The sequence below is a fragment of the Geodermatophilus sp. SYSU D00696 genome (assembly GCF_054050235.1).
The window spans coordinates 57,672-115,342 of sequence record NZ_JBJGYY010000010.1; the positions used below are offsets into that span (position 1 = coordinate 57,672).

Consider the following 57,671-nt stretch of genomic DNA (forward strand, 5'->3'; position numbering starts at 1 on the left):
CCGATTGTGGTCGGGCGCGGTGACCAAACTGAGCAGGATGATGTCGCGCTCATCCCCCTGGAAGTCCGGTGGGGTGCCGATCCGGATGGCCCGCCGCTCCCACTCCTCAGGATCGACGCGGCTGAGCAGCGCGTCGCGGATGACGTCGACCTGCGCCTGCCCCTGCAGGACCACGACGCCGAAGGTCTTGCGGTCGTAGGCCGGATCCTGCAGACAATCGACGAGGACTTGGACCACCGCCTCGGCCTCGACGACGTTGCGCAGCTGCGCGTTGGCGCCCTGGATGTAGGCGCCGGGGACGAAGGTCGACCGCAGCGGCGGCAGCCGGTCCGCCCCGTGCTGCCGGACCGGCACCAGCGGCGCATCGCGATAGAACATCTGCGACGACCACGTGATGATCTCCGGCATGCAGCGGAAGTGCTCGCGCAGCCGGATGACCTGACCGAACCGGGTCCGCAGGAGCGAGAAGACGCTCGACCGCGGCGTGAAACCCGACCGCAGGTAGTTCGGGACGTCAGGCAGCAGGGTGTCGAGGCGGTCGAAGACCTTGTCGAGCGCCCCGTGCTTGACCTCGGACGGCGTGCACTGCTTGTCGTCGCCGACCACGATCACCCGCGGGGCGAGCCACAGCAGGAACAGGTTCTCGATGCCGACCTGGCTGGCCTCGTCGACGATGACGACGTCGAAGGCGCCCTGCTGCGGCGGGATGGAGGCGAGCACCTCCTGCAGCGGCATGACCCAGGCCGGCACAGCGCCCTGGGCCCCCGTCATGGCCTCACGGGCGGCGAGCCGGTAGCGCTGGGCGTACTTCCCACTGCCCTTGCCGACGTTGGCCATGCTGTCCCGGTAGGCCTGCAGCGCGGTCACCTGGCGAGCGGTCATCCGCTCCATGCAGGCCTGCCACGCCCGCTGGGCCGCCAGCTCGGCGGTCAGCTTGGCGATGTCGCGGTCGACGCCGGCGAGCTGCCGGTCGAGTTCCTCCTCCCGCCCAGGCGCGGTGCGCTCCCGGACGAAGGTCGCCGCCCGCGCCCGGTCCCAGGCCGCCTCGAGCTGCGGCAGCCGCTCGGCCCAGACGGAGTCCGTGGCCGTGTCCCGGAGGAGGGCGAGCAGCGCCGGCGCAGTTACCCCCAGCCGTCCGGCGAGCTCGTCGCAACGCGCCTGAGCGCGCTGCTCGCGGCCGGCGAGGTCCAGGTTGTGCACCGCTGCCTCGTAGGTCAAGGCGTCGGCCGCCCGCAGCGCGTCGACCGCGGCGTCGAGCTCGGGTGCACGTTGCCCACGCTCGACCGTGCCGACCAGCGCCGCGGCCAGCCGCTCCAGTTCGTCGGTCGCGCGCCGGGCGATCTCGACGTCGGCGAAGACGGTGGTGACGTCGACAAAGCCGCGCACGCCCACGGTCGTGACCAGGTCGACCCGTGGCATGGCGGGGATGCCCGCCAGTTGCTGCGTGAGCTGGTCCCGAGCGACACGCAGAGCCTCGATCGCCGCGATCGTCCCGACCACGCGGTGAGCGTGGGAGATCTGCAGCGGACGCGGCCCACCGACGCCACCGGGGATGCCGAGCATGCCGGTTGCCGAGGCGAACGCCTGGAGCCGCGCCAGCGACAGCAGGTGCAGCGAGACCAGGTGTGCCTGCTCGGCCGTCGTCACCGGCTGACCGTCGACGGTGGCCAGTGGCAGGTGCGGCTCCGCGGCCTTCTGCTGGTCGCTCTTGAACAGCTTCTTCAGGGCGCCGCCGCCGTGCAGGTACGCGGCGAGGTGGGCGAAGACCTGGCCGGTCGGCGCAAGAGGGGCCTCACCGGCGTACTGGACGTCGCGGAAGCCGATCTGCTCGTGCATCCCGCGGGCGTCGTCGACGAGCTGTCGCGCCTGCCCGATCTGCTGCCAGAGCAGTTCGTTGTCGCGGCGCAGGACGGTGTCGAGGACGGGCATCGCCCAGCTCGCGTCCGTGCCGCTGGCCAGTCCGGCCAGTCCGTCCCGGATGTCCCCGCAGACCCGCACGAGCGCGGCGAGGGTGGGTGCGTCCAGCTGACCGAGCACGTCCGCCAGCGGCCCTGACTGGGTGGCGCGCGCCTCGGCGCCTCGGGCGACCTCCTTCGCCAGCCGGCGCGCCACAGCGAGTTCGGGCAGCGCCGACGCTGGGGGCATGACCTGGTCGCGACGGCGACGCCGGAGCTCCGTGTCGGCGGGCAGCTCGCGGCGGAGCTCGTCGACCTCGGCCACCGTCAACGGCAGCACTCCGGTGGCGGGGACGGGCATCCAGTTGCTGGTGTCCCCCGCCGCAGCGACGCGTTCGGCGATGCGGGCGAGGGTGCCGGCGTAACCGGGCGCGACCTCCGGGTGCTGGTACGTCTCGGACTCACGCAGTGAGCGGATGTCCTCGAGGACCCGAGCACGGCGACCACGGGCCTGGTCCAGCTTGCCGGCGAGGTCGTGGATGACGCGCTGGGATCGATCGCGGTTGTAGGACGAGTGCTCGGAGGCCAGCCGGGCGACGCTGTGGCTGAGCTCGGTGGAGCCACCGCGGCCGGCGTCGGTAATCGCGACGCAGAGCTCCTGCATCTCGGCGGGCAGCTTGTCGCGCAGCACCTGGAGGGCCTGCGCCTTCTCGCTGGTGACCAGGACCCGCTGGCCGCGCGCGAGCAGGGCCGACATCAAGTTCGCGATGGTGTGCGTCTTGCCGGTACCGGGCGGCCCCTCGACGACGACGCCGGTGTCCCCACGCAGCCGCCGGATGATCTGCGCCTGCTCCTCGTTGGCGGGCAGGGGGAACAGCGGGTCGTCGGCCACGTCCGCCCCAGCGGTGGCACCCGTGGACTCGAGCCAGGCCACCCGCTCGTCCGCCTCGATTGACTCGACCAGCTGCGCCAGTCCCAGCGGGACCGGCTCACCGTCACCAGCGAGGGTGCGCTCGATGTCGTTGTAGTACTCCTGCAGGGCATAGGCCCCTCGCCGGCGCAGGACGACCGCCGGAGTCACCGTGAGCGACAGCCTGCCCGGTGCCGGCACCGTCCAGTCAGGCTCGACGTCGACCTGCCGGAGCAGCGCACGGCCCGCCCACTCCTTGAGGAACGTCAGGGCGTTGTCACTGGCCGGACGGACGTCGAGGTCGGCGATCCGGCTGCGGAGCACGGAGGTGCCACCGTCGTCGAACACACCGTCGAGGCCGGCGAGGACGCGGCCGTCCTCGAGCGCCGTGCCGGACGAGGACGGGTCCAGCCGGACGACGGCGTCTCCGGTCTCGACCTCGATGTCGATGACGACGCGGTGCGTGAGGACGTGCGTCCGGACACCGGCGTCCGGGAGTTGCAGCAGACCTCCCGCCAGGACCGCCTCGATGCTCTCGGGGTTCTCGAGCGTCTGCTGACGCATGGTGCGCAGCTGGTCGTAGGTGCGGTGCAGGACCCGCTGGGGACGGTCGTGCTCGGCCCACGCCTGCCAGACCGGCAGCCAGCGCTCGTAGGCCGCGGTGACCTCGGGGTGGTCGTCGGGCGACCCCCGGGCGCCGTCCCGAGCGGGACCCTGAGCACGCAGCCGGGGAGCCTCGAGGGAGCTGTCGTCGCGCTCGGGCAGCGGGATCCAGCCGTGGAGGACCTCCGGCACCGCCGGGGACGGCTCGAGAACGACGCGCGGTAGGCGGAGCAGGACGGCACCCGCGCCGACCTCGCCGTCGACGGCGGCGAGGTCACGCACACCGTCGAGCCACAGGTGGTCGAGGTGGCCGCTGATCTGCCGGACCGGCACGGCCCGAGCGGTCACCAGGTCCTTGAGGAACTGGATGAGCCGGTTGACCTTGTCCTTGAGAGCCGGGTCCTTTGCGCGCATGGCAGCCGGCAGCGTCGACAAGCTGTTCCCCCGTAGTGGTGAAGCGCAGTTCCGAGCCGAAACGGTTCGCGAGGACACGCTAGAGCGCCCCACTGACAGGGGCCAGACCCGCGCACCAGAGTCCATCGCTGGCGCCACGGGAGGCCCATGGGTCAACGATCGGGTGGCTGACTGGGCGCCTGCGTCGAGTCGCAACACCTCATGTCGTTCCGGTGCCATACGGTTCCGCACCAGCGAAGGACAGCAGTGGCTCGCGGAAGGACCGTTCTACCTATGGACTCCCCCGATGCCGTTGTCGACCCCTGGGTGGTCCTCCGTCGACTCATGTCTCGGAACTACGCACTCCAGGATGAGCGCGATGCGCTGCGGGCCCGCATCGATGACATGGAGGAGCGGCTGCAACAGCTTGAAGCCGAGCTGCGCTCAGTAGGGGTGGTCCGCCAAGCCGTCTCCGCTGGGGCGCTGATGAGCCCGTTCGCGGACGGCACTCCAGTGACCGCTGAGGACGCTGCTCAGAGTGCGGATGAGCTACGGGACCGAGATAACACGGTTCCTGACGGTGGGCAAGAGGCGGACTTGCCCTTGCCGGATCTACGAACGAGGCTCGATGTCGAGCACCGCGCTGCTCTGGACCGGTGGTTGTCAGCAGGGCGACGCGGACGGATCCACGTGTCCGACGATGCCCATCGGTGGCTAGTCGGAGCGGCGGCAGTGCGCGAGGCTCTGCTCGAAGGCGCGCAGGTCCTCGTCATCACGGCGCTGCAAGGTTCCCAGTCGTCGTGGATCGAGGCTGTGCAGCGGTTCCTGCCTGACATCGAGGTCGGTCAGCTGGGCGCGGGTAAAGACGACAGCCTCGAGGACTGTCACGTACTCGTCGCCACTTCAGACGCTCTTGGCGCACATGAGACGGTGACGCCCCACCCAGGGGACCTCGTTCTCATCGACACGTGCGACGGCCCTCTGGTCGGGCACCCCGAGTCCCTGACGGACGTGTTCACGGACTTCCTCATCCTGACGTCACGAGAGGAAGAGCCCAACCAGCGAAAGGGGGCAGAGGAGCTCCGTCCGGCAAGGCAGTCAGCTCGCCCGCCAGTGCAGCCCGCCACCTCAGCTCAACAAGCCGTTCGCCGACCAGACGGGCCGGCTGCGGCTGACAAGGCCGGATTCGCTCAGCAGGGCGGTGTACTCCGGCAGCCAGCGGGTGTCCTGGGTCCGATGCCGTCCTCGCACGCCAACGGCCGTCAATCGATCGACGAGACCGTGGTCGCCGGTCCGGACGGCGCCGAGCCCGCCGAGGTCCCGGCCGCCGAGGAGGCCGCCGCCGAGGGCGGCGACTTCGAGTGGGACGACGAGGAGGAGTCCGAGGCGCTCCGGCAGGCCCGCAAGGACGCCGAGCTCACCGCCTCGGCCGACTCGGTCCGCGCCTACCTCAAGCAGATCGGCAAGGTCGCCCTGCTCAACGCCGAGGAGGAGGTCGACCTCGCCAAGCGCATCGAGGCCGGCCTCTACGCCGCGGAGCGGATGCGCCAGGTCGAGGAGGAGGGCCAGAAGCTCTCCCCGCAGATGCGCCGCGACCTCAACTGGATCATCCGTGACGGCGAGCGCGCCAAGAACCACCTGCTGGAGGCCAACCTCCGCCTGGTGGTCTCCCTCGCCAAGCGCTACACCGGCCGCGGCATGGCGTTCCTGGACCTCATCCAGGAGGGCAACCTCGGCCTGATCCGCGCCGTCGAGAAGTTCGACTACACCAAGGGCTACAAGTTCTCGACGTACGCCACCTGGTGGATCCGGCAGGCCATCACCCGCGCCATGGCCGACCAGGCCCGCACCATCCGCATCCCGGTGCACATGGTCGAGGTCATCAACAAGCTCGGCCGCATCCAGCGCGAGCTGCTCCAGGACCTGGGCCGCGAGCCCACCCCGGAGGAGCTGGCCAAGGAGATGGACATCACCCCGGACAAGGTGCTGGAGATCCAGCAGTACGCCCGGGAGCCGATCAGCCTCGACTTCCTACTGGAGGACGAAGAGACGGCCGAGAGCATCCGTGCCCTCGTGAGCGATGACAGCGAACGTCTCGCGCGCAGGGCGCTGGAGAACTCAGCCAGGCTGGCATTGGACGTGCTGCCAGTCAGAGAGGGCACCATCCTCCGGATGCGATTCGGCTTCCCCCCTCATGAAGCGATGACCTTGGAGGACATTGGTGGCGAGTTCGGGGTCACGCGGGAGCGCATCCGTCAGCTCGAAGCAAAAGCGCTGAAGTTCTTGGCGGCCAAGGTGGATCGCGACCTTTCGTGGCGCGCCGAGCCGTTTGCCGTACGGATGCCTGTGACAAACTCCCGATCGATCACAGCGTCGAACAACCGGCGTCCGGTAACCCACCGGACTAGAACAGCATCGAGGCTCTCCGTTCGTCGGCTCGGGAGCTGACGCACACCTGCTGCAACGGGCACAGGTCACAGAGCGGCTCCGTCGGCCGGCAGATGCTCGCGGCTACTTCGATGAGCGCTAGGTGTGCGGCACGCGCGTTCGACCCACTACCGATCATCCGGGCCACTGCCATGCGGCCGTCGGTCAGACGGTTCTTGCGGTCCACGTTGTCACCGCTGACCCGCGCAGCGACACGGAGAACACCCTTGGTGGAGAGCACCGGTTCTTCCGACGCCTCGTCACCGCCCACCGGGACGACGAGTGAGGCCAGCTCGAGTGCCGCCGAGGGTGCGATCGGTATACGAGTCGCGGACGCCTCGGCCTCCTCCAAGGCGCCTGGGTGCTCCGACAGCCAGTCCGCGAGCTCTAGGACCTGGAGGGCACGTGGCCCTCGCCCGATGTGGGTCCCGATCTCTCGCAGCGCCTCGTCGCTGTCCTGCGTCGACTCAGGCGTCTCCCACCCGCGGAGGATGGGCCACAGGAGCTTCGTGACGTCGGCTGTGGCTCGGTCGAGCAGGAGTTCGGCCGAGACGACCTGCCATCTGGTGGTCGCACGCAGCCAGGGAACTCCTCTCGGCTCGATCTCCGAGAACCAATCCGAGAGCACGGCTGCGACCACTCTGGTGGAGGAGTTGGCCTTGTCCCTTGTATCGAGCGCGCGGTTGATCGCATGACCGAGGTGCTCGGCCAACAGCGGCGGTACCGCATTGCCTATCTGCTTGAAGGCCGCTGACGGAGGCCCTGCAAACCGGTACCAGTCGGGGAAGGTCTGCAGCCGCGCCGCCTCGCGGACGGTGATCGTGCGCCCCTGCCGGGGGTGGATGTACCAGTAACCGTCCTTGGCGATATGCGCGGTGATCGTCCGCGACAGGTCGTTCTCGTCCAGACGCTTGTACTTGTCATCGAAGATGTCGTCGCGATAGCGCTTCATCTCCGCAGGGAGGTCCGAGTAACGCGTCGACGAGTCCATCAGTTCGAAGGCCCGGGCGTCGTCTTCACGCACCGGCCGGGTGATGTGGTCGTACAGCCGCGAGGCCTCCGACACCGGAATCCCTTCACGCATCCGGTGCTGGAAGGACGTCAGCGGACCGTCGTACTCCGCCCATCCATCGGCACCACCTTCGGGCCGCCAGCCTCCGTCGACCTCAGGCATGTCACCGATGGCATTCCACACGGAAACGCGTTCTGCGGATTCCGTCGGCCACTGGAAGGCGAGCCCGTCCTGTAGGGCGACGAGGATGAGACGCTGCCGGAACTGCGGAACGCCGTACCGCCAAGTGTCCACGATCCGTTCCTCGACGCCGTAGCCGAAGTCCTCCAGCTCTTCCACCATCGAGCGGAGGATGAACATCTCCCGATCGAGCGCCATGTCGGGGACATTTTCCATGAGAACGGCAGGGGGTCGCACTAACTGGACGACCTCGAGGAAGGACCGCCACAGGTCCCTTCGCTGGTCATGCGGGTCCCGGAGCCCGTGCCGCACCCGGTGTCGAATGCCTGAGCGGCCAGCCTTGGAGAAGGGTTGGCACGGCGGCCCACCCGCAATCAGGTCGACTCGAACTTCTGTCAGGAGCTCGGCCAGCTCCTCGATGCGCTCGACATCCGCGAGATCCCAGTCGAGGCTCATACCCCGAAAGTGGTGCCCGTGGGTCTCGACGGCCTCGGGATAGTGGTCAACGGCCACCACACTGCGGAAACCGGATCGCTCCAGTCCCAGGCTGATTCCCCCAGCGCCACTGAACAGGTCCGCCGCCAAGCGAGCCTCCGGCTCCTGCTCTCGGAGACGGTCGACCACCGCAATCAGCTCTTCGCGGGTGGTTGCACGCTCAGGATGTGGTGGCAGCTTGACGAACGGACCGCGGACGAGTTTGACGCCATAAGGGGCCCGCGCGGGTTCCGCACCCAACGCCTGGCCTACCTCTTCCTGGTGCTCCTGAACGGAAATCTCACTACCCCCGTCGGTCATGAAGACGCGAAGCCGAGCGCTCGCCATACATCCGGCGCCACGGCCTCCAGCCGCTGCGCAATGCGCTTGAACGCTTCGTACTCCCCCGCCTGCAATGCTGCGGATCTCAACGCAAGCCCTGTCATCGCCGGCAGCTCACCGGCCACAGCATTGGAGCGGTCTGCCCGGTCGGCCCCTTGGACCCTGCCCGCGTGGTCGCGGTACCTCTGGTTCGCCGTCATGCACAGCTCGTTGATGGGGCGCTCGAGTAGCTGCTTGAGCTGAGCAGGTACGGAAACGCGCATCTTGGCGACGTTGATCTGGAAGAGGTCGTCGAGCTCGGTGTCGAAGTCCAACGAGGCTCTCGCCAGCTTCAGGTGCTCGTCGATACCTCTCAGGCCGGCCCACCCTCCCCACTGCACCAACCGGTCACCCCGGTAGATGTAGAGACCCTGCTGGCGATTCCACTTGAGCGGTCCCGAGAGTTCGTCAAAGCGGGTAACGGTGCTGAAGTCGTCCTTCGCGGGGAGGACGAACCGGTCGAGGCGCACGCGCCCTAGAGATTCCCCTGCCGTCAACTCGAAGGTCTGCGTGTGCAGTCGCAGCGTATGTTGCTCATCGACCGCAAACGGGTTCCACGGATCGAGTTTCTCTCCGTTCACAGTGATGACAAGGTGTCGCTCGGCGACACCTTCCAGGAATCGGTGAAAGACCATCCTCAGATGGTCCGCCGTCTTCTTGGCAAACGACTCGATGCGCCGCCTGGCCCATCCGCCATCCGGATTCTTCTCGGGAAGCACCCGGTCAAGATTCCGCCACACGACGACCGTTCCCCGATCTTCCCCGAGGAGCTCCCGCGCAGCCGCCGTCCTGGACTTTTCAGGCGCCGTGATGAGCCAGTCGTCCCATTCGATGATGGTGTCGAGGTTCAGTTCACGCGAGGCAACTGGGCCACTTGGTGCTCGACGACTAACAACGGTGACGCTTCGACACTGGGAGAGCGATGCCGTCTTGAGCCCCAGACCGTACCGGCCGAGGTCGCTCGATCCGTAGGCCCGTCTACTACCGAAACGGAGAGCCTCGACGAGGCCATTCGGACTCATCCCAGCTCCGTCATCACAGATGAAGACAGAGGAGTCCACACCATCGAATCGGATCACCACGTCAACGCGTTCGGCGCCGGCCATCACGCTGTTGTCCACGAGATCGGCTACAGCCGAGGGAAAGTCGTAACCGATGTCCCTGAGCGACTCGGTGAGACGGGCCGCTGAGGGAGCTACTGATCGATGCCGACTCGCGGACACATGTACTCCTCGCACCTATGGATCCCGTCCAGGCTCTCACACGGCGAGCTCAGGACCGCGGCGGCTCGCCACGCAACGTTCGCCACACCGCCTCGATCCGGTCACCGGCGGTGTCGACGGGTTCATGCTCCCAGACCCGTATGACAGTCCAGCCGGCGTCGGTCAGCTGCTGATCCTGTCTGCGGTCCCTTGCCACGTTGGCGTCGAGCTTGGCCTCCCACCATGCGGCATTCGTCTTCGGACGAGTCGAGTGGAGCGGGCACCGGTGCCAGAAGCAGCCGTCGACGAAGACAGCTAGTTGAGCTCGCGTGAAGACGATGTCAGGGCGCCCCGGAAGGCCCCGGAACTCCTTCCGGAACCTGAGTCCCCGCGCATGCAGTTCCCGCCGCAGGGCTACCTCTGGACCCGTGTCCCGTCGGGGCATCCGCTGCATCTGCCGGCTCACCTGCGCGTCGCGGGCGGGCGGTCGTTCTGCCTTCACGCGTCAGCCCCGACCACCTTCGACCACGTCTCGAACATACGGCCGTCGCAGTGATGGTGACGTGGCCCCACTGCAGCCACGTCACCATCACACCTGGACCGTCCGCCCTGGCGTGGCGGTCAGCCTCCCGTAGCGGTGACCGTCAACCCGACCTCCTGCAGGAACCGACGCGAGACTGCGCCCTTGGACCAGCCGAACAGCTCGCACAGGGCCCCGGCCAAGATGTCCAGCCCGGCACCCGGGTGTTCCTCGCGCAGATAGGACATGGCAAGCCGGATCTCCTCCGGAGGGACGCGAGCGGGTGCTCGTACGTCTCCGCTGGAGGGAACCCGGACGTACTCGAGCGTGTGGCCAGGGAGCCGGATGAAGTTGTCCGTGGCCACGTCTACCTGCTGCCCCGCGATGGAGCAGCGACGCAGCGCCCGATCGAGAGCGTCAGGCATGTCGCCTCCGTACGGGTCCACCTCCCAGTCCCGCTGAAAGGCTTCGTAGAGGGTCTCGATGTGGACAGGCGCCTCCTTCCGGATCAGCCTCTCGAAGTATCGGGTGAGGTAGGGCCTTGCCAGAGGGCTGTCGGGGCGGAAGCGGCAGTTCGCAGGCGACGCCTTGCCGTGCGCCTCGCCGTGCTCGTAGGGCCTCGTCCACGATGCAGACGCTGACTCAAGTGGCATCTCGACTTGGACAGGCACCGGATGCACCGCGTCGACGACCACTGGGGTGCGCATCGTCGTGACCTGGCTGACCGGCTTGCCGGTCATGGCCGCGATGGCCTCTTGCAGCTCCCGCTGCACGACCGCGTCGAGGTCATCGTCAGGGAGGACATCGAGACAGAACGCGCCCTGCGCCCGCAGCATGCGTTTCGCGAAGTCCCGCATGAGTTCGCTTCGGCTGACTCCTCCACTGGGAGCGCCCAGGACGGCGGCCGCCATCCTCTTGGCCAGGCGACGGTCCGCGGCGAGGGTCGGTCGTTCCATGATGTTAACGAGTTCGTCCTCGCCGAGACCGTCCATCCGGTCGATGAGGTCGGCACCCACGATCTCAGCGCGCCACCAGAGGCGGCGCAGGACGTTGCGCGGCCGTCCCAGCATGCGCTTCTCTGCCCGATCCGGGAAGCGCCACACGCTCAGATCTGGAAGCACTACGAGCGCGAGGAAGTTCCACACCTCGTCCGCGGCGGCATCTGCCGGAACGATGGCCATGTGCTCATGAAGCAGAGCAGTGGCCGGTCGGTCGAAGTCACCAATCCGGGCCCGGCTCAAGGACTCGGGGAAACCGAGTCCGTCCGCGAGCTCACGTAGCGCGATCGCGACTTCTTCGATCGAGGATTCAGGTACAGCCGAACCACCGACCGCCACGGGCGCAGCGTCCGGATGGTTGGTCTCTGCCCGCTTCCGCAGCTCGGTCGGCTCAAGCTCGGCGTACTCCTCGAGCAGGGTCCGCGCCGCACTGTCCGACAGCCGTGGGTAGACGTACACGCTCAGCTCACCGCCTCGGCGAGCAGACCGGCCCGTGCCTGCATTGCGGCCTCAAACCTCGATCGGTCCGCATCGCGTCTCGCTCGCAGTGACCTTGCGTCCTCGTATGGCCAGAGCCGCCGGCAGATCTGTTCCAAGGTGTGTCCCAACGAGCCGATCCGGAAGGTGCCCCAGCCGCTGATGAAGTCATCGGAGTCGAGAGCCGCGTGCACGAGGAGGCGATGAACGTCCCAGAAGAGAACGCTCCTGATTTCCTCCGAGTCGGTGGTCCCTCGAACGAGTCTGGTCCCGACCGGATGGGCACTGTTGATCCTGATGCGCAGACAGGCGAGGGGGTTCGCATCTAGGTCGGTCAGGTCGTGCTGCAGCCACCAGACGCCTCCGGCATCCCCAAGTCCTGACTGGCCGAAGTCGATGACGTCGGTCGGGAACCGCGAGGCGTCACCCTCGAGGAGGCAGCTGGCTTGCTCATCCCGGGATTCCCTCCACAGGACGGATCCCGGTCGAGTGGCGGAAAGTGCAGCCCCGCCCCTCCCGGGACGGAGCAGGACGATGAGCCGTTCGATCGTCAACCGTCCACCGGCCACACCAGGCGGGACCTCGAATGCGAGGTTGATCGCACGGTCCCCGACGACGGGGACTGTGGCACCCACAGACCTGGCCGTCGTCGACGACGCCGACCAGAGTGCTGTGACGGCAATTTCTGCATCGTCGGACAGTCCACACTCCCGAAGCACCCGGTCGCGGGAAACCCGAACAATGGACTCCAGGGTGATGGTCGACGTGTAGTCCCACCCCTTGAGGAGGAGCGGCAGGGGCTGACGGTCGCCCCGCAGCTCGACGATCCACGGCCCGCACTCGGGTTCGGTCTCCGCCTGGAGGTAGGGCAGAGTCACGACCCTCATGACTCGGCACCCAAGGGTTCGAGCCTGAGGTCGACCACGGTCCCGACATCACGTGGTTGCAGAACCTTGAGGCACCAGACCCCTTGGTCGTCTGCAGCCACCTGGAGCACCTCCCCTGCCTCGGGCACGGGGCGGCCATCCCGCCAGTACCCGAGGATTTCCGGCACGGGGGCCCCGACGGGCGCCTCTTTCTCCCGCGAGACGCCATCCGGACCAGCAGCCGCCACGACGGCCATGACCTCCGTTGCCTGCGTCCCCCGCCTCGGCGTCACCGCGAACTCGATACAGAGATGGGTCCGTCCCTCCGTCTCGGATTCGAGCCATCGCCGACGGATCTCAGCCTTCGCTGTCGGACCACCACCACGCGCACCAGAGTCGGTCTTCTTCGTGCGTGCTGGCCTCGGCCCGTTACCCGCCGAGACGCTCAGAAGCTGGCCGAGCTGATCTGCGACCACAACTCCCGACTCTCGGACCTCCCCACCCCCGAGCCGCACGGCCGGCGCGAATGCGTCCTCCGCTGCAGCCTTGATGTCTCGGAGCGCCACGTTGACGTAGGTTCGCTGGCGCCTCTCGCTCACGAGAGTCGGATTCCAGGTGTCATGCGTCGGTGGCTCCGCTGCGGCGAAGGCGGCATCCACCTCCTCCGATGTGCGGAAGACGCCGGCCCACTCGAGCCCCTTGTTCGTCAGTGCAGGCCCGGATCGGTACTGCACCACGAGCTCCGCCCGGCGCATCACGGCTACGTAGTGGGACGGTCCCGTGAACGGAGCTGCGGTGCGCTGTTGCCCGTGGTCGTCCAGTCCACAGTCCAGGATGGGTCGAGCCGCGAAGGGCACGGCGTGCATCGCAAGCCACCCGAGGTTGGCGATGGGCCGCTGCGACTTGATGTTCCTGATGTGCTGCAGCGGATACAGCTCCGGAGCTGCTCCCTCATCATCGCACGCCCTTAGGGAATCCAGCGCCTGGGCAAAGGCGGAGAGCGGCGGTGTCTGACGTGGATCCGGCACCGGGATGGCTTCGCCATCCAAGGTCGCGGCGAAGGTCATGGCCGGCCGGGACCCGTCTCTGGCCACCATCTTCGGCCAGAAGTTCCACAGCAGCGCTTCGATCATGTAATTGACGACCTGGCGAGGCTCACGTCCTGCCAGGTCAGGCGCGAGGATCGCGATGGTCGTCCCCGTCTCCTCGGCGGAGAAGGCCGGGAGTCCCAGCTGGTCAGCCAGCCGCTTGGCGGCATCGCCGGTGACAGGCTCAACTGCGTTGTCGCTCCCGAAGCGACCCCACCAGTGCCGGCCTGTGTAGTTCTGTCGTCTGTAGTCGTACTGGCGTCCGATGGTCTGGGCGATGAGCCTCTGCTGGATCCGTCCTCGGTAGTTGGCGCTGGTGTGGATGAGGACCGTACGACAGCCGCTGACCAGATAGCTGATGGTCTTGCCGAAGCCGTAGGTACCACCCCCGAGTTCCCGCTCAGAAGGCTGGCCGATGTTGAAGACGAGGTCGATGAAGTTCGTTGCTTCGCCCTCATCTGCTGGACGGTCCGCACGGAGGGGACCACCGAGACCCTTCGTTCCCCGGTCGGTGATGCAAAGCATCCGCAACCCGCGGTCTTTCAGCGCACGCTCGAGCTCGACGTCGCCGCTCTCCAGAACGTTGTTGAAGACTCCCTTCGGCGGAAGGGATGTAAAGACCTCGTCCTTCAAGGCGAGACGCTGTTCAGTTGTGACCTGGCTCAGACCTAGCGATACACGGACGTCACCGTCGTCGGCGCGGGCGTCCCAGCTGTTCTGGACCGCTTCCCGGACGAGCACCACGTACGGATCGAGATCCGGACGCCCGAGGAGGTTGAGTGCCCCCTCCCCCGCCAACCCGCCATGCGGTGCGCGGGGTTCTGCAAAGTGGTTCATCGAGATCACAGCGCTGCGAGCTCCCTCAGGACGGTGACGCGGGCATCCGCGGGCAGGGCCGTCGGATAGGGCCCGGCCAAGTCGAGCTGGTAGTTGAGGTTCAAAACACCCTCAGGCACTCGACCGCCGATGAAGCTGGTCGGCACGACGCGGGGGAACGTCTCGTCGATGTGGTACCACAGCTCCTCCCGCACCTCGAAGGGGCGGGTGTCCGAGGACTCAGAGATGCCCGTACGGGCGAGCATCTGCTCGAAGTCGACTGGGTCGACCCCAAGCCCCCGGATCTCGTCTATCAGCTGCCGGAGGGTCATCCCAGCCCACGCCTCTCGGAGGCGGAGGTAGACGAGGTACAGGCGCCCCGCCGTTGGGGCCGCCAGCTGCTCCGAGCCGTGGATTTCGACGGTTCGGCCATTCTGGGAGCTCGAGGTCTTCACCTCAACGGCGACAGCGCCACGACGGAAGTCGTGCACGGCTCGGTCAGGACCAACCCAGTGCTCGATTCGACGGAGCGGATCCTCGGCGACCATCTGCCGTAGAACCCAGAGTTCGCCGTATATGCCCATCAGGCCGCTCTCGCCCAGCGGCTCCTTCCCCGCCTCGAGGAGCTGTCGCCACCGTGACAGTGTCAGCTGAGGGATGGTCCGGTATTCATCAGGTCGCGCGAGCACGCGCTCGCAGATCTCCCCCGCCAGTCGCTCGAACACGTCCCTGAGCTCCACACGGTGACAGGCCACGTCGATGAACAGCCGTCGGGCGCCATGGACCATGAGCTCGCGCCGCGCCAGCGTGACCGACTTGGACCTCCGGTCCGGCACCACGGGTGTCCCGGGTGGCACCGGCACGAGGACGTGTTGGGTTCCGTCGTGATCGACGGCTGCCATGAGGTCGCCCGCGGGCGTCGTGACAGGAAGCGAGGCCATGAGCACCTCGCTTGCTTCATGGGACCTGGAGAGCGCGTGAAAGGCAGCTGCAACGTCGTCGCGCACTCAGGCCTCGACAGCGTTCAGGCTGGATTCGGTGTCCATGCTCTCGACGTCCACGTCCTCCGTGTCATCAATGTCCTCGAACTCCTCGACGTCGCCCAAGGGAAGGCTGACCGCCTTGTAGCGCACGGCCGAGTCCATGACCGTCGCCTCTGGGAACACCAGACCGACACCCATGACGTCTTCCTCGGCGTCCAAGTCGATGCGGACGGTCTTCTGCTCAGGCCGAGGAGCGCGCAGCGGCTTGGACTCTTTGTCGATGGGATAGAGCACGAGAAGGCCGAGACCCGTGGGGCGCAGATCCTGCAATTCCGCATCAGTCTTTGCCGCCACGGCGGCGGCGTCCATCTGGAGGTCCGCGACGCGGTCCTCCTTTGACATGAGGGACTTGATGTTTGCGTGCGGCTTGGCGACGGTCCTGATCGCGGCTCGGTTGATCAGACCGACCGCAGGCAGTGCACCGCCGAGCTCAATGAGCCGTCCCTCGTGGTCGGCACCGCGGGTGACGACCGCGATGTTCCACGTGTCGAGCTCGCCGTTACCATTCTGCCGCTGGATGTATTCGATGATGCGGTCCGAATTGAGATCCTGCGCATCCGCGTGGAAGCGGTAGGAACTTAGAAAGTCGACCACGGCCTGGGCCGGCACGCCGTCGTAAACGTACCGGTTGCTGCCGGCCTCCCTCGGATCACGGCCGATCGCCCGTTGTGCTGCGGCAAGCAAGCGGCGACTGGCGCGCAGGTTGTCGACCAGCCAGTCACGGTCGCGGTGATTGAAGAGGATGGTCTGGATGCGCCGACCGCTGTAGGAGACGGCGACATCGTCGGCCGCTGTCATCTTGAGCGCGGATGTGATGGCGAGCTGAGGATGCGTCCGGACGCGGACTGCGAACTCCCGAGGTGTGAGGTCCTCCCGCTCATATCGCGAGATGTCGAGTCTGATCTCAGCCTCAACTGTCGCCAAGAACTGGAAGTACTCCGCGAGGTCTTTCGTCATCCAGATTCGGGGGAGGTCTGAGTAGCCCGAGCGATAGCCGAACCAACGCCCCATTTGAAGGAGCGTGTCGTAGGCGCTTGCCGTCCGCAGGAAGTAGCTGACGACCAGACCCTCGAGGGTGAGGCCCCGCGACAGGGTGTTGCCACCCACCACGATGACGACCTGCGCTTCGTCGCCGTAGTCGAGTCGGTCCGCGCTCTGAAAGTTGTCGACTACCACCTTGAGGTCGTCGAGGACGCCGCTCACCTCGGCAGACGCCTGTTCAAAGGTGACAGGTCGCTCGCCCAGTTCCTCAGCGGAGACCCGACCGGCCTGCCGGCTCCATACCTCCGCCAGCGCAGGGCCACCCACCTCCCCGCGGATTGAAGTGAGCACCTGCTCGATAGGCTCCCTGTAACGAAAGTGAATGGAGGAGAGTTGGGTGGTGTGAATCAACATCGATGAATGCCGGTTCCGCTGACCACGGACGCGCCGAGCAGCCGTGGCGAGCACGAACCAGTAGATGGCCTCGCGCAGGGACGGCGTGATCTCCGGCTTCCAAGCGTCTCGATCCGTACGCTTTCGCGGCGGGCGGAGATCGGCCACCTCCGCCATCGGCACCTCGGACACCATGTCGAGACCGTCCGCGCCGAGCTCCGCCTCCTCCTCCGTGAGCGGCTCGCGCCCGAACAGGCGCTCGGCACCGAAGTAGGCGTCTGGGCGCGGCAGATCAACGATGAAGTCGCTCGGATAGAGGTCTTCAGGCACAGATGGGTCGATAAAGATGTTCGCAAAGGGCGTTGCGGTGTAGCCGACGTAAGCGGCCTTGGGCTGATTGAGCAGCCGCAGGATCAGCTTGTTGATCTCAGCCCGATCCGCGCCCTTGGTGTTGACACTGGCCTGGTCGGCCTCGTCATCGATGACCAGAATTGGGCAGTTCTGAAGAGTGGACTGCGAGGCCTTCTCCAGCCATTCACACAGGTTGGTGAGCCGAGTCTTGTTCTTTTTGACGACAGCCAAGACGCGCAGCTGGTCCTGCGCCAGCAGGGCGTCCGTATTACCCGGGTCCCCGAAGTCGGCCCCGCTGTTCGTCAATCCGATCCAGCGTCTCCTGTTGAGGGCGACGAGCTGCTCGTCGAGCCGCACCTGCGTCTGCCGTCGAAGATTGTTGTGGATTCCGGACAAGACGATAAAGAGCCGGTAACCGGCGTCAGCAGCCTTGGAGATGACCGCCGTGAAGTTGGACGTTTTCCCACTCTGCACGTAACCCAGTACGAGTCCACGACCTCGGAAGTCTCGGCGCCACGGAGCTGGCAGGCTGGCGACAACCTTGGTGGATGAATGATCCAGAGACGTAAGGCCATCCGCCCCCAAGGACCCAGCCTCGGCCAACGCGCGCTCCAATGCTGGCCAGAAGTCGTCCGCGGGGCGCGAGCCGGTGTACCAAGGGACGATCCGACGCGGATCAGTCAGGGAATTCGGCTCGCGTGCCGCAATGATGTTGTTTGCAGTCTCGTGGTACCTCTTGACAGCGGCAGACACGATGTCCGCGTTGGGGATCAGCTCCAACATGGCCGCTTCAGCCGCCTCAGGGGAGTTGTCCTGCCGAAGGAGGCCGACGAACATACTGTAGGCATTTTGCACGGCCGCTACGTTTGGTGCCATTTCTCCGTCTAATCGTCGAGGCGACTGCCACTGGACAGCAATCGCCGGATGAAACGCGTGCCGCGGCTTATTGCGGCCAATGTTAGGAGCTGGAAGACGAGCCTCGATGCAACTCCCAATGCTCACGCACCCATACGCGCTGCTTACTGCCAAGCGTCACTTGAATCGATCGGCCATGTAGGTCGGCGTACGCGGCGAATACTCGCAGGTTTGGCCGGACGTCGATACAACCCGTTTGCGGCTCGATCGCAATTTCTCCTTGATCGAATAGGCGATGCAAATCGCGGCGCAGAAGAAGCCCGCCACCGTCCTCATGGACACCCGCCTGGGCGTAACTGTAGAGATGAGCAGCCTCAATGGCGGCAGCCGGGGCAGGTCCGGTGAAGGCGCAGCTTTCTCCATACTGCTCCAACAACCGCGCCCTGAAGCTTCCTTGCCCGAGGCGCACCCGCGCAAGTCGTCGAACGTGTCCGCCGTTGACCGGAGAGGCCAGCATCGGATGCAGCGCCCCAAGCCGCTTGAGTGCCCCGCTAGCCACACTCTCCAGGGCCTCCAAGAACGCGTACTCGCGGAGCCTCCTTATGCTGTGCTGCGATCTAGGAGACCTACAAAGGCTCCGCAGAGCGGGCGCCTGCAATAACCCCTGCGCCTCGACCCAGGAGCGCTCATGGTGGGATTTATAAGTCGTAACTGTCGACCGCAGCCGACTTGGCTGGTCGAACGTCGCGCCGCACATGAAGCACAAGAACCGCGGCTTGTCCCGCTGGCGGGATTTGAAGCTAGCTTTTCCGCACTCGGGACATTGGTATCGGAGCTTCTCGTCTTCGCCAACGATGACCTCGTCGACTATCGATGCGCCCAGTAGGAAGGTCTTGTTCCACACAGCGATGAGATGACCTGACCGCACTGCGGCATGATTCGGGACAGTGCTATCCCAGCTGTACCAAGCTTCGGGCTGGTCGTCGTAGCCGTCGTTGCTCCCGTGCTGGCGGGCCCCTGTGACGGCGAGAACCAACCAGGCCGGCACATCGCTCAATCCGTCAGTCACTGTCATCCCCGTTGCCTCGAGTGACGTTGTAGCAACCATAAGCGACGACTCGGACGTTGTCGTTCAGCTTCGGCGACATGTTGCCCGCACGGGCTAGAGCGCTATCGATCTCCCGTTGATGCAGGGACGGCGGGGAAGTGTGCGTCGTCGGCCTCCACCACATGCAAGACGCCGCGGCCGCGCTCCTTCGCGCCGTACATCGCGCGGTCCGCCAGCGTGGGGACCTCGTCGACCGTCGTCCCGGGTGACGCCATCGCCAGCCCGATGGAGGCCGACACCCGTACCGTCCGCCGTCCCACCTCCACTCGGTCCACGAGCACGGCAGCCAGCCCGTGCCTGCTGGCCTCCGCAGTGGAAGCGTCCACCCCGGGCAGGACCGCCACGAACTCGTCCCCACCGAGCCGCCCGACCACCGCCCCCGGCAGCCCCTCTCCACGTGCCGGCGGAGCCGGTCGGCGAGCCGGACGAGCAGCTGGTCGCCCACCGCGTGCCCGCCGCGGTCGTTGACCTCCTTGAACCGGTCGACGTCCACGAACGGCACCGCTCCCCCGACCGCCAGCGCCGCGCGGCCGGTGTCGAGCAGGTGGCTGCGGTTGGCCAGCCCGGTCAGCGGGTCCTGCCGGGCCCCGGCCGCAGCAGCGCCTGCCGCGAGCCGTCGGCCTTGGTCGCCACCGCGGTCAGCTGGTCCAACGTCTCCTGCAGCCGCACCGCTTGGTCGGCGTCCGCGTCCTCGGCCAGATCCGCCACCGCGGAGGTCAGCTCGTCGAGGACCGACTCCAGCGGCAGGCCGGCCGCCACCGCCTCCAGCGTCCGGCCCTGCGCGGCCAGCAGCTCGCCGTCCCACCGGTGCGCGGCCACCTGGCGCCGCAGCGACAGCACGCGGCGCACCAGCCGCACCTGGTTCTCGAGCAGCTGCTCCTCCGCCCGGGAGAACGCCCGCGGCTCGTCGTCGAAGACGCCGAGCGGGCCGAGGACGAAGCCGTCCTCGTCGATCAGCGGCACCCATAGGTAGGAGCGGTCGCGCCGGCCGGCATGGCCGGGTTGTCGCGGAAGACCGGGTGGTCGAGCGCGTCGGCCACCTGCAGCGGCGCCAGAAGCGCCATCACGTACGCGCAGAACGAGAGCTTGCCGGGCACGTGCGAGTATGGGCGCCCGTCCCTTGTTCGGCCGGGTGGCACCGGGTCGCTCCCATCGCTGGATCGGAGCCGGACGCATTGCTCCAGCGTGGCCAGTGAGGCGCACGGGGCGCCGGTGCCGACGACACGGTGATCACCGCGCCACCGTCCCCGGTTGCGGTTACGTTTCCGCAGGGTGACGCACGTCACTCAGCCGACCCGGGGACAGGCAGGCCGATGCTCTACACCGCCTACGAGCTCAACCGCCGCGCGAGCGCCCCCGCGGCCGCCGCGACGGCGCTCACTGCCCGGGCTCTGCACGCCCTGCCGGGCCCGCTCGCGAGGAACCCCGCCGTCCGGCACGCGCGGGCCGCCTGCGAGATCCTCGCCAAGGCGCGACCCACCCACGACCGTCCCGCCTACGGCATCTCCACCGTGCGGGTCGACGGCCGCGACGCCGAGGTCGTCGAGCGCCCGGCGCTCACCACCCCGTTCGGCACCCTGCTGCACTTCGCCAAGCCGTCGGTCGAGAGCCAGCCGCGCGTGCTCGTCGTCGGCCCGATGTCCGGTCACTTCACCACGCTCATCCGGCCGACCATCCGCACGCTGCTCGCCGACCACGACGTGTTCGTCATGGACTGGCACAACGCCCGCGACATCCCCACCGCACACGGGCGCTTCGGCCTCGACGAGTACATCGGGCACGTCATGGACGCGCTGCGGAGCCTCGGCCCCGGCACCCACGTCGTCGCCGTCTGCCAGCCCGCCGTCCCCGTGCTGGCCGCCGTCGCGCTGCTCGCCGCCGACGACGACCCCGCCCAGCCGGCCAGCCTCACCCTCATGGCCGGTCCGATCGACACCCGCATCAACCCCAACCGGGTCAACACCGCCGCCGCCACGAAGCCCATCGAGTGGTTCGAGCGCCGGCTCATCGACACCGTCCCCCGCCGGTACGCGGGCGCCGGCCGGCGGGTCTACCCCGGCGTCGTCCAGCTGGCGGCCTTCATGTCGATGAACCCCCGCCGCCACCTGGGCGCGCACGCGCGGATGTACCGCGACCTGGTGGCCGGCAACGCGGCGGCCGCCGCGGCCACCCAGGCGTTCTACGACGAGTACGGCGCGGTCATGGACGTCCCCGCCGAGTTCTACCTGGAGACGGTCGACCGGATCTTCATGCGGCACCTGCTCGCCACCGGGCGCCTCACCTGGCGCGGCCGCCCCGTCGACCCCGGCGCCATCCGGCAGACCGCGCTGCTCACCGTCGAGGGCGCCAACGACGACATCTGCTCCCCCGGCCAGACCGAGGCCGCCCACGCGCTGTGCACCGGCATCCCGGCCGACCGGAAGCGCCACCACCTGCAGCACGGCGTCGGCCACTACGGCGTCTTCAGCGGCTCCCGGTGGGAGAGCGAGGTCTACCCCGTCCTCCAGGGCTTCATCGCCTCGGCCGGCGACCGGGAGCGGGCGGTCGCCCTGCGCTGAGAGGGCCGTCCGCCTCTGTCGCCGCGGACGCCGCCGGCACCACCATCCGGTCCCTCACCAGGATCGGGAGGTCGCCGCCGTGTACGTCACCCAGGGTCTGCACCGCCACGTCCAGCAGCGCCCGGAGACGGTCGCCACCGTCTGCGCCGGCCGCACCCGCACCTACGCCGAGACCGTCGACCGGATCGCCCGGCTCGCGGCCGCCCTCCAGGGGCTCGGCATCCGCGACGGCGAGCGCGCGGCGATCCTGTCGCTGAACTCCGACCGCTACCACGAGTTCCTCGGCGCGACGCTGTGGGCCGGCGGCGTGCTGGTGCCGGTCAACATCCGGTGGAGCGTCCCCGAGATCGCCGAGTCCCTCGTCGAGGTCGACGCCCGGGTGCTCGTCGTCGACGACCTCTTCGCCGGGTACGTCGAGGGCATCCGGGCCGCCCACCCGGGGCTGCGCGACGTCGTCCACGCCGGCGACGGGCCCACCCCCGACGGCATGCTCGCCTTCGAGCAGCTCGTCGGCGCCGCCGAGCCGGTCGAGGACGCCCGCCGCGGCGGCGACCAGCTCGCCGGCGTCTTCTACACCGGCGGCACCACCGGCCGGTCCAAGGGCGTCATGCTCAGCCACGACAACCTGCTGACGTCGTCCATGGGGTTCCTCGCGGCCGTGCCCTCACCGACGGACCGGGTCTACCTGCACGCCCCGCCGATGTTCCACCTCGCCGACTTCTCCGCCTGGGTCACCGGCGGGATCCTGGGCGGCACCCAGGTGATGATCCCGGTGTTCGACCCGGTCGCGGTCATGACCGCCGTCCAGGAGCACCAGGTCACCGACGTCCTGCTGGTGCCCACGATGATCCAGCTGACGGTCGACTCCCCGCGGATCGGCGAGTTCGACCTGAGCAGCGTCCGGCGGGTGCTCTACGGCGCCTCCCCCATGTCCGACGCCCTGCTGGGCCGCGCGATGAAGGCCTTCCCCAACGCCTCCTTCATCCAGGCCTACGGCATGACCGAGCTCGCGCCCGTCGCCACCCTGCTGACCGCCGAGGACCACGAGGACCCGGTGCACCGGCGCTCGGTCGGCCGCGCCGCCCCGATCGCCGAGGTGCGCGTCGTCGGCCCGGACGACGTCGAGCTGCCCCGCCGCGAGGTCGGCGAGATCGTCGTCCGCGGCGGCAACGTCATGCTCGGCTACTGGAACCGGCCCGAGGAGACCGCCGACGCGCTGCGCGGCGGCTGGATGCACACCGGCGACGCCGGCTGGATGGACGACGAGGGCTACCTGTACCTCACCGACCGCCTCAAGGACATGATCATCTCCGGCGGGGAGAACGTGTACTCGGTCGAGGTGGAGAACGCCCTCGCCCAGCACCCGGCGGTGGCCACCTGCGCGGTCATCGGCGTCCCCGACGAGACCTGGGGCGAGCGGGTGCACGCCGTCGTCGTCCCGGCGGCCGGCGCGACGGTGACCCTCGAGGAGCTGCACGACTTCACCGCCGAGCGCATCGCCGGCTACAAGGTGCCGCGGTCGCTGGAGCTCGTCGACGCGCTGCCGCTGTCGGCCGCCGGCAAGGTGCTCAAGCGCGAGCTGCGCAAGCCGTACTGGGCCGGGCAGGACCGCGCCGTGCACTGACGGCGGCGGCGCTGGCCTCTTTCCGAGTCGACATCGCGTGATCTCGGCGCTCGAGGGCGCCTGAGCGTGCGAGATCGCGCGATCTCGACAGGCGGGGACGCAGCCCGGCGGCGCTACCGTCCCCCGGTGGACCAGCCCGGCACCGGCCGTCCGACCCGCAGCCGCCTCGCCCGCACCGCTCGGCTCGCCGCCCTGCCCGCGGCGTACGCCGGCCGCACCGCCGTCGGCCTCGGGAAGCGGATCGGCGGTCGCCCCGCCGAGGCGGTCGCGGCCCAGGTACAGCAGCGCACCGCCGAGCAGCTGTTCGCCACTCTCGGCCAGCTCAAGGGCGGCGCGATGAAGGTCGGCCAGGCGATGTCGGCGATGGAGGCCGCCCTGCCCGACCAGCTGGTCGGCCCCTACCGCGAGGCGCTGGTCCGGCTGCAGGAGGCGGCGCCGGCGATGCCGACGGCGATGGTGCACGAGCAGCTCGCCCGGTCCCTCGGCGGAGGCTGGCGCGGGCTGCTCGGGGACTTCGACGACCGCCCGGTCGCGGCGGCCAGCGTGGGGCAGGTGCACCGCGCCACGTGGTCCGACGGCAGCGCGGTGGCGGTCAAGGTCCAGTACCCGGGAGCCGGGGAGGCGCTCGTCGCCGACCTCGGGATGCTGCAGCGGGCGGCCCCGCTCATGCAGACGGCCATGCCCGGCCTCGACGCCCGGCAGCTGCTGCAGGAGCTGCGCGACCGGCTGGTCGAGGAGGTCGACTATGCCCGGGAGGCCGACGCCCAGGCGGCGTTCGCCGAGGCCTACCGCGACGACCCGGACATCTGCGTCCCCGACGTGCTCGCCGCCGAGGACCGCGTGCTGGTCACCCGGTGGATCGACGGGACCCCGCTGTCCCGGGTCATCGCCGCCGGCAGCCAGGACGACCGGGACCGCGCCGGCCTGCTGCTGGTGCGCCTGCTCGCCTCGTCCCCCGTGCGTGCCCGGCGGCTGCACGGCGATCCCCACCCCGGCAACTTCCGGCTGCTGCCCGACGGCCGGCTCGGCGTCCTGGACTTCGGCGCCACCGAGGCACTGCCGTCCGGCTGGCCGGCCCGGCTCGGGCCGCTGCTCGCCGCCGGACGGGACGGCGACGCCGCGGCCCTGCACCGCGTCGCCGCCTCCGCGGGCCTGCTCCGGCCGGACCAGGTTCCCCCGCCGGCACTGCTGGCCCTGCTCGACCCCTACCTGCAGCCGCTGCGCAGCCCCGCCTACCGGTTCACCCGGGCCTGGATGCAGGAGCAGACCAGGCTCGTCTCCGACCCGTTCAGTGCCGCCTCGCGCACCCAGCGCCGGCTGACCATCCCGCCGCGCCACCTGCTGCTGCAGCGCGTGGCCGCCGGGCTGGCCGGCGTCCTGTGCTCGCTGGGCGCCACCGTGGCCGTCGACGCCGAGGTCGCGCGCTGGCTGCCCGGCTACGACCCCGCGTTGTCTGCTTGACGCCGTCATCCCCCCAGCGGGACCGTCCGGACGTGCGGACGCGCTTCACCGAGCTGGTCGGCTGCACCGTCCCGGTCCAGCAGGCCCCGATGGGTGCGGTGTCCTCGCCGGACCTGGCGGTGGCGGTCGCCGACGCGGGCGGCGTCGGCACGATCACCTCGCTGGCGCTGCCGGCTGAGGTGCTGCTCCGGCGCCTGGACGGGATGCGCCGGCGCACCTCGGGCGTGCTGTCCGCGAACGTGCTCAACGGCGACCTCGACGACGGGCTGCTCACCGACGTCGCCGCGCGGGTGCGGCTGGTCGACTTCTTCTGGTTCGACCCCGCGCCGCACCTGGTGGAGGTGGTGCACCGGGCCGGGGCGCTCGCGGGCTGGCAGGTCGGGTCGCTCGCCGAGGCGCGCGCCGCGGTGGACGCCGGGTGCGACGTCGTCACGGTGCAGGGGGTCGAGGCCGGCGGCCACGTCCGCGGATCCACGCCGCTGCGGCCCCTGCTGCGGGAGGTGCTCGACACGGTCGACGTCCCGGTCCTCGCCGCCGGGGGCATCACCAACGGGCGCTCGTTCGCGGAGGTCATGGCGGCGGGCGCGGCCGGTGCCCGGATCGGCACCCTGTTCGTCGCGACCGACGAGTCCGGCGCGCACCCGGCGTACAAGCAGGCGGTCGTCGACGCCGCCGGTGACTGCACCGAGATCACCGACGCGTTCGTCACCGACTGCCCGATGTGCGCCACCGGCGGGCGGCCCCGGGTGCTGCGCGCCTCGGTCGAGCGGCTCGCCGAGGTGGACGACGACGTCGTCGGCACCCTGGGCCGGTCGCGGACCCCGGTGCCGCGCGGGTCGGGTCTGCCGCCCGTGGCCGGCGTCGAGGGCCACGTCGCCGCCATGCCCATGTACGCGGGGGCCGGGGTCGGCGCGGTGACCGGCATCCGGCCGGCGGCCGCGGTCGTCGCCGAGCTGGCGGCCGCGCTGGGGCGGCGTCAGCCCGTGTAGTCGGAGGTCCCCGGCGTCGTCAGGTGCCGGTGCGCGCGGCCGGCACGCCGGGCCAGCCGGGCCCCGGCCGGAAGCTGCCGCGCCGCGACGGCGCCCGGTCGGCTCCCCCACCGGCGACGACCCGCAACGGCGCCGTGTGCGGCCGCTTCGGACGGGGCGGCAGGTTGTCGCGGCACCACCGCTCGCAGTCGGCCAGCAGGTTCCCTGTGGACGGCGCGCGGAGCGGCCTACCGGATGACGTGCCGGACAACGCTGCGGACTCCCTGTAAGAGGACGGCGATCACGGGGGTCCCCGCTCCGGCACGACGCCGCTGCTGGCGAGGACGAAGGGCCCACGCTAGGCCACGGCGGGCGTCCGACCGCGGCACCGGCTCCCTCGGCGCGCCCCGATCCGTTCCTCTGGCCTCCCCCGGGCGGGACGGGCATTGTGGGCCGCGCGGCGATGCCGCAGGGGCGTCCCGTCACATCGCGAGGAGCGGCGGCATGCACGCACGGTCGACCAGCATCAGGGGCAACCCCGCCCACCTCGACGCCGGCATCGGCTACGTGCGCGACGAGGTCATGCCGGCGTCCGAGCGGGCCGAGGGCTGCGTCGGCCTCTCGCTGCTCGCCGACCGCGAGGCCGGCCGCTGCATCGTCGCCACCGCCTGGCAGGACGAGCGGGCCATGCGGGCGACCGCCGCGGAGGACCGCACCGTCCAGCACCGCCTGCTGCACACCCTCGGCGGCGAGCACGCCGACGTCCAGGAGTGGGAGATCGCCGTCCTCCACCGGGACCGCCCGGCCGGGGACGGCGCCGGCGCGCAGGTCACCTGGGCCCGCATCGCGCCGAACCACCTCGACGACCTGCTCGACGCCTACCGGGACAACCTGCTGCCCAAGCTCCGGGACCTCCCCGGTTTCTGCAGCGTCAGCATGCTGGTCGACCGGCGCGCCGGCCGGACGGTCAGCGTCACGAGCTTCGAGAACCGCGACGCCGCCGGGCTGGTCCGCCGGCACGCCCGCTCCCTGCGCGAGCAGTTCGCCCGGGCCATGGGCGCCAAGATCGTCGACGTCGCCGAGATGGACCTCGTCCTCGCCCACCTGCGGGTCCCCGAGACCGTCTGACCGTCCTCGGGTCAGGCCGACCCGCGGCGGACGTCGTCCGGCGTGCACCCGAACGCCGACCGGAAGCCGCGGCCGAACGTCGCCGGGTCGCCGAAGCCCCACCCGTGCGCGACCGCGGCCACGGTCACCGCGGTCCCGCGCCGGGCGAGCTCCCGCCGCGCCCCATCGAGCCGTAGCCGGCGCACGTACCCGGCCGGCGTCGTGCCCCGGGCGGCGCACAGGCCGTAGAGCGCGCGCACCGACACGTAGGCGCCGGCCGCGATCGTCGCCGGGGACAGCGACGGCTCGCGCAGGTGCGCGGCGACGTGGGCGGCGACCCGCGCCCAGGCCGGGTCGTCGTCCACCGGGGTCAGCGCCCCGGCCAGCAGGTCGACCAGCGCCTCGGCCACCGGCTGCCCCAGCCGCCCGTCGAGCCCGCCGGCACTGGTCAGCGTCGCCCCGACCAGGGAGGCGAGCAGCCCGGCGGCCGTCGGGTCGAGCAGGCCGCCGGGTGCGGCGGGCAGCCGGGACGACGGCACCAGCAGCGTCCACTTGTGCAGCCGCCCCGGCAACCGGAAGCGCACCGGCTGGTCGGCCCGCCACAGCAGCGCCGACCCCGGGCGGACGACGACCTGCGCGCCGCCCACCTCGACGAACTCGACCCCCTCGCGGACGAACAGGACGCCCACCAGGTCGGCGTCGCTCGCCGCGAGCTGGGCCCGCCCGCGCGACCCCGCGCAGGGACCGCAGCGGCAGTCGACCAGCGCCAGGTCGCCGACGCGGTACCGGGTGATCTCGACCGGGCCGGGGGCCGCCGGGCCGGACCGCAGCGACCACCGCAGGTGGGTGGCGTCGACCGCCTCCCGGAAGGCGTCGTCCCGATCGCGGCGGGGCAGGTCGGCGGGGGTCCAGCGCTCGGCGGTCAGCGTCATGGGCACCTCCCGCCGCGCAGCCAACTCCCGGTCCGGTTCGACGGCAAGGTCTGCAGGCATCGCCGCGGGAGGTGCAGGGACCGCCGCGACGGCGCGGACGGCGGCGGCCAGGGTCGGCCGCATGCGAGAGGACATCGAGTTCGCGACCGAGGACGGCGTCACCCTGCGCGGCTGGCACTACACGCCCGACGACGGCCCCGCCGACACGCGCCGGCCGCTCGTCGTCATGGCGCACGGCTTCTCCGCCGTCAAGGAGATGCACCTGGACGACTTCGCCGAGCACTTCGCCGCCGGCGGGCTCGGCGTGCTGGCCTACGACAACCGCAACCTCGGCACCTCCGACGGCGAGCCGCGCGGGGAGATCGATCCGTGGCAGCAGGTCCGCGACTACCGGACGGCGATCACCTGGGCGCAGACCCAGCCGTGGTGCGCCCCCGACCGCATCGGCATCTGGGGGTCGAGCTACAGCGGCGGGCACGTGCTCGTCGTCGGTGCCCTCGACCGCCGCGTGAAGTGCGTCGTCTCCCAGGTGCCCCTGGTGAGCGGGCTGGCCAACGCCCGCCGGCTCATCCGCGCCGACCAGTTCGCCGACCTCCGGGCCATGTTCGACGCCGACCGCGCCGCCCGCTACGCCGGGAAGCCGCCCGCGATGATGCAGGTGACCTGGGAGAAGGACCCCGCCGAGGTGTGCGCGCTGCCCACCGCCGACACCTCGGAGTTCTTCTTCGGCCCGATGCAGGACCGGGCGGCCACCTGGCGCAACGAGGTCACGCTGCGCTCGGTGGAGATGTTCGTCGAGTACGAGCCCGGCGCCTACATCGCCGACATCGCCCCGACCCCGCTCATGGTGGTCGTGGCCGCGAAGGACCACCTCACCGTCGCCGACCTCACCCTCGAGTACTTCGAGCGGGCCCGGCACCCCAAGGAGCTGCTCGTCCTGCCGGTCGGCCACTTCGAGGCCTACGTGGACGAGGCGTTCCAGCGCTCCGCCCCGGCACAGCTCGACTGGTTCCGCCGGCACCTGACCTGACCGGCGGCCTGTGGAAAACCCCGGAGGAGGTCCTCCGGCGCTGCCACGGTGTGCGGCATGACCACACCGCTGCTCGCCGACGTCCCCGTCCGCTCCTCGCTCGCCCTGACCCGCCGCTGGGTGTCCCTGCTCCAGCCGCTGACCTTCGGCCGCCGCAGCCTCTGGCTGACCTGGCTGGGCGCCGACTGCCGGCAGTCCCCCGTCCTGCTGCCCGTCGACGACGTCCCGGCGCTGCCCGACCGGCGGCTGCTCACCGGGTTGCTCGAGGTCCACCGCGAGGTGGCGACCCACCTCACCGGCGACGGCGTCCACCTGGCGGCGGCGCTCTGCCGTCCCGGCGAGCCGGAGGCGGTCGAGGACGACCACGAGTGGGCCGACGCCCTGCACGAGGTCCTCGACGACTCACTCGACGGCACCTGGAGCCTGCACCTCGCGGCCGGCGGGCGGGTCGAGCCGCTGGTCGACGTGCCGCGGTCGTTCCTGCGCCGGGTCTCCTCCCGGTGACGACGCCGCAGCACCGCTCGCTCGACGTCCCCCGCTGGACGCCCGGACCGGGCGACTGGCTGGTCGACGTCGAGCCCACCGGGGACGACCGGACCCGCCACGGGGACCCGGCCGTGGAGGACGGGGACCGCGCCTGCGGTGACCCCTGAGCCCGGGTCAGTCCTGGCGGGCCTGGCGGCGCATCGACCACATCTGCGCGGGACGCTCGAACTGGGTGGCGACCTCCCAGCTGACCGCGCCGTTGACCACCTCGTTGCGGAAGTTGCCCACGGCCACCCGGGCGAGCTCGGGGTCGGCGGCGACCCGGCGGGCCAGCTCGATCGCGCGGTCCTCGACGGCGGACTCCTCCACCGACTGCCACGCCAGGCCCAGCTCGGCGGCGCGGCGCCCGTCGATCTCCTCGCCGAACAGCGCGATCGCCGCGGCGGCCTCGCGGCCGACCAGCCGGGACAGGATGACGAAGTGCCCGCCGCCGGGGTGCATGCCGCGCTTGAGGAAGCCGGCGAGCAGCCGGGCGTCGTGGGCGACGATCCGCAGGTCGGCGGCCAGCAGCATGTTCATCCCGGCCCCGACGGCGGAGCCCCGGACGGCGGCGATGGTGGGCACGCGCACCTGCCCGAGCCGGTAGAAGGAGTCGTAGATCCGGCCCATGCCCTCGTAGGCGTCGGGAGCGGCCGGGTCCTTCCCGGCGCTGGTCAGCGTCGCGATGTCGCCGCCCGCGCAGAACGACCTGCCCACCGCGCGGACGACGAGCGCGCCGACCTCCGGCAGGGCGTCCACCTCGTCGAACACGCCGATCAGCTCGGACGCCATCGACGGGGTCAGCGCGTTGCGGCGGTCGGGCGCGTTGAGCGTCACCACCGCCACGCCGCCGTCGACCTCGAGCAGGACCTCGGCGTCACCCACGAGCGCACCTCCGGATTCCGGACCGGCCCGGCGCCGGCACTGCCGAGCATCAGACCACGCGGTTGCCGGGGCGGTCCGGGCGGCCGGAGACTCGCCGCACCGACCCCCGGAGCCCGCATGCCGACCGCCCGCCGCGCCGCCACTGCGGCCTTTATCGCGATATTGGCTGTCACCGGGTGCACCGAGACGGAGGGCGAGCCCTCGCCGGCACCTCAGACGTTCACCCAGATCCTCGCCATCGTCGACCTCGACGTGGTCGTCCCCGGCGGCGTCGACGTCCTCGACCTCGCTCCCGGGCCGGAGGGTGCGCTCGCGCTGCTCGCCGGCACCGCCGACCCGTCGGCCGTGTACCTGGCACCGGTCGGCGAGGACGGCGTCGGCGGGCTCCGCCGGCTCCCCGAGGCCGGCGACCGGCTGTTCGTCACCCCCGACGGCACCGCCCTGGTCACCGCCCCGGGCCGGCTCACCACGGTGCCGCCCGGCGGCGAGCCGACGGTCACCGGGCTCGACGTCGTCGGGGACACCGCCGCCGCCTCCCCCGCCGGTGACCGCCTCTACGTCGCCGGCGAGGACACGATCGCGGCGCTCGACCCGGTCACCGGCGCGCTCCGGGGAACGGCCGACCTGGAGTCCGGCCTCAGCGTCCGGGCGCTCGCGGTCGGCCCCGACGGCGGCCCGACCGCGCTGCTCAGCGACGCCCGCGCACCTGACCTGGCCGACGTCGCAGTCCTCGGCACCTGGTCCGACGACCTGGAGCGGACCGGGCTGGTCGAGTTGGCGCCCGACCGGCCGGCCAGCATCCCGGGCGCGCTGCGGCTCGCCGACGACGGCACCGCCGTCGTCACGCTGACCGCGGGCTCCGGCGACGACCCGTTCCGGGTGGTGACCGTGGCCGACGGCGAGGTGACCGAGTCGCACGCCGTCCCCGGCACCGACCGCCCCCTGGCCGACCTCGCCGTCTCCCCCGACGGGCGCGCGGCGTACCTGCCGGTGGCCGGGTTCGAGGTGGAGTCGGGCGTGGTCACCCTCGACCTCGGGAGCGGCGAGCAGCTCGACGACGTCCGGCTGTGCGAGGGCCAGGGGACGTTCGGCCGCATGGCGCTCACCGGCGACCGGCTCACCGTCATCGGCTCCTGCATCACCGCGGAGGCGGCGTCGTCGACCGCGTTCGTCGTCGGCTGAGGGGCATGGCCTCCGAGGTGTGACCTGCACTACATTTCGTGCATTCCACTTCAGAGGAGGACCTCATGGACCGGCTGCGCTTCGGTACCTTCCTGGCCCCGTTCCACCCCGCCGGCGAGAACCCCACGCTCGCCCTGCAGCGCGACCTCGAACTGGTCGAGCACCTCGACCGGCTCGGCTACGACGAGGCCTGGATCGGTGAGCACCACTCGGCCGGCACGGAGATCATCGCGTCGCCGGAGATCTTCATCGCCGCGGCCGCCGAGCGCACGAAGCACATCAAGCTGGGCACCGGCGTCACCTCGATCGCCTACCACAACCCGCTCTGGGTGGCCGAGCGCATGGTGCTCCTCGACCACCTCACCCGCGGGCGCGCCATGCTCGGCTGCGGCCCCGGCTCGCTGCCCACCGACTCGATGATGCTGGGCCTGACCCCCACCGACACCCGCGAGTTGCTCGAGGTCGACCTCGACATCATCATGCGGCTGCTGCGCGGCGAGACGGTCACCGAGCAGACCCGCACGCACAACCTGGTCGACGCCCGGCTGCACCTGCGGCCCTACACGCAGCCCTGCTTCGAGATCGCCGTCGCCGCCGTCGCCTCGCCCACCGGGCCGCGGATGGCCGGCCGGCACGGCATCGGGCTGCTGTCGATCGGCGCCACGCTGACCAAGGAGGGCTTCGACGCCCTCGGCCACCACTGGAACGTCGTCGAGGAGCGGGCCGCCCACCACGGGCAGACGGTTTCGCGCTCGGGGTGGCGGCTGGTGAGCCCGGTGCACGTCGCCGAGACGCGGGAGCAGGCCTACCGCGACGTCGAGTTCGGCATCGAGACCTGGTTCCGGTACTTCCAGAAGACGGCGGCCTTCCCGCAGATGGCGGTCGAGGGCGGCGACCTCAAGGAGATGATTGACTTCGTCCGCGAGTCGGGGGTGGGCGTCATTGGCACGCCGGACGACGCGCGCGAGCAGGTGCAGCGGCTGTGGGACCAGTCCGGCGGCTTCGGCTCGATGCTCTTCATGGGCCACGAGTGGGCCAACCCGCAGGCGACCAAGCGGTCGTGGGAGCTGATCGCGCAGCACGTCATGCCGCACTTCCAGGGCGGGCAGGTGTCGCACGCGCAGGCGTCGCTGAACGCCAAGGAGCACGCCATGGGCAAGCGCGAGGACTACGCCGCCGCGCAGCTGCAGGCCGTGGCCACCATGACCGAGCGCTACGAGAAGGAGAAGGCCGGCCAGAGCTGACGACGGTGGCCGCAGCGCGAGGGCCTTGGCGCAGCGGACGCGTCCGGCCACACTCCGTCGGGTGCGCCGTGGTCCCGGGCTCCTGCTGGCCGTCCTGCTGCTGACCGGCTGCGGCGGATCGGTCGTCGAGGGCACGGCGGTCCCCCGGCCGGCGACGGTGTCGCTGGCCGGGGTCGCCGGGGCGGAGGCCGTCACCGTCGACGTGGCCGCCACCGAGGACGGCCGGTCGGTCGCACTGCTCGCACCGCCCGGCGGGGACCTCGTGCTGGCCGACGTCGCCGCCGACGGCACGGCGACCGCCGTCCCGGTGCCCGGCCTCGACGCCGAGCGGCCCGGTCTCACCGTCGTCGCCGCGGCGGGCGAGGGCGTCGTGGTCGTGGGCGTCGCCGACGGGCGGCTCGCGTTCGTCGCCGCGGGCGCGCAGGGCGCCGGTTCGCCGCAGCCGGTGGGCACGGTCGGCGCCGCCGACGTCGCGGCCGTGGACGCCGTCACCGGGGCGGGCGTGCTGTACCTGGCGCTCAGCGGGGTCGGCCGGCCCGACCGGCTCCTCGCGGTCGACCCCGCGACCGGCGCCGTCCGCGGCGAGCTCGAGCTGCCCGGGGTGCCGCGCGACCTCCGCGGCACCGACGACGGCGGGGTCGTCGTCGCCGTCGACACCGGGCGGAGCGCGTCCGTCCTCACCGTGGACGCCGCCCTGGGCGTGGTCGCCGAGACGCCGCTCGGCTCGGGCGCGGCCGGCCCGCTCACCGTCGCCGACGGCGAGGTGTACGGGACCGTCGGGCGGACCGGCGAGGTCTCGATCACCCGCGGCGCCGAGGTGCTGACCACGGTGCCCGGTGACCTGCCGGCCGCGGTGGTCGTCGACCCGGCCACCGAGGTCGCCACCCTGGTGGACACCGTGGCCGACGCCGAGGTGCCTCGCGTGCTGCAGCGCACCGTCGACCTGGCCGCCGGTGAGGTCCTCTCCGAGGTCGAGCTGTGCGACAGCGGTGCCGTCGACGGTGCCGACGTCGACCGCGCGGGTCGCGTGTCGGTGGTCAGCGACTGCCGCGGCGAGCCGACCCTGTGGCGGTTGCGCTAGACCCACCCGGGGCTCGCGGCCGGCGCGTCACCTCGCCAGCGTGGCGAAGACCTCGTCGGCGATCACCTGGTGACCCGAGGGGTCCGGGTGCAGGCAGTCGGTGCCGCCGACGTAGTCCTCCGGCCCGAGCGCGCCGTACAGGTCGGTCACCTGAGCGCCGGTCTTTCCCGCAACCCCGGCGGATGACGTCGTTGAGGCCGGCCTGCACGGACAGCACGCCCGGGACGGCGCCGCCCTCCAGCACGACGTCGGCGACCGCCGGCGCGGCGGGGTTCCTGCCCAGGTCGCAGGAGCCGATCGGGTTGTAGTACGTCGTCACGACGACCTCGGTGTCGGGACCGGCGGCGACGACCAGCTTGCTGAGGATCTCCGTGAGGCGCGCTGCGACTCCGGCCAGGGCAGCGTCCACGGTGGCCTGGCACCCCGTCGGGGTGGCAGTGAGGATGCAGGCCACGGTCACGGGGGCGAAGACGTCGTTGCCGCCGATCGTCACCGTGATCACCTCGACGTCGTTCCGCGGGTTGCGATCGCCGTTGCGGTCCTTGATCAGCTTGAGCGCCGCGGGCAGCTGCTGGTCGCGCAGGGTCGACGTCGTCGCGCCACCCTTCGCCAGGTTGACGAGTTCGAAGTCCACGGGCGCGTGCGGCGTCGCCCTGTCGGCGGCCGGGTTGTACCCGGCGTCGAGCCGGGCCTCGAGCAGCTCCGGGTATCCCGTCACGTACGGCACGGCGCCGACGCCCGCGGCCACGGAGTCGCCCAGTGCCAGGTAGACCCGGAGCCCCCAACGGGTGCTCCTGCTGGGCGACCGCCGGCGTCGCCGCGAGCAGTGGCACCAGCGCCGCGACCCCGGCCAGCAGTTGCCTGCGCATGGCCTTCCCCCATCCCCCGGCCTGGGTGCACTCCAGCACCCTGCTCCGGAACCGGCCGGGGTCGAAGGTCTCAGACCGGCGGCTTCCACCCGGGGTCGCGGCCGGTGGCCCCGAGCAGGCGGTCCAGCGCCGGGGCGTCGTCGGGCACCGGGACGACCGGGCCGTAGAGGTCCGGCGGCCGGTTCTCGCCGAAGGACTCGGCGAACGCGCGGCACGCCTCGGCGGCGGCGTCGTCGACGGCGTAGGGCTGGCCGGTGGCGACGGCGAGGTCCCAGCCGTGCACCACCACCTCGTCGAGCGCGACGACGGCGGCGACGTCGGCGGGCATGTCGACGCCGCCGGCCGCGGTCATCCCCTCGTGCGCCGCCGGGTCGTCCCACGCGGCGGCCAGCTCGGCGAGCTGCGCGGGGACGTACGTCCGCCAGTCGGCGGGCAGGTGGGTGGGGTCGGTGGAGGCGGTGCCGTCGACGGGCGTCTTCTCGGCGGCCATGCGGAAGGCGTACGCGAGTCCGGCGAGGTGGCCGAGGAGGCCCGCCACGGAGGTGCCCTCGCACGGCGTCGGCGCGGTCAACTGGTCATCGCGGATGCCGGCCACGACGCGCGCCACCTCGGCGGTCGCCGGACCAAGGTCGGTCGTCTGCATGTCGGGTTGACCGTCCCGCACGGCAGGACTCATCGGCGCCGGCGACGCGGTAGGAATGCACCCGTGACTGGGGGACGGGGGCACGGCTCCGCCCTCGTCCTCCCCAGCGCTGGGCCCGACCCGGTCCCGCTGGCCACCGCGCTGGCCGCCGTCCTGGGGTACGCGCGGGGCCGCCGCCCGCTGTTCTTCCGCTCGCCCAGCCACCCGCAGGGCCGGTGGGTGCAGGTGCTCGCCTACGCGTTCGACCGCTTCGACGGCCAGCCGCCGGAGACCGCCGACCGGCCCACCGACCGCGACGTGCTGGTCGCCGAGGGGCTGCACGGGCGGCTCGACCCGGCCGGGTGGCGGCAGGTGCGGACCACGCTGGACGAGGTCTGGCCGACGCTCCGCGGGATGGTGGACCGCGCCGCCGGGCGTGCGTTCTGGGAGCTGCCCGCCGACGAGTTCTCCGTGCTCGCCGAGCCGGGGACGGTCGGCGCGGCACTGCGGGACGTCGCCGGGCGGCACGTGCGCGCGGCGCTGCACCACCGCCACCCGGCACTGGTGCCGCTGCTGGACGGCGTCACGCGGCGGCAGCTGTACGGGCACGTGGCCGAGGGCGACAGCGGACCCGAGGCCGTGGTGCACCGGGAGCTCGTGGCGAACGCGGCCGCGTTCACCGCGCTGGAGACGGCGACGGCGACGCTGCTCGGCCGGCCGCTGACCCGGCTGCGGCTGCACGACGTCCTGCTGTGGCTGGCCGGGTCGCTGCGGATGACCCACGCGGTCGCGGTCGGGCGGGCGCTGGCCGCCGACTCGGAGCAGGGCCTGGAGGCGCTGCTGCCGGCGTGACCCTGACCTGGTCGGTTGTTGATCATCGCCTGAGTGCACGGGACACGCGCGGACACGCCGGCACGAGCGGCACGCATCCGATGAGCGACTCGGCCGGCCACCGTTCGGGTGGCTCGTCCACAGGGATGCCCGGATGACGGCCCCGTCCTGGTTATCGTCCCAGCCGTGCGTGATCACCGCGGGGGGATGCGACTGACGGCAGCGGCCGTCGCACTAGGGACGGCGCTGTTGACCGGGTGCGGCTCCTCGGACCCGGCACCCAGCGAGACGCTCCCGTCGGCCACCTCTGCGGCGCCCACCACCGAGGCGCTGCCCGCGGTCGGCCCGGCCGACTTCCCGGTGCCGCCAGAGGCCCGCACCCAGGACGCCGCCGGCGCCGAGGCCTTCCTCCGCTACTGGATCGACCTCCTCAACCGACAGCAGGCCATCCCCGCCGGCCAGCCGCTGCGCGACCTGGGGCCGGAGTGTCAGGAGTGCCTGCGCATCGCGAAGAACTTCGACGACGCGGCAGCCGCCGGCAACAGGTACATGGGCGGTGAGGTGTCCCTCAACGACGTCCCACCACCGGTCCTCGACGGGGACACCGCCGAGTTCAGCTTCAGCGCACGGCGGGAACCCGTGTCCTTGGTCGACAGCAGCGGCACAGTCATCGAGGCAAGAAATGAGGCTGCTCCGAGGCTCTTCTCAGGACTCGGCCTCACGTGGTCGACCTCAACGCAGTCGTGGCTCGTCTACGGCTTCCAGCTCGGATGAGGCGGATCGTTCGTGGATTCCTAACCCTTGCGCTCCTCAGTGCACTGGTCATCACAACGGAGGAGCTCGCCCGGGCATGCACCTTCCTTGACTGCGGAGGCACGGACGTCAACGAGGGCGGGGTCGACGTCGAGTACTCCAGCGGGGCGGTCGGCCAGGTCGTCGGGGCGAGCGCCACGGAGATCGTCGACTACGTCTGGCGTCTGCGGCCACCGTGCGTCGTCGCGGAGGACGGCGGTGACCTGTGTACGCCCTTCGACTTCCAGGACTGCCCGTCAGAGCCCGGTCAGGTGGTCCGCTTCCTGACCGTCCAGCAGCGGCCGGTCGTGCGCCCGGACGGCACCGCGGTCGTGCCTGTGCCTCCGGGTGCACTGCCCGGCGAGCTGATCGGCCTCTGGGCCGACGTCCGCACGGCGTGCATCAACATCACCGCGCTGAACCCGCCACCCTCGCCGGAGGAGGTGTTCACCTACTTCCAGCGGCTCCCGCTGCCGCAGCTCAGCACGCAGCACGCGCCGCCGGGCAGCGGGCTGTCCGGGCTGCCGGTCGTCTTCTGGACCGACTCCCCCGCCACGCAGACGTTCACCGTCGACATCCGCGGCTTCTCCGTCGTGATCGTCGCCCGCGCCGAGCAGTACACCTGGCGGACCGGCGACCCCGCAGCGCCGACCCTCACCAGCACCGAGCCCGGCGGCGCCTACCCCGACCACGCCGCCGAGCACCTGTACCGGTCCGGCACCTACACGGCCGGCCTCACCGTCACGTGGGGCGCGACCTTCACCGTCGACGGCAGCGCGCCGGCCGACGTCCCCGGGACCACGACCACCGAGGGTCCGCCCGTCACGTTCGACGTCGTCGAGGCCACCGCGGTCCTCACCGACCCCTACGACTGAGGGCACACCGCTTGCAGGTTGCTAGCATTCTGCGACATGCGGACCCTGTATCTGCGCAACGTCCCGGACGACGTGGTGGAACGCCTCGAGCGCATGGCCGACCGCGAGGCGATGTCAGTGGCCGCCCTCGCTGTCCGCGAGCTGACTGCGGTCTCGCGACGGGCCGACAACCCGGCTCTGCTCGGAGCTCTTCCCGACCTCGGCATCCCGCCCCAGGACGTCGTCGAGGCGCTGGACGCGGACCGCACCGGACGGTGATCGTTGCTGACGCGTCAGCGGTCGTGGCAGCGCTCCTGAACGCAGGACCCGCACGCGCACTGTTGAGCGAGGAACAGGTCCATGTCCCGCACCTCGTCGACGCGGAGGCGGCCGGCGCACTGCGCCGTCTGGTCGCCGCAGACAGCATGACCGCCGACCAGGGGTGGGCTGCGCTCGACACCTGGCGTCGGCTCGGCGTCACCCGCCAGCCCATGAACGGCCTGCTCGACCGCGTCTGGCAGCTGCGGGAGAACGTGACCACGTATGACGCCACGTACGTCGCGCTGGCCGAGGCGCTGGACTGTGCCGTCGTCACCGCGGACGGGCGGCTGGGTCGGGCACCGGGTATCCGGTGCCCGGTGACGGTCGTTCCCCGCTGAGGAGCAGGCCGGCCCTCCCGCCGGAGTCGGACGGGAGACGCTCCGGGAGGAAATGATGACCGACGACCCGTACCGACTGTCCCGCTTCGTCGACGCCCACGCCGGCACCTACCCGCAGGCGCTCGCCGAGCTGCGCGCCGGGCGCAAGACGAGCCACTGGATGTGGTTCGTCTTCCCGCAGGTGGCCGGGCTCGGCCGCAGCCCGACGGCGCAGCACTACGCGATCAACGGGCTCGACGAGGCCCGCGCCTACCTCGCCCACCCGGTCCTCGGCCCACGTCTCGTCGAGGCCGCACAGGCCCTCACCGCGCTCGACCAGGACGACCCCGTGGCGGTGTTCGGCCCCGTCGACGCGGTGAAGCTGCGCTCGTCCATGACGCTGTTCGCGCGCGCCGACCCGTCGCAGCCGGTCTTCCGCGCCGTCCTCGAGCAGTACTTCGGCGGGCAGGAGGACGACGCGACGACGTCCCGGATGTAGTGGTCGGCACGCTCGTGCTCTGCACACAGGTGTAGGCAGAGCACGAGCGTCTCCAGGACGACTCAGCCGGCCGGTCCCCGCCCACTCCGCCGCGTGAGGACGCGAGTCACAGCACTCCACCCGGCGCGCCAGCCCGCCGTCGGCGAGGCTTGATCACGTGAGCGACGACAGCGGATCCGGATACGTCACCGGCGGCCAGGAGTACAGCCGCGACACCAACTACATCTCCGACCGGATCACCGCCGACGGCTCGGGACCGTGGCCGGTCGAGCCCGGGCGCTACCGGCTGGTCATCGCCCGCGCCTGTCCGTGGGCGAACCGGGCGGCGATCGTGCGGCGCCTGCTCGGCCTGGAGCCGGTGATCTCGATGGGCATCTGCGGGCCCACGCACGACGAGCGCAGCTGGACCTTCGACCTCGACCCCGGCGGCCGCGACCCGGTGCTCGGCTACGAGCGGCTGCAGGAGGCCTTCTTCGCCCGCGACCCGGAGTACCCGCGCGGCATCACGGTGCCGGCGATGGTCGACGTCCCGACGAAGGCCGTCGTCACCAACGACTTCCTGCAGATGACGCTGGACTTCTCCACGCAGTGGACCGCCCACCACCGCGACGGCGCACCCGACCTCTACCCCGAGCACCTGCGGGACGAGATGGACGAGGTCATGCAGCGGGTCTACACCGAGGTCAACAACGGCGTGTACCGGTGCGGGTTCGCCGGTTCACAGCGGGCCTACGACCAGGCCTACGAGCGGCTCTGGACGGCGCTGGACTGGCTCGAGGAGCGGCTGGCGACCCGGCGGTACCTCATGGGCGACACGATCACCGAGGCCGACGTCCGGCTGTTCACCACGCTGGCCCGCTTCGACGCCGTCTACCACGGCCACTTCAAGTGCAACCGGCAGAAGCTGTCCGAGATGCCGGCGCTGTGGGCCTACGCGCGGGACCTGTTCCAGACGCCGGGGTTCGGCGACACCATCGACTTCCCGCAGATCAAGGAGCACTACTACGTCGTCCACGCCGACATCAACCCGACGCAGGTCATCCCGATGGGCCCGGACACGAGCACCTGGCTGACCCCGCACGGCCGCGAGGAGCTCGGCGGGTCACCCTTCGGCGACGGCACCCCGCCGGGCCCGGTCGCGCCCGGCGAGGAGGTGCCGGCCGACCGGGGTCCCGGCGGCATCGGCCACCGCCCCGACGAGGAGCGGCAGCACTGAGCCCGGGCGGAGGCGGGGTCAGCCGTCCCCGCCTCCGCCACTGTCGCCGCCGCCCCCACCGCCTCCGTCGGAGCCGCCGCCCCCGTCACCGCTGGTGGCGAGGAAGCCGCCGGCCGACCGGGGTCCCGGGGCCGTGCGCACGGCGGAGCGAGGACCGGCTCACGTTGTACCCGCCGCCCGCGTCGAAGCCGCGGCGCCGCTCCGAGCACCACGACTGCCGTCGTGCGAGAACGGTCCCCCTGCCGCCGATCGCGTGGAAGTGCCCCCTGCGCGCCGCCGGACGGGTCAGTCCCCGCCGCCTCCCCCGCCGCCGTCACCGCCGCCACCGCCGCCCCACCCGCCGGAGTCGGAGTGGCTGCCGTGGTGACCGTCGGACCAGGAGCCGTCGCCGTACGAGCCGCCGTCGCCCCCGCTGTGACGCGCGTGGCGGCCGGGCGGACGGGACCGGCTCAGGCGTGAGCTGAGCATCATCAGGAAGACCGCCACCAGAACGGTCACGATCACGAAGGCCGTCATGGGCGGGACTGTGCCCGACGCCGGCGCCGAGCGGGAGGGATCACTCCGCGGCACTCCTCGCCCGCAGGTGCCGCGACCTGCGCCGTCACCGGGTCGGCACAGCGCCGCGGCGCCGGCCAGGGTCTCCCGCTCGAGCCACTCCAGCAGGAACCGCGGGCCGTCCACCCGACGACCGTGACGCCTCCGGGCGTCGGGAGGCACCCGGGGGTCGTCGTGACAGACGACGACACACCCGGGTGTCCGCGCGACCCGGTGACGGCGAGGTGCCCGGTCGACGGGGGCGGGGCGGCGGTGCGCCACCGCCCCCGTCGTCCTGGGATGTCGGGCGGGGAGATCAGGGGTGCCGAGCCGGCGGGACGCCCGCCGCGCGGAACCCCCAGCCCCGATACCTCCCCGCCCGGTGGCCCGGACCCAGCGAGTGCCAGGTCAGGGTCACGCCCGGGAGGGCGTCGCACTGCCGACGGTGCGGTGCGGGGAGGACCCGACCTCGGCCGGCGGCTGGTGCACGCCCGGCAGGGAGGTCAGTCGGGAGAGAAGGACGGGTCGCGCAGGGCGGCGGACACGACGGCGGCGGGCGACGTCGGTGCCCAGACGAAGGAGTAGGCGGCGGGCGGCACCGCGCAGGGGCACACCGCCGCCACGGCGGCGACCGAGGTCGACGACGACAACGTCGGCGCCGCGGGCGCGGGCGGCCTGGGGTCGGGCGTCGGGGACACGGGCTCGGCCGGCAGGTCGGGAGCGGCCGGCGGGTCGCCGCGCGCGGGGGCGGACCGCGAGCCGGTCCGGGTGTCCGCGCGCTTCGTGTCCGCAGCCGAGCCGGCCGGGGACGGGTCGGTGCCCACGAGCGGCGCGGTCGCCGACTCGAACTCGGGCAGGTCCGCGGCGGTGGGGCTGCCGACGATCGTGGCGACGGCGGACACCGCCACCTCGACGACGACGTCGACGGCTGCGATGGCGACGGCGACGGGCGCCTGCGCGGCCGGTTCGCCGACCTCTCCGGCGGGGGCGGCCTCTGCCTCGACGGCCGGCTCGGCCGGTTCCTCGGCCGCTGCGACGGGCTCGGGGACCAGGTCGGTCGCGGGCTCGGTCACGGGCTCGGTCACGGGCTCCGCCGTGGGGACGACGACCTCGGGAACGACGACCTCGGGAACGACGACCTCGGGAACGACGACTTCCGGTGCAGGCGCCACCGGCAGGACCACCGGTGCGACGACCGGCTCGAAGACCGGGGGCACGAGGTCGACGACCGGCGCCGGCAACGAAGGCACGATGTCCGGCGCCGGGGCCACCACCGGTTCGAGGACCGGAGGCACGACCTCGCCCACCGGCCCGAGCACCGGAGGCAGCACCTCGCCCACCGGCGCGACGACGGGGGGCACGACGTCCGGCAGCGGCGACACCACCGGCGGAACGACGACGTCCACCACCGGGATGACCGGCGGCGGCACCGCTCCGCCTCCGCTGCCGGGCCGCTCGACGATCGGGGGGACGACCGGTTCGACGACGGGTCCGACCACGGGCGGCACGACGACGTCGACCACCGGATCGACGACCTCGACGACCGGTTTCAGCACCGGTCCCGCAACCGGCGGGACCACGACGTCCACGACCGGGGTCGGGGGCGTGGGCCGCACCGGCCCACCTCCGTGGCCGGGCACGTCGGGGACCGGCGGGACGGTCACCGGCGGGACGGTCACCGGCGGGAGGACCTCGACCACCGGCTCGACGACCGGCTCGACGACCGGTCCCGCAACCGGCGGGACCACGACGTCCACGACCGGGGTCGGGGGCGTGGGCCGCACCGGCCCACCTCCGTGGCCGGGCACGTCGGGGACCGGCGGGACGGTCACCGGCGGGACGGTCACCGGCGGGAGGACCTCGACCACCGGCTCCACGACCGGCTCGACGACCGGAGCGGTAACCGGCGGGACCACGGCCTCCGCGACCGGAGCCGCCTGCGGCGGCAGCACCGGGCCGCTTCCCCGGCCGGGGTTGTCGGGGACCGGCGGGACGGTGACCGGCGGGAGGACCTCGACCGCCGGCTGCACGACCGGCTCGACGACCTCGGCCACCGGCTCCTCCACCGGAGCCGCGGCGGGCGGGACGACAGGCTCGAGGACCGGCTCGACGACCGGCTCGACGCCCTCGGTGACCGGCTCCGGCGTTCCCGCGGGAACGTCCGGCTCCACGACCGATGCCACCGGCTCGGTCACGGCCTCGGCCACCGGAGCGACGTCCTCGACCACCGGCAGCGGCGTCTCCACGGGAACGTCGGCGGGCGGATCCACCGCCGGGACGGGCAGCTCGGCAGGCGCCTCGGCGACGTCCTCCACCACCGACAGCGGCGTCTCCACGGGAACGTCGGCCGGCGGCTCCACTGCCGGGACGGGCAGCTCGGCAGGCGCCTCGGCGACCGGCTCGGTCGCCGGTTCCGGCGCTTCCGCGGGAACGTCCGGCTCCACCGCCGGGACGGGCACCTCGGCAGGCGCCCCGGCGACCGGCTCGACGACCTCCTCGACCACCGGCACCGGCGTTCCCGCGGGAACGCCGACCGCCTCGACAGCACCGCCGAGCGCGGTGCCCGCGGGGTCGAGGGGATCCTCGGCGCGCGCCGGGGAGGACGCCAGGAGCAGCACGGCGTGGATGCCCGCCACCAGGCAGGCCAGCAGGAGGAGCCTCCGCAACCCGGGCACGGCGACTGCGGACCTCACAGCCACCGGTGCCGAGTCTGCTCCCCGCACACGAGCAGACTAAGCCGGATCGGATCCGTCCGCTCGTGGATCACGGTTTCCCGGAGCCAGGCGTGCGGGCGCTCAGACGACGCGGATCCGGAGCCGGCGGAACCCGCGGCCCTTGCTCTCCAGCTTCACCACCTCGACCCGACCGACCATCGCCGTGGACGCCACGTGCGTGCCGCCGTCGGCCTGCAGGTCCAGGCCCACGATGTCGACGATGCGCACCTGCTCGATGTCGGGCGGCAGCAGGTCGGTCGCGGTCCGGATGAGGTCGGGGATCGCGTAGGCCTCCTCGCGGGGCAGCGTGCGCACCTCGATCGGCCGGTCGGCGGCGATCTCGGCGTTCACCGCCTCCGCCACCCGGTCGCGGAAGTCGGCCGGCACCTCGGGGAGGTCGAAGTCCATCCGCGCGGTCAGCGGCTCCATGTTGCCGCCGGTGACCTTCGCGCCGAAGTCGCGCAGCACGACCCCGGTGAGCACGTGCAGCCCCGAGTGGGTGCGCATCAGCGCGGTGCGCCGCTCGTTGTCGAGCGCGCCGCGCACCGCCGTCCCGGGCGGCGGCAACGGGTCGCCCTCCACAGGGACCAGGTAGAGGTCGTCGCCCTTCACCGTCCCGGCGATCCGCGTGCGCACCCCGCCCCACAGCAGCACGCCCTCGTCCGGCGGCTGCCCGCCGCCGCCCGGGTAGAAGGCGGAGCGGTCGAGGACGACGCCCCGCTCGGGGTCGACGGCGACGACGGTCGCGTCCCACTCGCGGACGGTGGCGTCGGCGAGGTCGAGCCGGTGGGTGTGGCCGTGCCGGTCAGCGCTCACGGGTCCATGCTGCCCGGTCAGGCGGCCACCTCGGTGAGCGCGTCGGCCCGGGCGAGGAAGGCCGCCACCAGCCGGGCGCAGGCCGCGGCCGCCGCGGGCGCCCGCTCGGCGACCTCCCGCCGCAGCGTCGGCACCAGCGCGGCGGCCTCCGGCGGGGGCGGGCCGGTGAGCGCCCAGGTCTCCTCCCACGCCGCGAAGGCGGCCGGGTCGATCTCCGGGTGGAACTGCACGCCCAGGTGCGGGCCGGCCGCGAACGCCTGCACCGCGCGCCCGGTCCGGGCCACCTCGACCGCCCCGGGCGGCACGGTGAACCGGTCGCCGTGGAACTCGAACCACGGCCCGGAGGGCACCAGCGCGGGGTCGGCGGTCGCGACGTCGAGGAAGCCGTGCTCGCCCTCGGGCGCCGGCGCCACGACCCCGCCGAGCACCCGCGCCAGCGCCTGGCCGCCGAAGCAGACGCCGAGCACCGGCGTCCCCGCGTCGACCGCCCGGCGCAGGTAGGCCAGCTCCGTGCCCAGCCACGGCACCGCGTCGTCGTAGGCGGCCGCACCCGAGCCCATCACGACGAGCGTGCGCAGGCCCGCCGGGTCGGGCAGGTCGGTGACCAGCGCCGACGGCCCGACGGTCGTGCCGACGACGACGGTCAGCCCCTGCGCCCCCAGCGCCGGCCGCAGCGTGCCGAGCAGCCGGGTGCCGCGGGAGGGATCGGCGTCGTGGACGAGGACGAGGGCGGTCTCCACGGGTGCAGTATCGGCGGGTGCCCGAGGGACCCCGACCGTCCGCGCCCGACGCCGTCCGCACGGTCCCGACCGGCGACGTCGACCTCGCCGCGACGCTCGGCTCGGTCCTCTGGCTGCCCCGCGACCCGACGGCGCGGCTCACACCCGGCCGGTTCGAGCGGGCCACCTGTACGCCGGAGGGCAGCGGCACCGTCGTCGTCACGTGGACGCCGGGCGCCGGCACCGCGCGGGTGGAGGCGTTCGGGGACGGCGCCGGCTGGCTGCTCGAGCGCGCTCCCCGGCTGCTCGGCTGCGAGGACGACGTCACCGGCTTCGACCCCGCCGGCCCGCCGCTGCGCGACCTGTGGCGGCGCCACGGCCGGCGCCGGATCGCCCGCACCGGCACGCTCTGGCACGACCTGGCCTGCCTGGTCGTGCAGCAGCGGATCAGCCGGCTCGACGCCGCCGACCACTGGCGCCGCCTGGTGACCACCCACGGCTCCCCCGCGCACGGCGTCCCCGACCTGTGGGCACCGCCGCCTCCGGCCGCCCTCGCCCGGCTGTCCTACGCCGGTCTCCACCGCCTCGGTCTCGAACGCAGGCGGGCGCAGACCCTGGTCGCGGCCGGCGCCGCGCTGGCCGGGCACCAGGACCTCGCCGACGGCGACGCGGCCGCCGGCACCGCGGCGCTGCGCTCGGTCCCGGGCGTCGGCCCGTGGACCACCGGCTGCCTGGCCGCGCTCACCTGGGGCGACCGGGACGCCGTCATCACCGGCGACAGCGGCATCCCGTCGCTGGTGGCGTGGGTGCTCGCCGGCCGGGCCCGGGCCGACGACGCCGCCATCCTCGACCTGCTCGAGCCCCACCGGCCGCACCGCTACCGCGTGCTCGGCCTGGTCATGGCCAGCAGGCGGCGGCCTCCGCGGACCTCACCGCGCGGCCGCCGGGAGGACATCACCCGCCGCTGACCGGCCGGTTCGGCCGGGGTCTTCCGCTGGCGCGTCCGGTCCAGCAGGCTGTGCGACGCGGCGGTGCCGCGCGGGCGCCGCCGTCCCGACAGGAGGACGGCATGTACGCACGCTCGACCACGCTCACCGGGACACCCATGACCGTCGACGACGGCATCTCGTACGTCGTCGACGAGGTGATGCCCGCGGTCACGAGCATGCCGGGCAACGTCGGCCTGTCGATGCTGGCCGACCGGGAGACCGGGCGCTGCATCGTCACCTCGTCCTGGCACGACCGCGAGGCGATGGCGGCGAGCGAGGACGGGGTGAAGGGGCTGCGCGAGCGGGCCGGCGGCATCTTCGGCGGCCCGCCGGAGGTGCACGAGTGGGAGGTCGCGGTCATGCACCGCCGCTCGGAGGCGCCGTCGGGCGCGGCCACCCGGGTGACGTGGAGCCGGGCCGACCCCGCCGACGTCGACCGCATCCTCGACGCCTACCGGACGATCATGGTGCCGCGGATGGAGGGCTACGCCGGCTTCTGCAGCGTGAGCCTGTTCCTCGACCGGGAGGAGGGACTGGCCTCCTCCGCCGTCACCTTCGAGGACCGCGAGTGCATGGCCGCCAGCCGCACCCACGCCCGCGCCAGCCGGGACGACTTCGCCCGCCTCATGCGGATGGAGATCACCGACCACGACGAGTTCGACCTCATCCTCGCCCACCTCCGCATCCCCGAGACCGTGTAGCGCCGGCCGGGCCGGCGGTCACACCACCCGGGTGAAGGCCGGCCAGACGTCGTCGGGGGCGGCGGCGACCAGGCCCGCGCCGAGCGCGCGCGACCAGGCCAGCTCCGTGCCGGCCTCGTCGCGCCACGACCAGCAGCGCCGGGTGAGGTGGTGCAGCCGGTGCTCCTGGGTGAAGCCGATCGCGCCGTGCACCTGGTGGGCCAGCTTCGCGACGGTCCCGACCGCCTCCCCCGCGCGCACCTTCGCCGCGGCCGCGGCGAGCACCACGGTGTCCGCGTCGCGGTCGAGCGCCTGGACGGCGGCGTCGACGAGCGCGGCGGTGGCGGTGACCTCGCCGGCCATCTGCGCGAGCTCCACCTGGATCGCCTGGAACTTCCCCAGCGGCCGGCCGAACTGCACCCGCTCGCCCGCGTACTGCACCGTCCACGCCAGCACCTGCTCGAGCGCCGCGGCGACCTGCACCGCCCGGGCCAGCGCGTAGCGGGCCCGCACGAGATCCGCCTGCGCCGGCGAGAGCAGCGCCCCGGGCACGCCGACGCCGTCGAGCACCAGCGACCCGCGCGGCTCCCCGGCCAGGTTGACCGCCCGGGACGCGTCGAGCCCCGCGGCGTCGACCACGGCCAGCACCGCCCCCTCGATGCCGGCCGGCGGGCCGGCGAGCACCGCGACGTGCCGCGCGACGCCGGCCCACGGGACGTCGGTGGCGGTGCCGGTGAGCACGAACCGCCCCGGCCCGTCGCCGTCGTCGGACGGCTCGGCGGTGACCGCACCGTCCACCGCCACGGTCAGCGGCTCCTCCGGCGAGGGCAGGGCCAGCCCGGCGGCCAGCACCGCCGGCCCGGCGACGAGCAGCTGCTCGGCCACCGGCACCGCGCCGGCGCCCGCGGCCAGGGTGCGCACCACCGCGACGGCGTCGGCGAGCTCACCGCCGGACCCGCCGGCCTCCTCGGGCAGCCCGACGCCGGTCAGCCCGGCCTCCGCGAGGTCGGTCCACAGGCCCTCGTCCCACGGCCGCTCGGCGGTGAGCACGAACGGCTCGTGGCCGGCGAGGATCTCCCGGACGGTCGCGACCACCAGGTCCTGGTCGCTCATCGCAGCCCCAGCCCGCGCGCCACGATCCCCTTGAGGATCTCGTTGGTCCCGCCGCGCAGCGTGTAGCCGGGGGCGTGCAGCTGCGCCTCGGCCAGCGCCCGCCCGAGCGGGTCGGGGCTGTCCAGCGACGCCGGGACGTCGACCACCCGGCGCACCTCGTCGACGACGTCCTGCTCGAACGTCGTCCCCGCGTCCTTGACCAGCGCGGCCGGGATGTCGGGCAGCTCCCCGCGGTCGAGCGCGGCAGCGATCCGCAGCGACAGCTGCCGCAGCGCCAGCGCCCGCGCGGACAGCCGGCCGAGCACCGCGAGCTGCGCGGGGTCGCCGGAGGCGGCGGCGCGGCGGCCGAACTCGGCCAGCAGCGGCCAGGTGGACAGGAACCGCTCGGGCCCGGAGCGCTCGAAGGCCAGCTCCGCGGTCACCTGGTGCCAGCCGGCGCCCTCGGTGCCCAGGAGCATCTCGCCGGGGACGACGACGTCGTCGAACACGACCTCGTTGAAGTGGTGGCCGCCGTCGAGGATGCGGATGGGGTTGACCGTGATGCCGGGCAGCGACAGGTCGACCAGCAGCTGGGTCAGCCCCTGGTGCTTGCCGCGCGGGCCCTCGCCGGGCGGGCCCGAACGCACGAGCACGATCCCGTAGTGCGAGTGGTGGGCGTTGCTGGTCCACACCTTCGCCCCGTTGACCACCCAGTCGCCGTCGGCGGTGCGGGTGGCGCGGGTGCGGATGGAGGCGAGGTCGGAGCCGCTGTCGGGCTCGCTCATCCCGATGACGAAGTAGCACTCCCCCGCGGCGATGCGCGGCAGGATCTCCTTGCGCTGCGCCTCGGTGCCGTAGCGCAGCAGGTTGGGCCCGGACTGCCGGTCGGCGATCCAGTGCGCGGCCACCGGCGCCCCGGCGGCGAGCAGCTCCTCGGTGACGGCGTAGCGCTCCATCGCCGTCCGCTCGTGGCCGCCGTACTCCCTCGGCCAGGTCATGCCCAGCCAGCCGCGGGCGCCGAGCTTGCGGGAGAAGCCGGGGTCCACGCCGGAGAGCCAGGTGTCGACGTGGGTGGTGAACGTGCCGGCGGCGAGCTCCTCGGCGAGGAACTGCCGCACCTCGAGGCGGACCTGCTCGGCGGCCTCCGACCGCGGCGCGGGCGCCAGGGTCAACTGGTCGGTGCTCATGCGGACTCCGGTTCCCCACGTCGTCGTGGCAGTTGTCTGCCCACGGTTGTACAGCGCACCGGCCGGGGCCCGCCCGGGAGGGTCAGCGCCGGTCGTCGCCGGGGAACGCGTCGGCGGCGAGCTGGCGCAGTTCCGCGACGGCGTCCCCGGCCACCGTGGCCAGCCGGGTGGCCGCGCCCGACACCAGGCGACGGACGGCGGCGGGGTCCAGGCCGAGGAACTCGCCGATCCCCGCGGCGGCGTCCAGGCCCGGGAACGCACGCGCCGGTTCCGGCGCCGCCGCCTGCTCGGGCGACCAGCGCATCGCGTCGGCGGAGACGGTGAGGTCGCCACCGGCGCCGTCGAGGGCGTCGCAGAGGTCGTCGCTGGCCGCGCGCCGCGGGGCGCGCTCCTCGCCGGCAGGTCCCACGGCCGCCTCCTCGGGGTGCGCGCCGACGTGCTGGGGGGATACCGCGATGGTCCGCCCGGGGCGGGCCGGCCGCCAGGGGTCGGCGTGGACGCAGGTCAGGGCAGCCGGGTCAGCGCCAGCAGCGCGACGTCGTCGGCCCGGCGGGGCCCGGTCAGCGCCGCCAGCAGCCGGTCGCAGAGCTCGTCGGGGTCGGCGACCTCTCCCTCCTCGCCGGCGGCCACGGCCCGCAGCCGGGCCAGGCCGGTGTCGATGTCGGCGGTGCGGCTCTCCACCAGCCCGTCGGTGTAGAGCACCAGCGTGGCACCCGCCGGCAGGAGGCCCGACCACTCCGGCGCCGGGCCCGGCGGCGCGCCCAGCAGCCGGCCGGCGGGGACGTCGAGCAGCTCGGCCCGCCCGCCCGAGACCAGCAGCGGCGGCGGGTGCCCGGCCGAGGCGATCCGCAGCGCGCCGGTGGCCGGGTCGAGCCGCGCGAACAGCGCCGTGGCCATGCGGGGCAGCCCGAGCAGCGGCCAGCTGCCGTGCAGCCGGTCGACCAGCTCGGTCGGACCCGGCCGCTCGGCCAGCAGCGCCCGGTGCACGCTGCGCAGCTGCCCCATGGTCGCCGCGGCGGTCACGTCGTGGCCGACGACGTCCCCGACGGCCAGCGCGACGTCGCCCTCCGGCAGCGGGACGACGTCGTGGAAGTCGCCGCCCACGTCGGCGCCGCGGCTGCCGGGGAGGTAGCGCACCGCCAGCGCCAGCCCGGGCACCGACGGGGGCACCGGCGGCAGCAGGCTCGCCTGCAGCGCGTGCGAGGTCCGCGACTCGAGCTCGATGCGGGCGGCGACCTCCAGGCCCTGCGACATCTGCAGCGCCAGCTGCTCGGCGGTCTCGACGTCGGCCTCGGTGAACGGCCCCCGCCGGGCGTCGTTGCCGAGCGTGATCACCCCGAGGGACCGGTTGTCGGCGACCAGCGGCACGCAGACCAGGTCGGTCAGCTCGAGCGCGGAGGAGACCGCCAGGTGCCCCGGGCCGGTGACCATGCGCACCAGCCGGCCCTGGTCGACGCCCCGCAGCCACACCGTCCGCCGCCCGGCCATCGCCTGCACGCTCGGGTGGTTGCCGTCCCGGCGCGGCAGGTGCAGGTCGCGCAGCTCCTCGACCAGGTGCCGGCGGGCGGGGTCGGCGTGCGCCACGACCGGCTCGACCAGGCCCCGCTCGGTGAGCACGTCGATGACGCAGACCGCGGCCAGCCGGGTCACCGCCAGCCTCGCCAGGCCCTCGACGGTCTCGGTCATCCCGTGCCCGGCGGCCATCAGCCGCGCCGCCTCGAGGAGGAACGCCGACCGGTCGGCCTGCCGCACGGTCTCCTCGTGCAGCCGGACCCGCTCCAGCGCCTGGCCCGCCTGCCGGCCCAGCGTGGCCAGCAGCTCGGCGTCGGCGGGGGTCAGCGCGCCGCGCGTGCCCGGCTCGCTCAGGCTGATGAGCTCGCTGTCGTCGGTGACGCCGAGGACGAGGACCAGCGCCCCCAGGTGCCGGTCGTCGGCGGCCGACACCGGGACGACGACGATCGACTCCTGCCCGGCCTCGGCCATCGCCGCCGCCAGCTCGGGCCACCGCTCGCGCAGCCCCGGGCCCAGCGGCACCGCCCGCACCCCGCCGGCTCGCACGAGCTCCACACCGTCCTCGGCCGCCGAGACCAGCGCGTCGCGCAGCTCGGGCGTCAGGCCCTCGGCGGCGGCGAGGGCGACCGGCACCGGCCGCCCGGGCACCGCGCGTCCGGGGCGGTGCCGGGCCAGCCACAGGCCGGCGCCGCCCGCCTGCACGGCGCCGCGGGCCCGGCGGACGACGACGTCGGCGACCCGCTCGGGCGAGGCCGCGGCGGCGAGCTCGGAGACGACCTGCTGCAGCGTCCGCGCCCGCGCCTCGGAGTCGGCGGCGGCCCGCTGCGCGGCCAGCAGCGCCCGCTCGTAGCGCCGCCGGGAGGTGGCCTCGAAGACCGTGGCCCGCACCAGCAGCGGCCGCCCGTCGTCGTCGCGCACCTCGACGGCGTTGACCAGGCAGGGCAGCACCGAGCCGTCGGCCCGGACGACGTCGAGCGCGACCTCCCGCACCGCCCCCTGCAGCCGCAGCAGCGGCGCGAGGTGGGTCTCGAAGTAGACCCGCCCGCCGGCGCTGAGCAGGTCGGGCAGCCGGCGGCCGAGGACCTCGTCGGGCAGGCGCCCGGTCCACGTGCAGAACGTGCCGTTGACCTTGACCACCCGCCCGTCGGGGACCATCGACAGGTAGCCGCACGGGGCGTTCTCGTAGAGGTCGGCGGGGTCCTCCTCCAGCAGGCGGGCGAGACCGCCCGGACGCTCGTGCCGTTCCTCCCCCACGGTGCCGTCCGTCTCAGCGCTCGAGGAACGCCCGGATCGCCGCCACCGTCTCCTCCGGCGCCGACAGGTGGGGGCAGTGCCCGGTCGCGGCCAGCTGGGTGAAGACGCTGCCCGGCACCTGCTGGTGCACGTAGCGCCCCACCGGCTCGGGGGCGATGGAGTCGTCGGTGCACTGCAGGACCAGGGTCGGCACGCAGACGGCGGGCAGGTCGGCCCGGTTGTCGGAGAGGAAGGTGACCCGGGCGAACTGGCGGGCCACCACGGGGTCGGTGCGGCAGAAGCTCGCGGTGAGCTCGGCGGCCACCTCCGGGTTCTCCGGTCCCGCCACGACCGGCCCCAGCGCCGCCGCCCACTGCTCGGGGTTGCTGTCGAGCGAGTCCAGCAGCGCGGCGACGTCGGCCCGGCTGAACCCACCGGTGTAGCCCTCGTCGTCGACGTAGCGGGGGCTGGGCCCGACCATCACCAGCGCGCCGAACAGCTCCGGCGCCCGGAGGACGGCGAGCACGCCGATCATGGCGCTCACCGAGTGGCCGACGAACACGACGTCGGAGAGGCGCAGCGCCCGGCAGAGGTCGACGACGTCGTCGGCGTAGCCGCCCAGCGACGCGTACCGCTGCGGGTCGTAGGCGGTGAGGTCGGAGCCGCCCGAGCCGACGTGGTCGAAGGTGACCACCCGGTGGTCGACGGCGAAGTCGGGTTCGACGGCGCGCCACATCGTCTGGTCGCAGCCGAACCCGTGCGCCAGGAGCATCGGCCGGGCCGTCTCCGGTCCGCTCACGCGCACACAGTTCCGTGTGACCACGCTCACCGCCCGACCGTAACGGACGGACACGTCCCTGTCCCCGTCCCACCCCCCAGCGCGCCGGGACACGCCGCGCGCGACCCCCTGTCCCCCGGCGGTGCGGCTGCCTACCCTGCCCTCGTCCCGGGCCGCAGAGCCCCTCGCGCGCCCGGGCCCGGACCCGCACCGAGGGGTGTCATGACCGTCGCACCGGCTCCCTCCCGCCCCGCCGTCCCGGGCGGTCCCGCACTCCGCACGGGCAGCTCCCGCGCGGTCGACTCCGAGCTCGTGCTGCACCGGCTGGTGCGCCGCGAGCTGCGGGTGCTGGCCGAGCTGTCCACCTGGGCACCGGCCGACGACGCCGCCCGCGCCGCCGCGCTCACCCGCCACGCCGACCTGGTCGGCCGGGTGCTGCTGGCCCACCACGCCACCGAGCGCGAGCTGCTCTGGCCGGCGCTGCTGGCGGCCCTGCCGGCCGGCGGCGCGGACGCCGCGCGGGCGGCGCTGGCGGGCTGGACCGCCCGCTGCGCCGCCGTGGACAACGCGCTGCGCGACCTGTCGACCGCGGCCCGGCAGTGGGCGGTGGCCCGCACCGAGCGGGCGCGGGACGCCTTCGCCCTGGCGTGCCTGGACCTCGCCCGCGCCGTCGAGGAGCACACCGCCGCCGAGGAGCGCGACCTGCTGCCGCTGGTGGCCGCGCACCTGCCGCCCGCGCGGTGGACGGCGATCAGCCGCGCCGCGCGCCCGGTGCTCGGCCGCCGTGAGCGGCTGCTGGTGCTGGGACTGGCCCTCGAGGACGCCTCCCCCGCCGAGCGGGCCCGGCTGCTGTCGGGCGTGGACCGCCGGCTGCGGCTGGCCTGGCGGCTGACCGGCCGGCGGTCCCACCGCGCCGCGGTGGTCCGGCTGCGCGGGGCTCCCCCGGCCGCCTGAGGCGGGGGCTCAGTAGCGGGAGGTGCCGCAGTCGCGGCAGCGCTTCTTGGCCGTGGTGGTCTCGCCGGAACAGTTCGGGCAACTCCAGGTGACCCGGTCGCCGGTGCGCTCGGTGGTGCGGTCGGTGACGGTGGTGCTCATCGCGTCGTTCTCCCTGTCCTCCGGAGCCCCCGACGGTAGGCCGCCGGGATGACGGGGAGGTGTCGTGCGGGTTGCCGCCGGTGCCGGGCCTCCCCTGGCCGGCCGCCATCGGGCCACGCGGCACTGGCGGCCCACTGGGACGCGGGTGCAAGTGGGCCTCCCAGTCGCGCTGCAGTCCCGCGCAGGGGGTGGGCGGGAGCGTCCTCGCAGCGAGCCGGACCGCGGCTCCCCACCGAGGAGGCACTGCCATGACCCGCACCCGCCTGACCCGCACGCTGCTCCGCACCGCCGTCCCCACCGCCGCGTTCGCCGCGGTGCTCGCCACCACCGGCACCGCGTCGGCGGACTCCTACGCCTACAACGCCTACGACACCGACGGCAACGGCTACATCGACCTCTACGCCTTCGACGACAGCGGCGACGGCTGGGAGGACACCTGGGCGGTCGACTGGGACGAGAACGGCCTGACCGAGCAGGTCGCCGTCGACACCGACGGCGACGGCTGGGCCGACACGTTCGCCTTCGACAGCGACGAGGACGGCTACGTCGAGGAGGTCGGCGTCGACACGACCTACAACGGCCTGCCCGACGTCTGGGGCGCCGACACCGACTACGACGGCTACGTCGACGCGGTCGCCTACGACTACGACGACGACGGCTACGCCGACCACTCCGAGCTCGCGACCTCCGCGTCCTACGCCTACACGTCGGTGAGCTACGTGTTCGCCGAGGCCGACGGCTGGACCTACTGGGAGGTCAGCGTCGAGTACGGCTACGGCCTGGTCTCCGAGCAGACCGCGGACAGCGGCATCGACGCCAAGACCGGCGCCCTGCAGATCACCGGGAACACCGCCGACGACGACGCGGTCGACGCGGCCGCCGACGCCCTGCGGACGCTGTTCTGAGCCCGGACCGGTGAACGCCGCGGCCGGCGCCGGTCACGAGGACGGGAGGCACCCCCTTCCTCCTCGTCCCCGGCGCCGGCGGGCGCGCGACCGGCCCGACCCGGCGGCGCGAGCCGGCGACACGCGCAGGCACGTGACGCGGAGCCCGGGACGGCGGAGGATGGACGGCCGCTCTCCGTGCCGGCAGGACCCGCGCGGCAGGGCCCGGAACCCGTCCTAGCAGAGGGAAGTGCAGTGCCGGCCACCCCGTCCGACGTCGTCCCCGACCCCGAACTGGCCCGCGAGCAGGAGTACGTCACCGACCTCTACCACCGCCTGGACGCCGCCCGCGAGCTGGCCGCCCGGCGGATGCGGCAGGCGATCACCTGGCCCGCCGTCGACCCGCAGGCGCTGCAGGAGCGCGACGCCACCGTGCGCTTCCACGGCGAGCGGGTCGTCGCCCTCGACGCCGCCGAGGCGGGGTTGTGCGTCGGTCGCATCGACCGCGCCGACGACGGCGGCGCGCTCTACGTCGGCCGGATCGGCCTGCCCGCCGACGACCCGGCCGGCGACCCCGCGCTGGTCGACTGGCGCGCTCCGGCCGCGCGGCCGTTCTACGTCGCCACGCCCGCGCACCCGCTGGGCATCGTGCGCCGCCGGCACATCCGCACCCGCGGGCGCACCGTCGTCCGCCTCGACGACGAGGTGCTCACCACCGGCGTCGCCGGGTCGGGGCTGACCGGCGAGGCCGCGCTGCTCTCGGCGTTGGACGCCTCGCGGACCGGGCGCATGACCGACATCGTGCGCACCATCCAGGCCGAGCAGGACCGGGTCATCCGCAGCGACGCCGCGGGCGTGCTCGTCGTCCAGGGCGGCCCGGGCACCGGGAAGACGGCGGTCGCGCTGCACCGCGCGGCCTACCTGCTCTACACCCACCGGGAGCGGCTGGCCCGCCGTGGCCTGCTCGTCGTCGGCCCCACGCCGACCTTCCTGCGCTACATCGCCGACGTGCTGCCCGCCCTCGGCGAGACCGGCGTGCTGCTGGCCGGGCTGGGACAGCTGCGGCCGGGCCTGGACGCCCGCGGCGAGGAGCCGCCGGAGACGGCGGCGCTCAAGGGCCGGCTGGAGATGGTCGACGTGCTGCGCGCCGCGGTCGCCGACCGCCAGGTGGTGCCCGACGCGCCGCTGGAGGTCGTCGTCGACGGCTACCCGCTGCGGCTGCGGCCGATCGACGTCAGCCGGGCGCGGGCCGCGGCCCGCAAGGCCGACCCGCTGCACAACCTGGCCCGGCCGGTGTTCGTCCAGCGGGTGGTCGACACGCTGACCCGCCGCTACGTCGACCGGATCGGCGCCGGCGTGCAGGCCGGAGCCGACCTGTTCGACCGGGAGGACGTCGCCGCGCTGCGCCGGGAGGTCGCCGAGGACCCGCAGGTGCGCTCGCTGCTGGCCCGGCTGTGGCCGGTGCTCACCCCCGAGCGGCTGCTCACCGACCTCTACGCCGACCCGGCACGCATCGCCGCGGCCACGCCGGAGTGGTCCGACGCCGACCGCGCGCTGCTGCACCGCCCTTCTGGCAGCGCCTGGACGCCGGCGGACGTGCCGCTGCTGGAGGAGGCCGAGGAGCTGCTCGGCTTCGACGACAGCGTGCAGCGCGCCCGCGCCGAGCGGGACCGCCACCGCGCGCTGCGGCGGGCGCAGGAGACCCTCGACGTGCTGCACGGCTCCCGGTCGGTGGACCTGGAGGACGAGCACCTGGAGGCCGAGGTGCTCAGCGCCGGCGACCTGCTCTCGGCCGAGGACCTCGCCGACCGGCACCGGGAGCTCGACCTGCGCACCACCGCCGAGCGGGCCGCCGCCGACCGGACCTGGACCTTCGGGCACGTCGTCGTCGACGAGGCGCAGGAGCTCTCGCCGATGGCGTGGCGGCTGCTGGTGCGCCGCTGCCCGACCCGGTCGATGACCGTCGTCGGCGACGTCGCGCAGACCGGCAGCCTGGCCGGCGCCGACCGCTGGGAGGAGGTGCTCTCGCCGCACGTGGGGAGCGCCTGGCGGCTGGAGGAGCTGACGGTCAACTACCGGACGCCGGCGGAGGTCATGGCCGTGGCCGCGGAGGTGCTGGCCGCGACCGGCACCGGGCTGCGGCCGCCGCGCTCGGTGCGCACCGGCGGCACCCCGCCGGTCGCCGAGGTGACCGGGGAGTCCGGCCTCGCCGGGCGGGCGGCGGAGGTCGGCGCGCACCTCGCCGGGCTCGAGGGGACCACGGCGCTGGTCGTGCCGCCGAGCCGGCGCGACGAGGTCGTGGCCGCGCTGTCGGCGCTGCGGCCGGACGTGCAGTCCGGGCCCGACGCCGACTCCTCGCTCGGGCCGGTGGTGCTGCTGCCGGGCGAGGCGAAGGGGCTGGAGTTCGACTCGGTCGTCGTCGTGGACCCGCAGGGGGTGCTCGAGGAGGGCGTGCGCGGGCTCAACGACCTCTACGTCGCGCTCACCCGGGCCACCCAGCGGCTGACCGTGCTATCCCCCGGTCCGCTGCCGGCCGTGCTGTCCGGGCTGGGCGCCGCCGCGGCTTGACGAAGGACCGCTCCTCCCCCCACGCCTCGCGAGCTCGGCGCGGGCCCCTGAGGAGCGGCCGTTCCAGCACGTCACCACGCTCGTGCTCTGCACACACCGGTGTGCAGAGCACGACTGTTCGCGCAGGAGCACCACGGCCGCGGCCGGGTCTCCTTCCGCGCACGGTCGTGCTCTGCCCCCACCTGGGGGCAGAGCACGAGGTCCGTGCCGAGACCTCTCTGCACCACGCTCGTGCTCTGCTCCGTATCCGGGGCAGAGCACGACTGCCGCCGGGACTACCTCTGGGCGGCGGCGGGGCGGAGGACGACGCCGCTGGCCGGGCGGGCCGGGATGCGCCGCAGCGAGATCGTGAGGTCCTGGTCGGCGGGGATGTCGAGGGGCAGCCGCGCCAGGCAGGGCGCGAGCGCGGCGAGCAGCGCCACGGTGATCTGCTCACCCGGGCAGCGGTGGTTGGTGCGAGGGTCGCCGCCGCCCTGGGGCACGAGCTCGTAGGCGCCGATCTCGCGGTCGAGGAAGCGCTCGGGCCGGAAGGCGTAGGGGTCCTCCCACAGCTGCGGGTCGTGGTTCTGCCCGTAGAGGTCGAGCAGCACCATCGCGTTCCGGGGGATGGTCTGCCCGCCGAACTCCAGGCGCCGCGGCGCCCGGCCGCCGATGAACGGCGCGAACGGGTAGAAGCGCCGGACCTCGTGCGCCCACGCCTCGGCGAGTTCCGGGCCGGCGCCGGCCAACTGCTTCCGGTACTCCGGCCAGCGGGCCAGGGCGTGCCCGGAGAAGGCCATGAACCAGGCGACCGCCGTCGTCGGCCGGATGACGTTGAGCAGCTCGACGGCGGCCACCCGCGGGTCGAGCAGCCCGCCGTCGACGTCGCGGTGTGCGGCCACGACCTCGAGCACCGACCCGGGCGGCGCGTCGAGCTCCCCGCGGCGGACCCGCTCGACGATCCCGCCCAGCCACTCCTCGCGCCGGCCGCGGGCCCGCC

52 protein-coding genes and 1 pseudogene (2 of these 53 cut by a window edge) are annotated in these 57,671 nt (G+C 72.7%); 24 read left to right on the top strand and 29 right to left on the bottom strand.

Going from position 1 to position 57,671, the window contains the following annotated elements; translation table 11 throughout:
- A protein-coding gene (locus tag ACI79O_RS08590; RefSeq protein WP_456913873.1) for an AAA domain-containing protein crosses the window boundary here: on the bottom strand, window positions 1-3,843 show its 5' portion. Its footprint begins 1,779 nt before the window's first position; 3,843 of the gene's 5,622 nt are visible here — the first part of the coding sequence; the start codon lies at window positions 3,841-3,843; its stop codon lies off the left edge, out of view.
- Between the two features lie 303 nt (window positions 3,844-4,146).
- On the opposite strand from ACI79O_RS08590, the gene ACI79O_RS08595 reads away from it, so the two are divergent.
- A complete protein-coding gene (locus ACI79O_RS08595; RefSeq protein ID WP_456913874.1) occupies window positions 4,147-6,249 on the top strand; it encodes a sigma-70 family RNA polymerase sigma factor in 2,103 nt (700 codons plus the stop codon).
- On the opposite strand, the gene dcm is transcribed toward ACI79O_RS08595, so the two are convergent.
- The 13 genes and pseudogenes from dcm to ACI79O_RS08660 all read right to left on the bottom strand — a co-directional run bounded on the left by dcm (window position 6,206) and on the right by ACI79O_RS08660 (window position 20,070).
- Window positions 6,206-8,215: a DNA (cytosine-5-)-methyltransferase gene (dcm, locus tag ACI79O_RS08600; protein ID WP_456913875.1), complete on the bottom strand. Its 2,010-nt coding sequence runs from the start codon at window positions 8,213-8,215 to the stop codon at window positions 6,206-6,208. The genes ACI79O_RS08595 and dcm overlap by 44 nt on opposite strands.
- Complete coding sequence (locus ACI79O_RS08605) at window positions 8,212-9,513, bottom strand: ATP-binding protein (RefSeq protein WP_456913876.1); 1,302 nt, start codon at window positions 9,511-9,513, stop codon at window positions 8,212-8,214. The genes dcm and ACI79O_RS08605 overlap by 4 nt, the downstream gene beginning before the upstream one ends.
- A gap of 34 nt (window positions 9,514-9,547) precedes the next feature.
- Window positions 9,548-9,979: a very short patch repair endonuclease gene (locus ACI79O_RS08610; RefSeq protein WP_456913877.1), complete on the bottom strand. Its 432-nt coding sequence runs from the start codon at window positions 9,977-9,979 to the stop codon at window positions 9,548-9,550.
- 119 nt (window positions 9,980-10,098) lie between these two features.
- Window positions 10,099-11,454, bottom strand: coding sequence for a hypothetical protein (locus ACI79O_RS08615; RefSeq protein WP_456913878.1), 1,356 nt, complete (start codon window positions 11,452-11,454; stop codon window positions 10,099-10,101).
- 2 nt (window positions 11,455-11,456) lie between these two features.
- Window positions 11,457-12,350 carry a hypothetical protein gene (locus ACI79O_RS08620; RefSeq protein WP_456913879.1) on the bottom strand — a complete coding sequence of 298 codons (894 nt, stop codon included), beginning with the start codon at window positions 12,348-12,350 and terminating at the stop codon, window positions 11,457-11,459.
- Window positions 12,351-12,355: 5 nt separating this feature from the next.
- Window positions 12,356-14,272, bottom strand: a complete 1,917-nt coding sequence (locus ACI79O_RS08625; protein WP_456913880.1) for a hypothetical protein — start codon at window positions 14,270-14,272, stop codon at window positions 12,356-12,358.
- A complete protein-coding gene (locus ACI79O_RS08630) occupies window positions 14,269-15,249 on the bottom strand; it encodes a PD-(D/E)XK motif protein (protein ID WP_456913881.1) in 981 nt (326 codons plus the stop codon). Before ACI79O_RS08630 ends, ACI79O_RS08625 begins: the two co-directional genes overlap by 4 nt.
- Window positions 15,250-17,865: a Z1 domain-containing protein gene (locus tag ACI79O_RS08635; RefSeq protein WP_456913882.1), complete on the bottom strand. Its 2,616-nt coding sequence runs from the start codon at window positions 17,863-17,865 to the stop codon at window positions 15,250-15,252.
- Between the two features lie 103 nt (window positions 17,866-17,968).
- Window positions 17,969-18,973 carry an HNH endonuclease gene (locus ACI79O_RS08640; RefSeq protein WP_456913883.1) on the bottom strand — a complete coding sequence of 335 codons (1,005 nt, stop codon included), beginning with the start codon at window positions 18,971-18,973 and terminating at the stop codon, window positions 17,969-17,971.
- A 62-nt stretch (window positions 18,974-19,035) separates the two neighbouring features.
- The gene (locus tag ACI79O_RS08645) at window positions 19,036-19,347 is read right to left on the bottom strand and encodes a diguanylate cyclase domain-containing protein (protein WP_456913884.1); all 312 of its coding nucleotides are present in this window, start codon (window positions 19,345-19,347) and stop codon (window positions 19,036-19,038) included.
- A 56-nt stretch (window positions 19,348-19,403) separates the two neighbouring features.
- A pseudogene (locus tag ACI79O_RS08650) lies at window positions 19,404-19,544 on the bottom strand (diguanylate cyclase domain-containing protein); the annotation flags it as partial.
- Entirely contained in the window at window positions 19,541-19,936 is a 396-nt protein-coding gene (locus ACI79O_RS08655; RefSeq protein ID WP_456913885.1) for a hypothetical protein, read from the bottom strand. The pseudogene ACI79O_RS08650 and the gene ACI79O_RS08655, both read right to left, overlap by 4 nt.
- Window positions 19,927-20,070: a hypothetical protein gene (locus ACI79O_RS08660; RefSeq protein WP_456913886.1), complete on the bottom strand. Its 144-nt coding sequence runs from the start codon at window positions 20,068-20,070 to the stop codon at window positions 19,927-19,929. The genes ACI79O_RS08655 and ACI79O_RS08660 overlap by 10 nt, the downstream gene beginning before the upstream one ends.
- Before the next feature lie 216 nt (window positions 20,071-20,286).
- Here ACI79O_RS08660 and phaZ point away from each other — a divergent pair, with 216 nt between their 5' ends.
- From phaZ to ACI79O_RS08685, 5 genes are all read left to right on the top strand, one after another.
- The gene (gene phaZ, locus ACI79O_RS08665; RefSeq protein WP_456913887.1) at window positions 20,287-21,531 is read left to right on the top strand and encodes a polyhydroxyalkanoate depolymerase; all 1,245 of its coding nucleotides are present in this window, start codon (window positions 20,287-20,289) and stop codon (window positions 21,529-21,531) included.
- Window positions 21,532-21,610: 79 nt separating this feature from the next.
- Entirely contained in the window at window positions 21,611-23,155 is a 1,545-nt protein-coding gene (locus tag ACI79O_RS08670; RefSeq protein WP_456887129.1) for an acyl-CoA synthetase, read from the top strand.
- Between the two features lie 126 nt (window positions 23,156-23,281).
- Complete coding sequence (locus ACI79O_RS08675) at window positions 23,282-24,616, top strand: ABC1 kinase family protein (RefSeq protein ID WP_456887131.1); 1,335 nt, start codon at window positions 23,282-23,284, stop codon at window positions 24,614-24,616.
- A 32-nt stretch (window positions 24,617-24,648) separates the two neighbouring features.
- Entirely contained in the window at window positions 24,649-25,605 is a 957-nt protein-coding gene (locus ACI79O_RS08680) for an NAD(P)H-dependent flavin oxidoreductase (RefSeq protein WP_456887133.1), read from the top strand.
- Window positions 25,606-26,088: 483 nt separating this feature from the next.
- Complete coding sequence (locus tag ACI79O_RS08685; RefSeq protein ID WP_456887135.1) at window positions 26,089-26,712, top strand: hypothetical protein; 624 nt, start codon at window positions 26,089-26,091, stop codon at window positions 26,710-26,712.
- 11 nt (window positions 26,713-26,723) lie between these two features.
- On the opposite strand, the gene ACI79O_RS08690 is transcribed toward ACI79O_RS08685, so the two are convergent.
- Window positions 26,724-27,623 carry a helix-turn-helix domain-containing protein gene (locus ACI79O_RS08690; RefSeq protein ID WP_456913888.1) on the bottom strand — a complete coding sequence of 300 codons (900 nt, stop codon included), beginning with the start codon at window positions 27,621-27,623 and terminating at the stop codon, window positions 26,724-26,726.
- Between the two features lie 121 nt (window positions 27,624-27,744).
- On the opposite strand from ACI79O_RS08690, the gene ACI79O_RS08695 reads away from it, so the two are divergent.
- Genes ACI79O_RS08695 through ACI79O_RS08705 form a run of 3 tightly spaced genes read left to right on the top strand, consistent with a single transcriptional unit; the run spans window position 27,745 to window position 29,306 of the window.
- Window positions 27,745-28,653, top strand: coding sequence for an alpha/beta hydrolase (locus ACI79O_RS08695; protein WP_456913889.1), 909 nt, complete (start codon window positions 27,745-27,747; stop codon window positions 28,651-28,653).
- A gap of 57 nt (window positions 28,654-28,710) precedes the next feature.
- Window positions 28,711-29,157 (top strand): hypothetical protein, encoded by a 447-nt coding sequence (locus tag ACI79O_RS08700; RefSeq protein WP_456913890.1) that lies wholly within the window; start codon window positions 28,711-28,713, stop codon window positions 29,155-29,157.
- Window positions 29,154-29,306: a hypothetical protein gene (locus ACI79O_RS08705; RefSeq protein ID WP_456913891.1), complete on the top strand. Its 153-nt coding sequence runs from the start codon at window positions 29,154-29,156 to the stop codon at window positions 29,304-29,306. Before ACI79O_RS08700 ends, ACI79O_RS08705 begins: the two co-directional genes overlap by 4 nt.
- Before the next feature lie 7 nt (window positions 29,307-29,313).
- Here ACI79O_RS08705 and ACI79O_RS08710 read toward each other — a convergent pair whose 3' ends face one another.
- Window positions 29,314-30,063, bottom strand: coding sequence for an enoyl-CoA hydratase/isomerase family protein (locus tag ACI79O_RS08710; RefSeq protein ID WP_456887143.1), 750 nt, complete (start codon window positions 30,061-30,063; stop codon window positions 29,314-29,316).
- Window positions 30,064-30,180: 117 nt separating this feature from the next.
- Between ACI79O_RS08710 and ACI79O_RS08715 the strand changes: the two genes are divergently transcribed.
- The 3 genes from ACI79O_RS08715 to ACI79O_RS08725 all read left to right on the top strand — a co-directional run bounded on the left by ACI79O_RS08715 (window position 30,181) and on the right by ACI79O_RS08725 (window position 33,570).
- Entirely contained in the window at window positions 30,181-31,245 is a 1,065-nt protein-coding gene (locus ACI79O_RS08715; RefSeq protein ID WP_456913892.1) for a hypothetical protein, read from the top strand.
- A gap of 38 nt (window positions 31,246-31,283) precedes the next feature.
- A complete protein-coding gene (locus ACI79O_RS08720; RefSeq protein WP_456887148.1) occupies window positions 31,284-32,489 on the top strand; it encodes an LLM class flavin-dependent oxidoreductase in 1,206 nt (401 codons plus the stop codon).
- Window positions 32,490-32,550: 61 nt separating this feature from the next.
- Window positions 32,551-33,570, top strand: coding sequence for a hypothetical protein (locus ACI79O_RS08725; protein ID WP_456887150.1), 1,020 nt, complete (start codon window positions 32,551-32,553; stop codon window positions 33,568-33,570).
- On the opposite strand, the gene ACI79O_RS08730 is transcribed toward ACI79O_RS08725, so the two are convergent.
- Complete coding sequence (locus ACI79O_RS08730; RefSeq protein WP_456913893.1) at window positions 33,527-34,528, bottom strand: SGNH/GDSL hydrolase family protein; 1,002 nt, start codon at window positions 34,526-34,528, stop codon at window positions 33,527-33,529. The two genes, ACI79O_RS08725 and ACI79O_RS08730, sit on opposite strands and share 44 nt — an antisense overlap.
- A complete protein-coding gene (locus ACI79O_RS08735) occupies window positions 34,510-35,082 on the bottom strand; it encodes a TIGR03086 family metal-binding protein (protein ID WP_456913894.1) in 573 nt (190 codons plus the stop codon). Before ACI79O_RS08735 ends, ACI79O_RS08730 begins: the two co-directional genes overlap by 19 nt.
- Window positions 35,083-35,145: 63 nt before the next feature.
- Here ACI79O_RS08735 and ACI79O_RS08740 point away from each other — a divergent pair, with 63 nt between their 5' ends.
- From ACI79O_RS08740 to ACI79O_RS08770, 7 genes are all read left to right on the top strand, one after another.
- The gene (locus ACI79O_RS08740) at window positions 35,146-35,913 is read left to right on the top strand and encodes a DUF6308 family protein (protein ID WP_456887155.1); all 768 of its coding nucleotides are present in this window, start codon (window positions 35,146-35,148) and stop codon (window positions 35,911-35,913) included.
- Window positions 35,914-36,078: 165 nt separating this feature from the next.
- Window positions 36,079-36,666, top strand: coding sequence for a hypothetical protein (locus ACI79O_RS08745; protein ID WP_456913895.1), 588 nt, complete (start codon window positions 36,079-36,081; stop codon window positions 36,664-36,666).
- Window positions 36,663-37,559, top strand: a complete 897-nt coding sequence (locus ACI79O_RS08750; RefSeq protein ID WP_456887159.1) for a hypothetical protein — start codon at window positions 36,663-36,665, stop codon at window positions 37,557-37,559. The genes ACI79O_RS08745 and ACI79O_RS08750 overlap by 4 nt, the downstream gene beginning before the upstream one ends.
- A gap of 36 nt (window positions 37,560-37,595) precedes the next feature.
- Window positions 37,596-37,817: a hypothetical protein gene (locus ACI79O_RS08755; protein WP_456913896.1), complete on the top strand. Its 222-nt coding sequence runs from the start codon at window positions 37,596-37,598 to the stop codon at window positions 37,815-37,817.
- Window positions 37,814-38,197, top strand: a complete 384-nt coding sequence (locus tag ACI79O_RS08760; protein ID WP_456913897.1) for a type II toxin-antitoxin system VapC family toxin — start codon at window positions 37,814-37,816, stop codon at window positions 38,195-38,197. The genes ACI79O_RS08755 and ACI79O_RS08760 overlap by 4 nt, the downstream gene beginning before the upstream one ends.
- Window positions 38,198-38,252: 55 nt before the next feature.
- Window positions 38,253-38,675 (top strand): DUF1810 domain-containing protein, encoded by a 423-nt coding sequence (locus ACI79O_RS08765; protein ID WP_456913898.1) that lies wholly within the window; start codon window positions 38,253-38,255, stop codon window positions 38,673-38,675.
- Between the two features lie 157 nt (window positions 38,676-38,832).
- A complete protein-coding gene (locus ACI79O_RS08770; RefSeq protein ID WP_456913899.1) occupies window positions 38,833-39,891 on the top strand; it encodes a glutathione S-transferase family protein in 1,059 nt (352 codons plus the stop codon).
- Between the two features lie 285 nt (window positions 39,892-40,176).
- On the opposite strand, the gene ACI79O_RS08775 is transcribed toward ACI79O_RS08770, so the two are convergent.
- From ACI79O_RS08775 to ACI79O_RS08790, 4 genes are all read right to left on the bottom strand, one after another.
- Window positions 40,177-40,407: a hypothetical protein gene (locus tag ACI79O_RS08775; protein WP_456913900.1), complete on the bottom strand. Its 231-nt coding sequence runs from the start codon at window positions 40,405-40,407 to the stop codon at window positions 40,177-40,179.
- Window positions 40,408-40,928: 521 nt separating this feature from the next.
- Window positions 40,929-43,091 carry a hypothetical protein gene (locus ACI79O_RS08780; RefSeq protein WP_456913901.1) on the bottom strand — a complete coding sequence of 721 codons (2,163 nt, stop codon included), beginning with the start codon at window positions 43,089-43,091 and terminating at the stop codon, window positions 40,929-40,931.
- Window positions 43,092-43,220: 129 nt separating this feature from the next.
- Window positions 43,221-43,955: an alanyl-tRNA editing protein gene (locus ACI79O_RS08785; RefSeq protein WP_456913902.1), complete on the bottom strand. Its 735-nt coding sequence runs from the start codon at window positions 43,953-43,955 to the stop codon at window positions 43,221-43,223.
- Between the two features lie 17 nt (window positions 43,956-43,972).
- Window positions 43,973-44,695, bottom strand: a complete 723-nt coding sequence (locus tag ACI79O_RS08790; RefSeq protein WP_456913903.1) for a type 1 glutamine amidotransferase — start codon at window positions 44,693-44,695, stop codon at window positions 43,973-43,975.
- A gap of 17 nt (window positions 44,696-44,712) precedes the next feature.
- Here ACI79O_RS08790 and ACI79O_RS08795 point away from each other — a divergent pair, with 17 nt between their 5' ends.
- Both ACI79O_RS08795 and ACI79O_RS08800 read left to right on the top strand, forming a co-directional pair.
- Entirely contained in the window at window positions 44,713-45,642 is a 930-nt protein-coding gene (locus ACI79O_RS08795) for a hypothetical protein (protein WP_456913904.1), read from the top strand.
- A gap of 101 nt (window positions 45,643-45,743) precedes the next feature.
- The gene (locus tag ACI79O_RS08800; protein ID WP_456913905.1) at window positions 45,744-46,364 is read left to right on the top strand and encodes a hypothetical protein; all 621 of its coding nucleotides are present in this window, start codon (window positions 45,744-45,746) and stop codon (window positions 46,362-46,364) included.
- A gap of 18 nt (window positions 46,365-46,382) precedes the next feature.
- Here the strand turns inward: ACI79O_RS08800 and ACI79O_RS08805 are convergent, their stop codons facing one another.
- The 5 genes from ACI79O_RS08805 to ACI79O_RS08825 all read right to left on the bottom strand — a co-directional run bounded on the left by ACI79O_RS08805 (window position 46,383) and on the right by ACI79O_RS08825 (window position 52,166).
- The gene (locus ACI79O_RS08805; protein WP_456913906.1) at window positions 46,383-47,456 is read right to left on the bottom strand and encodes an acyl-CoA dehydrogenase family protein; all 1,074 of its coding nucleotides are present in this window, start codon (window positions 47,454-47,456) and stop codon (window positions 46,383-46,385) included.
- Window positions 47,453-48,622 carry an acyl-CoA dehydrogenase family protein gene (locus ACI79O_RS08810; RefSeq protein ID WP_456887182.1) on the bottom strand — a complete coding sequence of 390 codons (1,170 nt, stop codon included), beginning with the start codon at window positions 48,620-48,622 and terminating at the stop codon, window positions 47,453-47,455. Before ACI79O_RS08810 ends, ACI79O_RS08805 begins: the two co-directional genes overlap by 4 nt.
- A gap of 82 nt (window positions 48,623-48,704) precedes the next feature.
- Entirely contained in the window at window positions 48,705-49,031 is a 327-nt protein-coding gene (locus tag ACI79O_RS08815) for a hypothetical protein (protein ID WP_456873622.1), read from the bottom strand.
- Between the two features lie 95 nt (window positions 49,032-49,126).
- Window positions 49,127-51,388, bottom strand: a complete 2,262-nt coding sequence (locus tag ACI79O_RS08820) for a SpoIIE family protein phosphatase (RefSeq protein WP_456913907.1) — start codon at window positions 51,386-51,388, stop codon at window positions 49,127-49,129.
- 13 nt (window positions 51,389-51,401) lie between these two features.
- A complete protein-coding gene (locus ACI79O_RS08825; protein WP_456873620.1) occupies window positions 51,402-52,166 on the bottom strand; it encodes an alpha/beta fold hydrolase in 765 nt (254 codons plus the stop codon).
- 201 nt (window positions 52,167-52,367) lie between these two features.
- On the opposite strand from ACI79O_RS08825, the gene ACI79O_RS08830 reads away from it, so the two are divergent.
- Complete coding sequence (locus tag ACI79O_RS08830) at window positions 52,368-53,099, top strand: hemerythrin domain-containing protein (RefSeq protein ID WP_456887185.1); 732 nt, start codon at window positions 52,368-52,370, stop codon at window positions 53,097-53,099.
- 9 nt (window positions 53,100-53,108) lie between these two features.
- On the opposite strand, the gene ACI79O_RS08835 is transcribed toward ACI79O_RS08830, so the two are convergent.
- Entirely contained in the window at window positions 53,109-53,240 is a 132-nt protein-coding gene (locus ACI79O_RS08835) for a hypothetical protein (RefSeq protein WP_456873618.1), read from the bottom strand.
- A gap of 248 nt (window positions 53,241-53,488) precedes the next feature.
- Between ACI79O_RS08835 and ACI79O_RS08840 the strand changes: the two genes are divergently transcribed.
- The gene (locus ACI79O_RS08840) at window positions 53,489-54,145 is read left to right on the top strand and encodes a hypothetical protein (protein WP_456887186.1); all 657 of its coding nucleotides are present in this window, start codon (window positions 53,489-53,491) and stop codon (window positions 54,143-54,145) included.
- Between the two features lie 234 nt (window positions 54,146-54,379).
- Entirely contained in the window at window positions 54,380-56,692 is a 2,313-nt protein-coding gene (locus tag ACI79O_RS08845) for a HelD family protein (RefSeq protein ID WP_456913908.1), read from the top strand.
- A 275-nt stretch (window positions 56,693-56,967) separates the two neighbouring features.
- Here the strand turns inward: ACI79O_RS08845 and ACI79O_RS08850 are convergent, their stop codons facing one another.
- Window positions 56,968-57,671, bottom strand: the 3' portion of a protein-coding gene (locus ACI79O_RS08850) for a cytochrome P450 (protein WP_456913909.1). Its footprint extends 529 nt past the window's final position; 704 of the gene's 1,233 nt are visible here — the last part of the coding sequence; its start codon lies off the right edge, out of view; the stop codon is at window positions 56,968-56,970.

What these genes read in the sequence shown, in the direction of transcription:
- ACI79O_RS08830 (WP_456887185.1), top strand. Translation starts at nt 52,368, where the DNA reads ATGACCGTCGCACCGGCTCCCTCCCGCCCCGCCGTCCCGGGCGGTCCC.
- phaZ (WP_456913887.1), top strand. Translation starts at nt 20,287, where the DNA reads ATGCTCTACACCGCCTACGAGCTCAACCGCCGCGCGAGCGCCCCCGCG.
- ACI79O_RS08810 (WP_456887182.1), bottom strand. Translation starts at nt 48,622, where the DNA reads ATGAGCACCGACCAGTTGACCCTGGCGCCCGCGCCGCGGTCGGAGGCC.
- ACI79O_RS08640 (WP_456913883.1), bottom strand. Translation starts at nt 18,973, where the DNA reads ATGGTTGCTACAACGTCACTCGAGGCAACGGGGATGACAGTGACTGAC.
- ACI79O_RS08800 (WP_456913905.1), top strand. Translation starts at nt 45,744, where the DNA reads ATGTACGCACGCTCGACCACGCTCACCGGGACACCCATGACCGTCGAC.
- ACI79O_RS08835 (WP_456873618.1), bottom strand. Translation starts at nt 53,240, where the DNA reads ATGAGCACCACCGTCACCGACCGCACCACCGAGCGCACCGGCGACCGG.
- ACI79O_RS08805 (WP_456913906.1), bottom strand. Translation starts at nt 47,456, where the DNA reads ATGAGCGACCAGGACCTGGTGGTCGCGACCGTCCGGGAGATCCTCGCC.
- ACI79O_RS08695 (WP_456913889.1), top strand. Translation starts at nt 27,745, where the DNA reads ATGCGAGAGGACATCGAGTTCGCGACCGAGGACGGCGTCACCCTGCGC.
- ACI79O_RS08700 (WP_456913890.1), top strand. Translation starts at nt 28,711, where the DNA reads ATGACCACACCGCTGCTCGCCGACGTCCCCGTCCGCTCCTCGCTCGCC.
- dcm (WP_456913875.1), bottom strand. Translation starts at nt 8,215, where the DNA reads ATGACCGACGGGGGTAGTGAGATTTCCGTTCAGGAGCACCAGGAAGAG.
- ACI79O_RS08775 (WP_456913900.1), bottom strand. Translation starts at nt 40,407, where the DNA reads ATGACGGCCTTCGTGATCGTGACCGTTCTGGTGGCGGTCTTCCTGATG.
- ACI79O_RS08595 (WP_456913874.1), top strand. Translation starts at nt 4,147, where the DNA reads ATGTCTCGGAACTACGCACTCCAGGATGAGCGCGATGCGCTGCGGGCC.
- ACI79O_RS08735 (WP_456913894.1), bottom strand. Translation starts at nt 35,082, where the DNA reads ATGCAGACGACCGACCTTGGTCCGGCGACCGCCGAGGTGGCGCGCGTC.
- ACI79O_RS08840 (WP_456887186.1), top strand. Translation starts at nt 53,489, where the DNA reads ATGACCCGCACCCGCCTGACCCGCACGCTGCTCCGCACCGCCGTCCCC.
- ACI79O_RS08755 (WP_456913896.1), top strand. Translation starts at nt 37,596, where the DNA reads ATGCGGACCCTGTATCTGCGCAACGTCCCGGACGACGTGGTGGAACGC.
- ACI79O_RS08765 (WP_456913898.1), top strand. Translation starts at nt 38,253, where the DNA reads ATGACCGACGACCCGTACCGACTGTCCCGCTTCGTCGACGCCCACGCC.
- ACI79O_RS08715 (WP_456913892.1), top strand. Translation starts at nt 30,181, where the DNA reads ATGCCGACCGCCCGCCGCGCCGCCACTGCGGCCTTTATCGCGATATTG.
- ACI79O_RS08690 (WP_456913888.1), bottom strand. Translation starts at nt 27,623, where the DNA reads ATGACGCTGACCGCCGAGCGCTGGACCCCCGCCGACCTGCCCCGCCGC.
- ACI79O_RS08750 (WP_456887159.1), top strand. Translation starts at nt 36,663, where the DNA reads ATGAGGCGGATCGTTCGTGGATTCCTAACCCTTGCGCTCCTCAGTGCA.
- ACI79O_RS08685 (WP_456887135.1), top strand. Translation starts at nt 26,089, where the DNA reads ATGCACGCACGGTCGACCAGCATCAGGGGCAACCCCGCCCACCTCGAC.